At 71.4% G+C, this 54,951-nt stretch carries 51 protein-coding genes (2 of these 51 cut by a window edge); 23 read left to right on the forward strand and 28 right to left on the reverse strand.

The genetic code is table 11. From position 1 onward, the window contains the following. The 3 genes in view from ACTJK8_RS16690 to dctP are tightly spaced (each overlapping or abutting the next) and all read right to left on the reverse strand, a layout consistent with a single transcriptional unit that may run on beyond the window. A protein-coding gene (locus ACTJK8_RS16690; RefSeq protein ID WP_012319864.1) for a TRAP transporter large permease crosses the window boundary here: on the reverse strand, window positions 1-140 show its start. The gene continues 1,213 nt to the left of window position 1, outside the view; only the first 140 of its 1,353 coding nucleotides appear in the window; it begins with the start codon at window positions 138-140; the stop codon falls past the left edge of the window. Next, entirely contained in the window at window positions 137-829 is a 693-nt protein-coding gene (locus tag ACTJK8_RS16695) for a TRAP transporter small permease (RefSeq protein WP_012319863.1), read from the reverse strand. Before ACTJK8_RS16695 ends, ACTJK8_RS16690 begins: the two co-directional genes overlap by 4 nt. Further along, a complete protein-coding gene (gene dctP / locus ACTJK8_RS16700; RefSeq protein ID WP_012319862.1) occupies window positions 826-1,848 on the reverse strand; it encodes a TRAP transporter substrate-binding protein DctP in 1,023 nt (340 codons plus the stop codon). The genes ACTJK8_RS16695 and dctP overlap by 4 nt, the downstream gene beginning before the upstream one ends. A 193-nt stretch (window positions 1,849-2,041) precedes the next feature. Between dctP and ACTJK8_RS16705 the strand changes: the two genes are divergently transcribed. Next, window positions 2,042-2,695, forward strand: a complete 654-nt coding sequence (locus ACTJK8_RS16705) for a GntR family transcriptional regulator (RefSeq protein WP_012319861.1) — start codon at window positions 2,042-2,044, stop codon at window positions 2,693-2,695. A gap of 177 nt (window positions 2,696-2,872) precedes the next feature. Continuing rightward, window positions 2,873-3,802 carry a class I SAM-dependent methyltransferase gene (locus ACTJK8_RS16710; protein ID WP_012319860.1) on the forward strand — a complete coding sequence of 310 codons (930 nt, stop codon included), beginning with the start codon at window positions 2,873-2,875 and terminating at the stop codon, window positions 3,800-3,802. Between the two features lie 47 nt (window positions 3,803-3,849). Here the strand turns inward: ACTJK8_RS16710 and ACTJK8_RS16715 are convergent, their stop codons facing one another. The 5 genes from ACTJK8_RS16715 to ACTJK8_RS16735 form a co-directional block, all read right to left on the reverse strand. After that, window positions 3,850-4,530, reverse strand: coding sequence for a GntR family transcriptional regulator (locus tag ACTJK8_RS16715; protein WP_012319859.1), 681 nt, complete (start codon window positions 4,528-4,530; stop codon window positions 3,850-3,852). Between the two features lie 21 nt (window positions 4,531-4,551). After that, entirely contained in the window at window positions 4,552-7,539 is a 2,988-nt protein-coding gene (locus ACTJK8_RS16720; RefSeq protein WP_440762239.1) for an FAD-binding and (Fe-S)-binding domain-containing protein, read from the reverse strand. A gap of 232 nt (window positions 7,540-7,771) precedes the next feature. Further along, window positions 7,772-9,577 (reverse strand): IlvD/Edd family dehydratase, encoded by a 1,806-nt coding sequence (locus ACTJK8_RS16725; RefSeq protein WP_012319857.1) that lies wholly within the window; start codon window positions 9,575-9,577, stop codon window positions 7,772-7,774. 156 nt (window positions 9,578-9,733) lie between these two features. Beyond that, window positions 9,734-10,501: an SDR family oxidoreductase gene (locus ACTJK8_RS16730; RefSeq protein ID WP_029357525.1), complete on the reverse strand. Its 768-nt coding sequence runs from the start codon at window positions 10,499-10,501 to the stop codon at window positions 9,734-9,736. Between the two features lie 2 nt (window positions 10,502-10,503). Continuing rightward, window positions 10,504-11,217: a GntR family transcriptional regulator gene (locus ACTJK8_RS16735; protein ID WP_012319855.1), complete on the reverse strand. Its 714-nt coding sequence runs from the start codon at window positions 11,215-11,217 to the stop codon at window positions 10,504-10,506. A 119-nt stretch (window positions 11,218-11,336) separates the two neighbouring features. On the opposite strand from ACTJK8_RS16735, the gene ACTJK8_RS16740 reads away from it, so the two are divergent. Genes ACTJK8_RS16740 through ACTJK8_RS16760 form a run of 5 tightly spaced genes read left to right on the forward strand, consistent with a single transcriptional unit; the run spans window position 11,337 to window position 17,904 of the window. After that, window positions 11,337-12,596: an ABC transporter substrate-binding protein gene (locus ACTJK8_RS16740; protein WP_012319854.1), complete on the forward strand. Its 1,260-nt coding sequence runs from the start codon at window positions 11,337-11,339 to the stop codon at window positions 12,594-12,596. Between the two features lie 7 nt (window positions 12,597-12,603). Beyond that, window positions 12,604-13,479 (forward strand): branched-chain amino acid ABC transporter permease, encoded by an 876-nt coding sequence (locus ACTJK8_RS16745; protein WP_012319853.1) that lies wholly within the window; start codon window positions 12,604-12,606, stop codon window positions 13,477-13,479. 14 nt (window positions 13,480-13,493) lie between these two features. After that, the gene (locus ACTJK8_RS16750) at window positions 13,494-16,052 is read left to right on the forward strand and encodes a branched-chain amino acid ABC transporter ATP-binding protein/permease (RefSeq protein WP_043372810.1); all 2,559 of its coding nucleotides are present in this window, start codon (window positions 13,494-13,496) and stop codon (window positions 16,050-16,052) included. Then, complete coding sequence (locus tag ACTJK8_RS16755) at window positions 16,049-16,972, forward strand: 3-hydroxyacyl-CoA dehydrogenase (RefSeq protein WP_440762240.1); 924 nt, start codon at window positions 16,049-16,051, stop codon at window positions 16,970-16,972. The genes ACTJK8_RS16750 and ACTJK8_RS16755 overlap by 4 nt, the downstream gene beginning before the upstream one ends. 2 nt (window positions 16,973-16,974) lie before the next feature. Continuing rightward, window positions 16,975-17,904: a 3-keto-5-aminohexanoate cleavage protein gene (locus ACTJK8_RS16760; RefSeq protein ID WP_012319850.1), complete on the forward strand. Its 930-nt coding sequence runs from the start codon at window positions 16,975-16,977 to the stop codon at window positions 17,902-17,904. Window positions 17,905-18,077: 173 nt separating this feature from the next. Here the strand turns inward: ACTJK8_RS16760 and ACTJK8_RS16765 are convergent, their stop codons facing one another. Genes ACTJK8_RS16765 through ACTJK8_RS16775 form a run of 3 tightly spaced genes read right to left on the reverse strand, consistent with a single transcriptional unit; the run spans window position 18,078 to window position 20,968 of the window. Next, window positions 18,078-18,359, reverse strand: a complete 282-nt coding sequence (locus ACTJK8_RS16765) for a DUF167 family protein (RefSeq protein WP_024829646.1) — start codon at window positions 18,357-18,359, stop codon at window positions 18,078-18,080. Window positions 18,360-18,369: 10 nt separating this feature from the next. Beyond that, entirely contained in the window at window positions 18,370-19,737 is a 1,368-nt protein-coding gene (locus tag ACTJK8_RS16770) for an FAD-binding oxidoreductase (RefSeq protein WP_440762241.1), read from the reverse strand. Between the two features lie 37 nt (window positions 19,738-19,774). Further along, the gene (locus tag ACTJK8_RS16775) at window positions 19,775-20,968 is read right to left on the reverse strand and encodes a fumarylacetoacetate hydrolase family protein (protein ID WP_440762242.1); all 1,194 of its coding nucleotides are present in this window, start codon (window positions 20,966-20,968) and stop codon (window positions 19,775-19,777) included. A 276-nt stretch (window positions 20,969-21,244) separates the two neighbouring features. On the opposite strand from ACTJK8_RS16775, the gene ACTJK8_RS16780 reads away from it, so the two are divergent. The 6 genes from ACTJK8_RS16780 to ACTJK8_RS16805 all read left to right on the forward strand — a co-directional run bounded on the left by ACTJK8_RS16780 (window position 21,245) and on the right by ACTJK8_RS16805 (window position 28,460). Beyond that, entirely contained in the window at window positions 21,245-22,306 is a 1,062-nt protein-coding gene (locus ACTJK8_RS16780) for an ABC transporter ATP-binding protein (RefSeq protein ID WP_029357517.1), read from the forward strand. 73 nt (window positions 22,307-22,379) lie between these two features. Further along, window positions 22,380-23,690 carry an ABC transporter substrate-binding protein gene (locus ACTJK8_RS16785; protein ID WP_440762243.1) on the forward strand — a complete coding sequence of 437 codons (1,311 nt, stop codon included), beginning with the start codon at window positions 22,380-22,382 and terminating at the stop codon, window positions 23,688-23,690. 23 nt (window positions 23,691-23,713) lie between these two features. Continuing rightward, window positions 23,714-24,670 carry a carbohydrate ABC transporter permease gene (locus tag ACTJK8_RS16790; RefSeq protein ID WP_012319844.1) on the forward strand — a complete coding sequence of 319 codons (957 nt, stop codon included), beginning with the start codon at window positions 23,714-23,716 and terminating at the stop codon, window positions 24,668-24,670. Beyond that, the gene (locus tag ACTJK8_RS16795) at window positions 24,667-25,605 is read left to right on the forward strand and encodes a carbohydrate ABC transporter permease (protein ID WP_012319843.1); all 939 of its coding nucleotides are present in this window, start codon (window positions 24,667-24,669) and stop codon (window positions 25,603-25,605) included. The genes ACTJK8_RS16790 and ACTJK8_RS16795 overlap by 4 nt, the downstream gene beginning before the upstream one ends. A 200-nt stretch (window positions 25,606-25,805) precedes the next feature. Then, window positions 25,806-27,494, forward strand: a complete 1,689-nt coding sequence (locus tag ACTJK8_RS16800) for a dihydroxyacetone kinase subunit DhaK (protein ID WP_440762244.1) — start codon at window positions 25,806-25,808, stop codon at window positions 27,492-27,494. Window positions 27,495-27,503: 9 nt separating this feature from the next. Next, window positions 27,504-28,460: a D-2-hydroxyacid dehydrogenase family protein gene (locus ACTJK8_RS16805; RefSeq protein ID WP_440762245.1), complete on the forward strand. Its 957-nt coding sequence runs from the start codon at window positions 27,504-27,506 to the stop codon at window positions 28,458-28,460. A 26-nt stretch (window positions 28,461-28,486) separates the two neighbouring features. On the opposite strand, the gene ACTJK8_RS16810 is transcribed toward ACTJK8_RS16805, so the two are convergent. The 4 genes from ACTJK8_RS16810 to ACTJK8_RS16825 are packed head-to-tail and all read right to left on the reverse strand — an operon-like array spanning window position 28,487 to window position 32,539. Continuing rightward, complete coding sequence (locus ACTJK8_RS16810; protein WP_083743787.1) at window positions 28,487-29,596, reverse strand: ABC transporter permease; 1,110 nt, start codon at window positions 29,594-29,596, stop codon at window positions 28,487-28,489. Beyond that, a complete protein-coding gene (locus ACTJK8_RS16815) occupies window positions 29,593-30,516 on the reverse strand; it encodes an ABC transporter permease (RefSeq protein WP_012319839.1) in 924 nt (307 codons plus the stop codon). Before ACTJK8_RS16815 ends, ACTJK8_RS16810 begins: the two co-directional genes overlap by 4 nt. Then, window positions 30,513-32,099 carry a peptide ABC transporter substrate-binding protein gene (locus ACTJK8_RS16820; RefSeq protein WP_440762246.1) on the reverse strand — a complete coding sequence of 529 codons (1,587 nt, stop codon included), beginning with the start codon at window positions 32,097-32,099 and terminating at the stop codon, window positions 30,513-30,515. The genes ACTJK8_RS16815 and ACTJK8_RS16820 overlap by 4 nt, the downstream gene beginning before the upstream one ends. Before the next feature lie 2 nt (window positions 32,100-32,101). After that, the gene (locus ACTJK8_RS16825) at window positions 32,102-32,539 is read right to left on the reverse strand and encodes a GlcG/HbpS family heme-binding protein (protein ID WP_012319837.1); all 438 of its coding nucleotides are present in this window, start codon (window positions 32,537-32,539) and stop codon (window positions 32,102-32,104) included. Between the two features lie 175 nt (window positions 32,540-32,714). Between ACTJK8_RS16825 and ACTJK8_RS16830 the strand changes: the two genes are divergently transcribed. Continuing rightward, on the forward strand, window positions 32,715-33,449 hold the full coding sequence (locus ACTJK8_RS16830) for a dihydrofolate reductase family protein (RefSeq protein WP_012319836.1): 735 nt from the start codon (window positions 32,715-32,717) through the stop codon (window positions 33,447-33,449). Here ACTJK8_RS16830 and ACTJK8_RS16835 read toward each other — a convergent pair. Then, window positions 33,418-34,446 (reverse strand): alpha/beta fold hydrolase, encoded by a 1,029-nt coding sequence (locus tag ACTJK8_RS16835; protein WP_440762247.1) that lies wholly within the window; start codon window positions 34,444-34,446, stop codon window positions 33,418-33,420. The two genes, ACTJK8_RS16830 and ACTJK8_RS16835, sit on opposite strands and share 32 nt — an antisense overlap. 80 nt (window positions 34,447-34,526) lie before the next feature. Continuing rightward, window positions 34,527-35,591, reverse strand: a complete 1,065-nt coding sequence (locus tag ACTJK8_RS16840; protein WP_440762248.1) for a WcbI family polysaccharide biosynthesis putative acetyltransferase — start codon at window positions 35,589-35,591, stop codon at window positions 34,527-34,529. A gap of 717 nt (window positions 35,592-36,308) precedes the next feature. Between ACTJK8_RS16840 and ACTJK8_RS16845 the strand changes: the two genes are divergently transcribed. Further along, window positions 36,309-36,974, forward strand: a complete 666-nt coding sequence (locus ACTJK8_RS16845; protein WP_043073944.1) for a hypothetical protein — start codon at window positions 36,309-36,311, stop codon at window positions 36,972-36,974. Window positions 36,975-37,041: 67 nt separating this feature from the next. Here ACTJK8_RS16845 and ACTJK8_RS16850 read toward each other — a convergent pair whose 3' ends face one another. Further along, complete coding sequence (locus ACTJK8_RS16850; protein WP_440762249.1) at window positions 37,042-37,896, reverse strand: LysR substrate-binding domain-containing protein; 855 nt, start codon at window positions 37,894-37,896, stop codon at window positions 37,042-37,044. A 92-nt stretch (window positions 37,897-37,988) separates the two neighbouring features. Between ACTJK8_RS16850 and ACTJK8_RS16855 the strand changes: the two genes are divergently transcribed. After that, window positions 37,989-39,293: an aspartate aminotransferase family protein gene (locus tag ACTJK8_RS16855; RefSeq protein ID WP_440762250.1), complete on the forward strand. Its 1,305-nt coding sequence runs from the start codon at window positions 37,989-37,991 to the stop codon at window positions 39,291-39,293. A gap of 69 nt (window positions 39,294-39,362) precedes the next feature. On the opposite strand, the gene ACTJK8_RS16860 is transcribed toward ACTJK8_RS16855, so the two are convergent. Continuing rightward, the gene (locus tag ACTJK8_RS16860; protein WP_063110858.1) at window positions 39,363-41,228 is read right to left on the reverse strand and encodes an ABC-F family ATP-binding cassette domain-containing protein; all 1,866 of its coding nucleotides are present in this window, start codon (window positions 41,226-41,228) and stop codon (window positions 39,363-39,365) included. A 270-nt stretch (window positions 41,229-41,498) separates the two neighbouring features. Here ACTJK8_RS16860 and ACTJK8_RS16865 point away from each other — a divergent pair, with 270 nt between their 5' ends. Continuing rightward, on the forward strand, window positions 41,499-42,563 hold the full coding sequence (locus ACTJK8_RS16865; RefSeq protein ID WP_440762251.1) for an HD-GYP domain-containing protein: 1,065 nt from the start codon (window positions 41,499-41,501) through the stop codon (window positions 42,561-42,563). A gap of 27 nt (window positions 42,564-42,590) precedes the next feature. Here ACTJK8_RS16865 and ACTJK8_RS16870 read toward each other — a convergent pair whose 3' ends face one another. Further along, on the reverse strand, window positions 42,591-43,493 hold the full coding sequence (locus ACTJK8_RS16870) for a UDP-3-O-acyl N-acetylglycosamine deacetylase (RefSeq protein WP_440762252.1): 903 nt from the start codon (window positions 43,491-43,493) through the stop codon (window positions 42,591-42,593). Window positions 43,494-43,738: 245 nt separating this feature from the next. On the opposite strand from ACTJK8_RS16870, the gene ACTJK8_RS16875 reads away from it, so the two are divergent. From ACTJK8_RS16875 to ACTJK8_RS16890, 4 genes are read left to right on the forward strand one after another with little or no spacing between them, the layout of a single operon-like run. After that, window positions 43,739-44,425, forward strand: a complete 687-nt coding sequence (locus ACTJK8_RS16875; RefSeq protein ID WP_012319827.1) for a Crp/Fnr family transcriptional regulator — start codon at window positions 43,739-43,741, stop codon at window positions 44,423-44,425. Window positions 44,426-44,429: 4 nt separating this feature from the next. Then, window positions 44,430-45,491: an ABC transporter ATP-binding protein gene (locus ACTJK8_RS16880; protein WP_440762253.1), complete on the forward strand. Its 1,062-nt coding sequence runs from the start codon at window positions 44,430-44,432 to the stop codon at window positions 45,489-45,491. Beyond that, window positions 45,488-46,459: an ABC transporter permease gene (locus ACTJK8_RS16885; protein WP_440762254.1), complete on the forward strand. Its 972-nt coding sequence runs from the start codon at window positions 45,488-45,490 to the stop codon at window positions 46,457-46,459. The genes ACTJK8_RS16880 and ACTJK8_RS16885 overlap by 4 nt, the downstream gene beginning before the upstream one ends. Then, a complete protein-coding gene (locus ACTJK8_RS16890) occupies window positions 46,456-47,229 on the forward strand; it encodes an ABC transporter permease (protein ID WP_029357495.1) in 774 nt (257 codons plus the stop codon). Before ACTJK8_RS16885 ends, ACTJK8_RS16890 begins: the two co-directional genes overlap by 4 nt. Window positions 47,230-47,235: 6 nt before the next feature. On the opposite strand, the gene ACTJK8_RS16895 is transcribed toward ACTJK8_RS16890, so the two are convergent. Continuing rightward, window positions 47,236-48,696, reverse strand: coding sequence for a sodium:solute symporter family protein (locus tag ACTJK8_RS16895; RefSeq protein WP_043073937.1), 1,461 nt, complete (start codon window positions 48,694-48,696; stop codon window positions 47,236-47,238). Next, on the reverse strand, window positions 48,693-48,896 hold the full coding sequence (locus tag ACTJK8_RS16900; protein ID WP_012319822.1) for a DUF3311 domain-containing protein: 204 nt from the start codon (window positions 48,894-48,896) through the stop codon (window positions 48,693-48,695). Before ACTJK8_RS16900 ends, ACTJK8_RS16895 begins: the two co-directional genes overlap by 4 nt. A gap of 197 nt (window positions 48,897-49,093) precedes the next feature. Between ACTJK8_RS16900 and ACTJK8_RS16905 the strand changes: the two genes are divergently transcribed. After that, window positions 49,094-49,324 (forward strand): hypothetical protein, encoded by a 231-nt coding sequence (locus ACTJK8_RS16905; protein ID WP_012319821.1) that lies wholly within the window; start codon window positions 49,094-49,096, stop codon window positions 49,322-49,324. Between the two features lie 50 nt (window positions 49,325-49,374). On the opposite strand, the gene ureG is transcribed toward ACTJK8_RS16905, so the two are convergent. The 6 genes from ureG to ACTJK8_RS16935 form a co-directional block, all read right to left on the reverse strand. Beyond that, window positions 49,375-49,992 (reverse strand): urease accessory protein UreG, encoded by a 618-nt coding sequence (gene ureG / locus ACTJK8_RS16910; RefSeq protein WP_012319820.1) that lies wholly within the window; start codon window positions 49,990-49,992, stop codon window positions 49,375-49,377. A 9-nt stretch (window positions 49,993-50,001) separates the two neighbouring features. Further along, entirely contained in the window at window positions 50,002-50,712 is a 711-nt protein-coding gene (locus ACTJK8_RS16915) for an urease accessory protein UreF (protein ID WP_274852159.1), read from the reverse strand. Beyond that, window positions 50,678-51,172, reverse strand: coding sequence for an urease accessory protein UreE (locus ACTJK8_RS16920; RefSeq protein ID WP_440762255.1), 495 nt, complete (start codon window positions 51,170-51,172; stop codon window positions 50,678-50,680). The genes ACTJK8_RS16915 and ACTJK8_RS16920 overlap by 35 nt, the downstream gene beginning before the upstream one ends. A 12-nt stretch (window positions 51,173-51,184) precedes the next feature. Continuing rightward, window positions 51,185-52,912, reverse strand: coding sequence for an urease subunit alpha (gene ureC, locus ACTJK8_RS16925; protein WP_440762256.1), 1,728 nt, complete (start codon window positions 52,910-52,912; stop codon window positions 51,185-51,187). A gap of 2 nt (window positions 52,913-52,914) precedes the next feature. Further along, the gene (locus ACTJK8_RS16930) at window positions 52,915-53,535 is read right to left on the reverse strand and encodes an urease subunit gamma (RefSeq protein WP_012319816.1); all 621 of its coding nucleotides are present in this window, start codon (window positions 53,533-53,535) and stop codon (window positions 52,915-52,917) included. Window positions 53,536-53,683: 148 nt separating this feature from the next. Continuing rightward, the gene (locus ACTJK8_RS16935; protein WP_440762257.1) at window positions 53,684-54,697 is read right to left on the reverse strand and encodes a LysR family transcriptional regulator; all 1,014 of its coding nucleotides are present in this window, start codon (window positions 54,695-54,697) and stop codon (window positions 53,684-53,686) included. A 97-nt stretch (window positions 54,698-54,794) separates the two neighbouring features. On the opposite strand from ACTJK8_RS16935, the gene ACTJK8_RS16940 reads away from it, so the two are divergent. Continuing rightward, window positions 54,795-54,951, forward strand: the start of a protein-coding gene (locus tag ACTJK8_RS16940; RefSeq protein ID WP_440762258.1) for a GNAT family N-acetyltransferase. Its footprint extends 1,097 nt past the window's final position; 157 of the gene's 1,254 nt are visible here — the first part of the coding sequence; the start codon lies at window positions 54,795-54,797; its stop codon lies beyond the right edge, outside the window.

Consider the following 54,951-nt stretch of genomic DNA (forward strand, 5'->3'; position numbering starts at 1 on the left):
GTATCGAGGGAGGCGCCGGGCATGAACGCCACCATGAAGGTGAGCGCCACGAAGCCCAGCGCGAAGGCGATGGGGATGCCCGAGAGCATCGCCCCGAGGGTCGCGCCCGCGTACAGGAAGCCGATCGCGGCCGTGCTCATCGTTCAACCTTCGCGGAAACGGTCTGACCCAGCGGATCCGGTCCTCGGGGCGCGACCTCGGCCGCCCCGTGCATGTCGCGATTGACGTCGGCCCCGAGCCCGATCTTGGGCTGCGCCCATCCGGCGGCCCGCGGCCCGTAGGCGAGGGCCTCCGCGATCTGCAGGACGAACTGGAGGCACAGCAGGCTCATGCCGACGGACATGAGCGTGTAGGGGATCCACAGCGGCGGCCCCCAGGTCGATTGCGAGACCTGTCCGTCGACCCAGGCCTCGTGATCGAGGGACCAGCTCTTCCACGCGAAGAACAGGCAGAAGGCGAGGCTGACCAGGTCGGCCAGGAGGAGCCGCACCCGGTTCGCGGCCGGCGGGAGGAGACCGGTCAACGCCTCGATCGCCACGTGCCCCCGCTTGGCCTGGACGCCGGCCGCCGACAGGAAGGTGGCCCCGATGATCAGGAACACCGCCATCTCGTCCTGCCACTCCGTCGGCTCCTTCAGGAGGTAGCGGACGACGACGCTGTGGGTGAGCACGAGGCAGGCCGCCACGAGGCAGAGACCGCCCAGGGCCAGGATCACCCTGTTCAGGAGGCGCATGCCCCGGTCGAAGGCGCCGAGGAGGCCCGGCAGGCGCGGCTCTTCGGCCCCGCGCGCCTCCGGAGCGGCCGTGGCCGCGTCGAAGCCGTGGCTCACGCGACCTGCTCCGCGAGCTTCAGCAGCTCCGCGCAGTTCGCGTTCTTGGCGGCGTAATCCTTCCAGGCGGTGTTGCGGGCGAGATCCCGCCACTGGCCGAGGGATTTCTCGTCGACCTGGACGACTTTGGCGCCGGCCTTGGCGAAGATCTCCTCGACCCGGGTGTCGTCCTCCTTCGCGCCGGACTGACCGAAGGCTTCGAGCTCCGTGCCGACCGCCATGATCAGGTCCTGCTGCTCCTTCGGCAGGCCCGAGAACACGATCTTGGACATCATGATCGGCTCGAGCATGAACCAGTAGGAGCGCTCGCGCCCCGAGGTCAGCGCCTTGGACAGCTCCTCCAGGCGGAAGGAGATCAGGCTCGTGGAGGAGGTGATCACCGCGTCGCAGGCGCCGGTCTGCATCGCCGCGTAGGACTCGTTCGACGGGATCGAGAGGGTGGCCGCGCCGGCCTCCTTCATCATCATGTCCATCTCGCGCGAGCCGCCGCGGACCTTCATGCCCTTGGCGTCGGCCGGCGCCACGAGGGCGCGCTCCCGGCTCGCGACGCCGCCGGCCTGCCAGACCCAGGAGACCAGGATGATGCCCTTCGCGTCCAGAATCTCGGTGAGCTTGCGGCCGACCGGAGCCGCCTTCCACGCCACCGCCTGGGCGTAGGACGTCACCAGGGCGGGCATCAGGCCGATGTTGAGCTCCGGGATCTCGCCACCCGCGTACGGGCTCGGGTAGAGCGACATGTCGAGCGCGCCCTTGCGCATGGCGCCGAACTGGGCGTTCGTCTTCATCAGCGAGGAGCCCGGGTAGACCTGGACGTCCAGGGCGCCCTTCGAGCGCTCGCCGACCATCTTGGCGAACTTCCGGCACATGCGGTCGCGGAAATCGCCCTCGTCGATCGTGCCGCCGGGAAACTGGTGGGACAGCTTCAGCGTCGTGGCCGCCTGGGCGCTGTTCAGGCCGAACCGCAGGATGGCCGGTGCCGCGAGCGTGGCCGCGATCAGCGAGCGACGAGTGGGCGTCATGAAGCTCTCCCGCACCGCAAACAACGCGGCGTACTTTTGTGCGCCGCAATAGTGCGGCGCTTCGTTGTATGCATGGAAAACCGGCTTGTATATTTTGTCAATGCTCCAGCATAATGTTCGCGTGCGTCGAACATCCGCCGGCCTCAACGGGCGGGGCGTCGCGCGGCCCGATCATCGGGGAGGAACCGGGAGCATGAGCCACGCGCAGCGGCTGAGGCAGCGTATCGAGGACGAGATCGTCTCGGGCGAGCTCGCCCTGGGGTCGCGGCTCGACGAGAACCAGCTCGCGGCCCGTTTCGGGGTCTCGCGCACGCCGATCCGCGAGGCGCTGCTGCAGCTCGCCGTCACCGGGCTCGTGCAGACGAAGCCCCGGCGCGGCGCGATCGTCAGCGCCCCCGAGCCGCACCTGCTGCTCGCCATGTTCGAGACGATGGCGGAGATCGAGGCGGCGTGCGGCCGCCTCGCGGCGCGCCGCCTCGTCGCCGAGGACGCCGCCGCGCTGCGCGCCGCGCTGGAGGGCTGCCGCGCCGCCCTGGCGACCGAGGACACCGAGGCCTACTACGCCGAGAACTACGTGTTCCACACGGTGGTGTACCGCGCGAGCCGGAACGCGTTCCTGGCGGAGCAGGCGCTGTCGCTCCATCGCCGTCTCGCCCCGTACCGGCGGCTGCAGCTGCGCGTGCGCCAGCGCCTGCCGCAATCGCTGGCCGAGCACGAGGCGATCGTCGCCGCGATCATCGCGGGCGACGAGGCCGGCGCCGCGGACGTCCTCCGCAGCCACGTGATCGTCCAGGGCGACCGCTTCACCGATCTCGTGGCGGGTTTGCGGGCGCCGAGCGCCGCCTGAGCGGAGCAGCCGCAGCCGCGAGGCCGGTGCGGGCGGCCCGTCCGATCCGAAGCGGGTCCGAAGGCCACGCTTTCATCGCGTCCTAACCCTGCGCGCAGGTCGGACTGCGTAGGTGTTCCGCCTGACTCGACCGTAAGTTGCAGTACCGGCATTGTTCGCCCGAACCGGGGACAGATCATGCTGAAGGACGTCGTCAGGAGCGCGGGCCGCCGGGCGGGAGTGGATATCTTCCGGGCGAGCCGGGAGGCGTTCCGCTGGAGCCACACGGTCCACGACTACTACCCCGTCGTGCCGTCGTCGCGCTGGACGCCGGGCCGGGCGCCGCACGGCCAGCTCAAGGCGGTGCTCGGCCGGTCCCACGCGGCCTACGATCGCTTCCTCACCGAACTCGAGGCGCAAGCGGACCTGCTGCACAGCGTCCCGCACGACGCCCCAATGGCCGGCGCCGCCACACCCCACTGGAACAACACGTGGTTCACCGCCCTCGACGGCGCCGCGCTGATGACGATGCTGGCCTGGAAGCGCCCCGCGCGATTCTTCGAGATCGGCTCCGGCTGCTCCACCTGCTTCGCGCGGCACGCGATCGATACCCTGACGTTGCCGACGCGGATCACCTCCATCGATCCGATGCCGCGCCGCGAGATCGACGCCCTCTGCGACTGGACCGTGCGCAGCCCGCTCGAAGCCTGCGACCTGAAGATCTTCGAGGAACTGAAGGCCGGCGACATCCTGTTCTTCGACGGATCGCACCGCTCCTTCGCCAATTCGGACGTGACCGTGTTCTTCTTCGAGGTCATGCCGCGCCTCGCGCCGGGCGTGATCGTGCAGATCCACGACATCTTCATCCCGGACGACTACCCGTCCGCGTGGAACTGCCGGCTGTACAACGAGCAGTACCTGCTCGCGGCGATGCTGCTGTGCGGCGCGCCGCCGTTCCGGGTAACCGTGCCGGTGATGTACATCTGCCAGGACCCTGCCATGAGCGCCCGGGTCAGGACGGTGTTCGCCGCCCGCGGCGCCGGCCCCGACATCCCGTTCCTCTACGCGAACGACTCGCGCACGCCGGGCGCGTCGTTCTGGTTCGAAATGACCGGGATGCCCGGCTGATCGCGCGCCTCCTCGATGACGCCGGCCGCCCGCGGCGGCCGAGGCGTTCAGGCCGTCTCCGCGGCACCGTAATTGGCGGCGATCACCGACTTCTTCCCGCGGATGTGCTCGCGCATCAGCACGGCCAGGGCGGCACCGTCGCGGGCGCGCAGCAGCGCGATCATCCGCTCGTGCTCGGAGACCGCGCGGGCCCACTGCTCCGGGGTCTGGTGGGCGGAGTAGCGCGAGCGCTGGATCCGGCCCGACAGGCTCTCGTAGATGTTGGCGAGGATCGTGTTGCGGCTCGCCGCCATGATCCCCTCGTGGATCCGGCGGTTGTGGCTGAAGTAGCCGGCCTCGTCGCCGGCCTTCCAGGCCTCGACCATCGCGTCGTGATCGACCACCAGGGCGTCGATGTCGGCGTCGGTGATCGTCCGGCAGGCGAGGTCGCCGGCCGTCGCCTCGAGGCCGGCGATCACCTCCATCATCTCCTCGAGCTCGCCGTCCGAGATGCTGGCGACGCGGGCCCCGCGGTTCGGGAGCAGCTCGAGGAGACCCTCCGTCGCCAGGATCTTGATCGCCTCGCGGAGCGGGGTCCGCGAGATCCCGAAGCGCTCGGTCAGCTCGCCCTCGTTGATCCGCGCCTTCGGCTCCATCTCGCCGGACCGGATCAGCTCGCGCATGCGCTCGGCGACCTCGTCGTGGAGGTAGCGGCGGCTGATTCCGATCCCGGGCTCGATTTTGTTCATGGTCCCCCGACACACGTCAGGTCAGTGCGACCTGTGGTCTATGTGTAGGTGCCCGGCAATGGAGTGTCGAGGCGCGAGGGCCCGATCCAACACGCGAGCCACATGTTCCGCCCGGAGACCCAGCCCGTCGTGGATCTGATGGCGGCAGCTCGTCCCGTCGGCGACCACGAGATCGTCGGGCCCGGCGGCGCGCAGGGCGGGGAACAGCGACAGCTCCGCCATCGCGAAGGACGTCTCGATCGATTCCGGCCGGTAGCCGAAGGCGCCCGCCATCCCGCAGCAACTCGATTCGATGACCCGCAGGTTGAGCCCCGGGACCGCCCGGAGCACCGTCTCGACCGAGCCCATCGCGCCGAAGGATTTCTGGTGGCAGTGCCCGTGCAGATGCGCGACGCGGCCGCCCTGGTCGGCGAACGGCAGCGCGATCCGGCCCACCGTCAGGTCGGTCGCCAGCAACTCCTCGAACAGGAACGACCGCTCGGCCAGCAGCGCCGAGTCCGCGCCCGGCAGCAGCGCTGCGAACTCGTCCCGGAAGGTGAGCAGGCAGGACGGTTCCAGGCCGACCACGCGGGCGCCCGCGCGGAGGAACGGCAGCAGCGCGTCGACGGTGCGGCGCGCCTCCTGGCGCGCCCGGTCGGTCTGGCCGGCGGAGAGCCAGGTCCGGCCGCAGCAGAGGGGACGCCGGCCGCGGGACGGGTAGATCCGGTGCAGCCGGTAGCCCGCGGCCCGCAGCACGCGCTCGGCCGCCTCGAGGTTCTCCCGCTCGAAGGCGCGGTTGAAGGTGTCGCCGAACAGGATCACGTCGCGGTAATCCCCGACGACGTCCTGCGCGTGGGCGGGCTCGCCCTGCTCGCTCCAGGGCCGGCGCCAGCGCGGCAGCGAGCGCTTGGCCGAGAGGCCGGCGAGTCGCTCCGACAGGGCGGCGAGGGCCGGGTATCGGTCCCGCAGATTGAGGAGCGGCGCCAGCTTCGCGGCGGCCCCGGCATAGAGCGGCATCGCCGCGATGAGGCGCTCCCGCAGGGGAAGCCCGTGGCGGGCGTGGTAGTGGTGCAGGAACTCGATCTTCATCTTGGCCATGTCGACGCCGGTCGGGCACTCGCGGCGGCAGGCCTTGCAGGACACGCAGAGATCGAGGGTGCGCTTCATCTCCGGGCTGGTGAAGGCGTCCTTTCCGAGCTGGCCCGAGATGGCGAGCCGCAGCGAATTGGCCCGCCCGCGGGTCAGGTGCTGCTCCTCCCCGGTGGCCCGGTAGGAGGGGCACATCGCGCCGCCGGCGAGCTTCCGGCAGGTGCCGTTGTTGTTGCACATCTCGACGGCGGAGCCGAAGCCGCCCCAGTCCGACCAGTCCAGAGCGGTCTTCATCGGGGCCGAGACCGCGTAGTCCGGCTTGAACCGGAACAGGCTGCGATCGTCGAATTTCGGCGCCCGCACGATCTTGCCGGGGTTGAGTCGGTTGTCCGGGTCGAACGCGTCCTTCACGGTCTCGAAGGCGCGGGTGAGGGTCGCGCCGAAGAGCGGCTCCACGAATTCCGAGCGCGAGATGCCGTCGCCGTGCTCGCCGGAATACGAACCCTTGTAGCGACGCACCAGCTCGGAGGTCTCCTCCGCGATCGCCCGCATCCGCCGGACATCGCCGGCGTCCTTCATGTCGAGGATCGGGCGGACATGCAGGCAACCGACCGAGGCGTGGGCGTACCACGTGCCGCGGGTGCCGTTCTTGGTGAAGACCTCCGTCACCGCGTCCGTGTAGTCGGCGAGGTGCTCCAGCGGGACGGCGCAGTCCTCGATGAAGGAGACCGGCTTGGCGTCCCCCTTCATCGACATCATGATGTTGAGGCAGGCCTCGCGGACCTCCCAGACCGATCTCTGGCGGGCGGGCTCGACCACCTCCACGACGGCGTCCGGAAAGCCGTGATCGGCCATGCAGGCGTCGAGTCGCTCCAGGTCGCGCCGGAGGGTCGCGAGGTCGTCTCCGGCGAACTCGGTCAGGAGCAGGCAGTTCGGCTTGCCTTTGGTGATGTCGGCGAGCGTCGTGCGGAACAGCGGGATGTCGGCGCCGAGCACGAGGACGTTGTTGTCGACGAGCTCGACCGCCACCGGGTCTAGGCCGACGATGTGCCGCGTCGTCTCCATGGCGGCCCGGAAGGACGGGAAGTGGCACACGCCCATCACCCGGTGCGTCGGCAGGCGCGAGAGCTTCAGCGTCACCGCGGTGGTCGCGGCCAGCGTGCCCTCGGAACCGACGAGCAGGTGCGCGAGGTTCGGCTGGGCCTCGATCAGCGCATCGAGGTTGTAGCCGCCGACACGGCGCTGAACCTTGGGGTAGCGCGCCTCGATCTCGGCGCGGTGATCCTCGGCGAGGCCGCGCATCCGCGCGGCCAGCGCCGCGGCCCGATCCGATCCGTTCACGCCCGGATGAGCGTTGCCGGTCAGGCCGAAGCCGAAGGCCTCACCGTCGTGGAGCAGCGCCTCGATCGCCAGAACGTTGTCGCTCATCTTGCCGTAGCGCAGGGAGCGGGCCCCGCAAGAATTGTTGCCCGCCATGCCGCCGATGGTGCAGCGGGTCGCCGTCGAAGGCTCGACCGGGAAGAACCAGCCGTCGGCCTTCACCCGGGTGTTCAGGCGCTCCAGCACCATGCCGGGCTCGACCGTGATCGTGCCGGCCTCCGCGTCGTAGGCCAGGACGCCGTTGAAGTACCGCGAGCAGTCGACCACGAGCCCCGACCCGATCGGCTGGCCGTTCTGCGAGGTGCCGCCGCCGCGCAGGATCACCGGCGCGTCGTGCTCGGCAGCGATGCGCAGGGTCGCGGCGATGTCGGCGGCGGAGCGTGGCAGCACCACACCGGCCGGCATGATCTGGTAGATCGACGCGTCGGTGCTGTAGCGCCCGCGGGTGAACGCGTCGAAGCGCGCCTCACCCTGGAGCTGCTCCGCCAGCCTGCGCGGCAATCCGGCATCCAGCCGCGCCGCGGCACGCGGCGTCGGGGCATGCGCCCTCGCTTCCGTCACGATCGATCCCTCCCGGGATGGGACGCGCCCACCCGCCGGGAAATGTATTCAAAATTCACTGCGGAGCAAACCGGCCGCGGCGTCGCGCCGGGAGGTCTGCCGGCGCCCTGCGCGGCGGCATGCCCCGAAGGACGCCGCGATCGTCGCCCGGCGCGCGGCGTTTTTCAATTCCGCGGCGACCCGGCACGTCCGGCGCCGCGTCCGCCGAACCGATCGCGATTCGGAAACGGCCTCAGTGGTTGTCCCGCGGGACCCCGGAGGCCTGCGCGACCTTCTGGAACTTCACCGCCCCCTTCATCACCATGCCCTGGTCGAGCTGTTCGACCTGATCGCGGTAGATCTCCTGCCAGGGCGTCTGAGTCGCCGGGTAGGGATAGCCGCCGCGCGCCGCCAGATCCGCGCGCCGGCGGGCGAGTTCCTCCGCCGGCAGCAGGATGTCGGCGCTCCGTCGGTTGAGGTCGATGCGGATGCGGTCGCCGGTCTGCAGCAGCGCAAGCCCGCCCCCTGCGGCCGCCTCGGGTGAGGCGTTCAGGATGGCGGGCGTTCCGGAGGTGCCGGATTGCCGGCCGTCGCCGATGCAGGGCAGGGAGGTGACGCCGCGCCGGATCAGGGCGCCGGGCGGCTGCATGTTCACCACCTCGGCGGCCCCCGGATAGCCGATCGGACCGGCCCCGCGCATGATCAGGATGGTGGTCTCGTCGATGTCGAGCGCCGGGTCGTCGATCCGCGTGTGGTAATCCTCCGGACCGTCGAACACCATGACGCGGCCCTCGAAGGCCATCGGGTCGTTCGGATTGCGCAGGTAGCGGGCTGCGAATTCCTCGGAGATCACGCAGGTCTTCATGATCGCCGAGTCGAACAGCGTCCCCTTGAGGTTCAGGAAGCCCGCGCGCTCCATCAGCGGCGCATCGTAGGCGCGGATCACGTCGCGATTCCAGCTGTGCCGTCCGCGGTAATTCTCGCCGACGGTCCGGCCGTTGCAGGTCAGGGCGCCCTCGTGGACCTTCCCGGCCTCGATCAGCTCGGCGAAGACCGCCGGGAGGCCGCCCGCGCGGAAATACTCCTCGCCGAGCCAGCGGCCGGCAGGCTGCATGTCCACCAGGAGCGGGATCTCGAACCCGACCCGTTCCCAGTCGTCGCAGCTCAGCGGCACGCCGATATGCTTGGCGATGGCGTTGATGTGGATCGGCGCGTTGGTCGACCCGCCGATCGCGGCGTTGGCCACGATGGCGTTCTCGAAGGCCTCGCGGGTGAGGATGTCGGACGGCTTCAGGTCTTCCCAGACCATCTCGACGATCCGCTGCCCGGTGGCGTAGGCGGCCTGGCCGCGCTCGCGGTACGGCGCCGGGATCGCCGCCGAGCCGGGCAGGGCGAGCCCGAGCGCCTCGGCGAGGGCGTTCATCGTCGAGGCGGTGCCCATGGTGTTGCAATGGCCGGTCGAGGGTGCCGACGACCCGACGATGTCCATGAACTGCTGGAAGTCGATGTCGCCCGCCGCGTGCCGCTCGCGCGCCTTCCAGACGATCGTGCCCGAGCCGGTCAGCTCCTTGTGGAAATAGCCGTTGAGCATCGGCCCGACATTCAGCGAGATCGCCGGGATGTTGACCGTCGCCGCCGCCATCAGGCACGCCGGCATGGTCTTGTCGCATCCGGTCAGCAGCACGACCCCGTCGAGCGGGTAGCCGTACAGAACCTCCACCAGGGACAGGTAGGCGAGGTTGCGGTCGAGCGACGCGGTCGGCCGCTTCCCCGTCTCCTGGATCGGGTGACAGGGGAACTCGAAGGCGACGCCGCCGGCCGCCGTGATCCCCTCCCGCACCCGCTTGGCGAGCTCGATGTGGTGGCGGTTACAGGGTGAGAGGTCGGAACCCGTCTGGGCGATGCCGATCAGGGGCTTGCCCGACCGCAGCTCCTCCGGCGTCAGGCCGTAATTGAGGTAGCGCTCCAGGTAGAGGGCGGTCATGCCCGGGTTGTGGGGGTTGTCGAACCAGGCCTTCGAGCGCAGGTCGGCGGGCGTGATCCGGCGTTTGTCGCTCATGGTCGCTTCCTCGCATCCTGGGGCCGGCGCTGGCGATCCGGCTTCTGTGTTCCGCTGCCGCCGCGGGCGTCGCGACATCGGTCGCGGCGCCGCGGGCTCGATCTTGCAATACTCCGGCGGGTAATCAGCCGCAGCACCGTCGACGCTGGATTGATTTCAGGACAGCATCCGCGTGTCACCGTCGATGGAGATGGCCTGCCCCGAGATCGTCCGGCCGCGCGGCGAGCAGAGCAGCAGGATCTGGTCGGCGAGCTGCCGCGCCGTGACGTATTCCTTCACCGACACGAACGAGAACGCCCGCGCCTCCATGTCGGCGAAGCTCGTGCCCTGCTGCTGGGCCTTCGATTCGAGCACCCGGCGCTGGCGATCCCCGGCGACGAGACCTGGCAGGATCGCGTTCACCCGGATCCCCGCGCCGCCGAGCTCGATCGCCAGGGACTTGGTGAAGCCGATCACACCCCATTTGGCGGCCGCGTACGGACTGCGCAGGGCGAATCCGAACTTGCCCGCGGCCGAGGAGAGGTTGACGATCGAGGCGTTGGCACTCTGGCGGAGGTGCGGCACCGCCAGCCGCGCGCAGTTGAATTGGCTGGTCAGGCAGACCGTGAGGCAGCGGTCCCAGTCCTCGGGGGCGATCTCCTCGACCCGGCCGGTCGGGCCGGCGATCCCGGCATTGTTGACCAGCACGTCGAGGCCCCCGAGGAACTCGACCGCCTGGTCCATCATCGCGGCGACGGCGTCGCGGTCGGCGACGTCGGTGCGGCTGCGCCCGACGGTGTCGGGCAGTGCGGCCAGGGCCTCAGCGTCGATATCGCAGGCGAAGACGCGCGCGCCTTCCTCCACGAACGCGTCGACGATCCCGCGGCCGATCCCGGCAGCGCCCGCCGTCACCACGACGCGCAGGCCGGCAATTCCCAGATCCATGGTCAGTCCTCTCCCTGAACGTCCCGCAGGCCGCCGCGGGTCAAGATGAACTCCGCGGCCTCCCGGATGTCGGCCGCGATCGCGGCCGCGGCCGCCGCGCCGTCCCGAGCCTCGATGGCCGCCACGGCCTCGGCGTGCCGCCGGAGCGCGAAGCCCTGGAGCAGGCGTTCCGGATGGGCGCGCAAATCCAGGTTGATCACCGGACCCGCCTTCAACCAGAGGCGGGCGATGATCTCCTGCAGGGGTCCGAGCCCGCAGGCGCCGTAGATCGCGAAATGCAGGTCGCGGTTGAGCTGAACGGCCCGCGCCCTGTCGGGCTCCGGCGCCTCGGCCTCGGCCCGGAAGGCCGCCTCGGCGCGCCGGATCGCCGCGAGCTCGGCCGCCGTCCGACGCTCGGCGGCCCGCGCCACAGCGATGCCCTCGACCGCGATGCGTGTCTCGACGAGGGCGCGGAAAGCCGGGGCCCCCATGACCGGTACCCGGATCACCCGATTCGGCGCCACTTCCAGCACGCCGTCCGCGGCGAGCCGGCTCACCGCCTCGCGCACCGGCATGACCGAGACGCCGAGGGCCGCCGCGCTCTGGCGCAGGGACAGCCGGTCGCCCGGCGCCAGCCGCCCCGAGGCGAGGAGGTCCGACAGGGCCTCGTAGACGGTATCGGACAGGGTCCGCCGCGCGAGCTGGGGCAGTTCGGCGAGGGCCAGGGTGGAATTCATGTGCCGACACTAGACGGATCCGGCACTATCGCGCTAGTGATCTGTGATCACAGTTCGGGTGAGGGCCGTCAGAGCCCGCCGCAACAACCCGGCTGGAGGACACGCACGGGAGCGGAACGATGACGGACCGGTACGGGGATTCCCTTTCTCGCCGCAGCCTTCTGCGCGCCGGCGGCGCGGCGCTCCTCGCGCCGGCCCTCGCGAGCCCGGCGCTCTCTCAGGGACAGTCGGAGGTGATCCGGATCGGCCATCTGACGCCGCGCACGGGCTTCCTCGGCCCGCTCGGGGAGTTCGCCGTGCAGGCGGCCCAGCTCGCGGTGGAGGAGATCAACGCCGCCGGCGGCATCGCGGGCCGGAAGGTCGAGCTGCTCTCGGAGGACAGCGTCAATCCGCAGACCGCCTCGGCCAAGGCCGAGCGCATGGTCCAGCGCGACCGCGTGGCCTGCCTCGTCGGCGAGATCAACTCGGCCTCCGCGCTGGCGATCAGCCAGGTCGCCCAGCGGGAGAAGATCCTGTTCATCAACACCGGCGCCAACTCGGACGCGCTGCGCGGCTCCGACTGCAAGCGCTTCATGTTCCACGTCGAGTCGCAGAACACCATGATGGTGCGCGCCTGCGGGCGGGCGCTGCTCGACCGGGGCCTGATCAAGGGCCGCAAGGTCTACGCGCTCACGGCCGACTACGCCTTCGGCCACGATCTCCTGAAGCAGGCGAAGAAGTACTTCGCGGCCAACGACGCCACCCTCGTGGGCGAGGACCTGATCCCCACCGAGCTGACCGACTTCTCGCCGTTCCTGCTGAAGCTCCGTCAGGCCAAGCCGGACCTCGTGATCTGCAACCTCGCGGGCGCGCAGATCACCAACTTCCTCAAGCAGTACAGCGAGTTCGGCCTGCCGTTCCCGGTCGCCGGATTCGGCTTCGACACGGCGCTCGCCTGGGGCGCCGGGCCGGGCAACTTCCTCGGTACGTGGCCGGTGATCTGGCATCACCAGATCGACTCGCCCTCGGCCAAGAAGTTCGTCGCCGCCTTCAAGGCCAAGTACAAGAAGCCGCCGGAGAACCAGGGCTGGGGCGACTACACCGCGATGAAGATCGTCGCGCAATCCATGAACGAGCTGAAATCGACCGAGTCGATCAAGGTCGTGGAGCACCTCGAATCGGGCGCCAAGTTCGACATCGCGAAGGTCCGCGAGGGCTATTTCCGCCCCTGGGACCACGAGCTGATGCAGGAGATGTTCGCGATCACCGCCCTGCCGGCGGATCAGGTCAAGAACCCTTTCGACATCTTCACCTCGACCGGCCCGCTGCCCGGCCCCGGCGAGAGCCTGGAAGTGCTCGCCACCACCCGCGACGAGAACGCCTGCACCTTCCCGGCGTGAGGCGGCCATGCAGCTCGTCTTCATCCTGGAGCAGGTGCTCAACGGCCTGCTGATCGGCGTGCAGTACCTGCTGATCGCGCTGGGCCTGTCGCTGATCTTCAGCCTGGGCGGGATCGTGAACCTCGCCCACGGCGCCTTCTACGCGATCGGCGCCTACATGACCGTGCTGCTGACGCCGACCATCGGCTTCGGCGGCGCCCTCGTCGCCTCGCCGCTGGCGGTGGCGGTGCTCGGCCTGCTGATCGAGCGGTTCCTGCTGCGGCGCTTCTACCGCGGCGACCCGACGCTCGGCCTCCTCCTCACCTTCGGGCTCGCCATGGTGGCCGAGCAGGCGCTGCGCATGGCCTTCGGGGCGGCGCCGGTGCCGTTCGGGATCCCGCCGTGGCTGCGCGGGCAGGTCTTCATCGGCGACCTGATCTACTCGCGCTACCGGCTCTCGATCCTCGTGGTGGCCCTCGCCTGCGTCGCCGGCCTGTGGCTGCTGCTCACGCGGACCAGCTTCGGGCGCGTGGTCCGGGCCGGCGTGCAGAACCCCGACATGGTCGCGGCGCTGGGCATCTCGCTCCGGCCCTACATGACGGCGGTGGTGACGATCGCGGTGGGGCTCGCGGCGCTCGCCGGGACCATGATGGCGCCAGTCACGGGCGTGCAGCCCGCCATGGGCGCCGAGATCCTGACCTTCGCCTTCGTGGTGGTGGTGATCGGCGGTCTCGGCTCGTTCTGGGGCGTGGTGCTCGCCGCGCTGATCGTCGGCGTGGTCCGGGGCCTCACCGCCTACGCCTACCCGCCGGCCACCGAGGCCGCCGTCTACGCCCTCATGGTGCTCGTCCTGCTGCTGCGCCCGCGCGGCCTGTTCGGCGAGCACATCGCCCGGTTCGAGTGAGCGGAGAGCGTCCCATGTCCGGAACCGCCGAGCCGCTGCCGCTCGCCCTGCCGCAGCGCGGCCTGATCCTGCGCGAGAGCCGCCAGCTCTGGGCCGCGCTCGCCGCGCTGATCGTCCTGCCCTTCGCCCTCGACGCGATCGGCCTGACGCTGATCACCGCCACCGACGTGGTGATCTTCGCCCTGGCGGTGCTGGGACTCAACATCCTGGTCGGCTGGACCGGGCTCACCTCGTTCGGCCACGGGGCGTGGTTCGGGATCGGCGCCTACGCGGTGGCGATCCTGCAGACACGGCTCTTTCCCGGCGACATGGCGCTGCCGCTCCTCGGCGCCCTGGCGATCACCGGATGCGCGGCCCTGGCCGCCGGCGGCCTGATCCTGCGGCGGCGCGGCGTCTACTTCTCGCTCCTGACGCTCGCCTTCACGGCGATGCTCTACGCCATCGCGTTCCGGTGGACCGACCTCACCGGCGGCGAGAACGGCATCGGCAACCTGCACCGCTGGGCGGCGCTGCAGGAGCCCGGCGCCTACTACGCCGCGGTGTCCGGCATCGCCTTCGCGGTGCTGATCGCCCTGTGGCGCTTCCGGCGCTCGCCGATGGGCACCGTCCTGGTGGCGATCCGCGAGAACGAGCAGCGCGCCGGCTTCCTCGGCTACGCCACCAACCGCTACAAGCTCGCGGCCTTCGTGATCTCGGCGACGATCACCGGGCTGGCGGGCGCGCTCGCCGCCTACAGCCACCGCTTCACCTCGGCCGACCCGATCTCCATCGCGTTCTCGGGCGAGCTGCTCGCCATGGTGGTGATCGGCGGGATGCGCTCGTTCCTCGGGCCGGCGCTCGGCGCGCTGTTCTACATCCTGTTCCGCGAGTTCCTGTCGATCTACACCGCCGACTGGCTTCTGTACTTCGGCCTGCTGTTCGTCGCCTTCATCGTGTTCTCGCCGGACGGCTTGGTCGGCATCGCGGCGCGCCTCATGAAGCCGTTCCGGCGCGTCCCGTCCGAGGGTGCGGCCATGTCGGCCCGTCGCGCCGGCGCCTCGGGCCGCGTCCCGGCCCGCTTCATCGCGGAGGGGCGCGGCGACGGCCCGGTTCTGGTCGCCGACGACATCCGGAAGAGTTTCGGGCCCGTGAAGGCGGTGCGCGGCGTGTCCTTCGCGGTCGCCGACCGGACGCTCCACGCCCTGATCGGACCGAACGGCGCCGGCAAGACGACCGCCTTCAACCTGCTCTCGGGGATGTTCCGGCCGAGCGGCGGCAGCATCCGCCTCGACGGAAGCGAGATCGCCGGCCTGGAGCCGCACGCCATCACCCGGGCCGGGATCGGCCGCTCGTTCCAGATCACCAACCTGTTCCCGGGCCTCTCCGTGGAGGAGAACGTCCGCCTCGCGGTGCAGGCCCGGCACGCCGCGCATTTCAGCCCCTGGCGAGACGCGCTGGCCGTCCGCGAGATCGCCGACGACACCGCCGAGCTGCTGCGCTGGACCGGCCTGTCCGGCATCGAGCGGGCCGAGGCCGGCAGCCTGTCCTACGGCGGGCAGCGGCTCCTCGACATGGGTCTGGCGCTGGCCACGCGGCCGCGCGTCCTGCTCCTCGACGAGCCGCTCGCGGGCCTCGCGGCCGCCGAGCGCGAGCGCGTCGGCGATCTCATCAAGGCGCTGTCGGCCGACATTCCGGTGCTGCTCGTCGAGCACGACATCGACCGCGTCTTCCGCCTCGCCGACCGGGTGACCGTGATGGCCGACGGCGCCGTACTGGTCGACGGCTCGGTCGCGGACGCCCGGGACGACGACCGGGTGCAGGCGGTCTATCTCGGCTCGGGCACGGCGGCGATCGCCGCGAAGCCGCGCGCCAGCGCCGCCGAGGCCGAGACGCTGCTCGCCATGGAGGGCGTCGACACCTTCTACGGCAAGTCGCACATCCTCAACGGGGTGAACTTGGCGGTCCGTCGGGGCGAGGTCGTGGCGCTCCTCGGACGCAACGGCGCCGGCAAGTCGACCCTGCTCAAGACGCTGATCGGCACCGCGCCGCCGGCCGCCGGCCGGATCGTGCTCGGCGGCAAGGACATCGCCGGTCTGTCGCCCGACCGGATCGCCCGGCTCGGGATCGGCTACGTGCCGCAGGGGCGGGCCCTGTTCGCCGGCATGACCGTCGCGGAGAATCTGGGCCTCGGCCGCCTGCGGCGGCTCACCGGCGCCGGCATCCACTGGGACGAGGAGAAGGTCCTCGAATTCTTCCCGCGCCTGAAGGAGCGATGGACCGTCGACGCGGCCCGCCTGTCCGGCGGCGAGCAGCAGATGGTCGCGGTGGCGCGGGCCCTCTCGGGGGACACGCGGCTCCTCCTGCTCGACGAGCCCTTCGAGGGCCTGTCGCCGGCCGTGACGGAGGAGCTGTTCGAGGCCTTCGACCGGCTGCGCCGCGAGATCGCGATCATATTGGTGGACCACCACCTCGACCTCGCGCTGGCGCTGTCGGACCGGACGGTGGCCCTGGAGCGCGGCAGCGTGCAGTGGACGGGCGCGTCGCGTCTCCTGCGCGAGGATCAGGAGCTGAGGCGGAAGGTGCTGTGGCTATGACCGAGAGCGTCGCGATCGTCGGCGCCGGCCTGATCGGCCGGGCCTGGGCGATGATCTTCGCCCGCGCCGGCTGGGACGTGCGCCTGTTCGATCCCGCGGCGGGCGTCGCCGAGGCCGCGATCCCGCTCTGCGCCGAGGGGCTGCGGACGCTCGCGGCGCATGACCTCTGCGCCGACCCTGCGGCCGCCGCGGGGCGCATCCGCGCGGCCGGCACCCTCGCGGCCGCCCTCGACGGCGTCGCCTTCGTGCAGGAGAACGGGCCGGAGCGGCTGGAGGTGAAGCGGAGCCTCTTCGCGGACCTCGACGCCGCGGCGCCGCGGGAGGCCGTCATCGCCTCGTCCTCCTCGGCGATCCGCTGCTCCCTGTTCACCGAGGATCTGCCGGGTCGGGCGCGCTGCCTGATCGGCCATCCGGTGAATCCGCCGCACCTGATCCCGCTGGTGGAGATCTCCGGCGCACCGTGGACGGCCCCCGACGCGCTGGACCGGGCCCGGCAGGTCTACGAGCAGATCGGGCAGGTGCCGATCACCGTGCTGAAGGAGATCGAGGGCTTCATCCTCAACCGGCTCCAGGGCGCCCTGCTGGCGGAGGCGTTCCGCCTCGCCTCGGAGGGCTACGTCACCCCGCAGGATCTCGACAAGACCGTCGCGGACGGCCTCGGCCTGCGCTGGAGCTTCATGGGTCCGTTCGAGACGATCGAGCTCAACGCGCCGGGCGGCATCGCCGATTACTGCGCGCGCTACACGGGCTTCTACAAGAGCCTCGCCGCCGACCCGGCGCCGCCCTCGGTCTACGAGGCACCGGCCACCGAAGCCATCCTGGCCAACTGGCGGCCGCCGACCGATCTGCCCGCACGCATGAACCGCCGCGATTCGCGGCTGGCGGCGCTCCGCGCCCACAAGGCTTCACGGAAGGACTGAGCATGGCCTCACAGCGGAAAGTCATCATCACCTGCGCGGTGACGGGCGCGATCCACACGCCGAGCATGTCGCCGCACCTGCCGGTGACGCCCGAGGAGATCGCCGACGCCGCCATCGGCGCCGCCGAGGCGGGCGCGGCCATCGTGCACCTGCACGCCCGCAACCCGGAGAACGGCCAGCCCGACCAGACTCCCGAGGCCTTCGCCAAGTTCCTGCCGGTGATCAAGCAGCGCTCGAACTGCGTGGTGAACATCACCACCGGCGGCGCGCCGACCATGTCGATCGAGGAGCGGGTCCGTCCGGCCGCGACCTTCCAGCCGGAGGTCGCCTCGCTGAATCTCGGCTCGATGAATTTCGGTCTCTTCGGCATGCTCGACCGCTTCAAGGACCTGAAGCACCAGTGGGAGCGGGACTATCTCGGCAACAAGGACATCATCTTCCGCAATACGTTCGGCCAGATCGAGCACATCCTGACGACCTGCGGACCGAACGGCACCAAGTTCGAGTTCGAGTGCTACGACACCGCGCATCTCTACAATCTCAAATACTTCTTCGACCGTGGTCTCGTGCAGGCGCCGCTGTTCATCCAGACGGTGTTCGGCCTCCAGGGCGGCATCGGCGCGCATCCGGACGACGTCATGCACATGAAGCGCACCGCCGACCGTCTCTTCGGTGACCAGTACCGCTGGTCGGTGCTCGGGGCGGGCCGCAACCAGATGAACATCGCCGCCATGGCGGCCGCGATGGGCGGCAACGTCCGCGTCGGACTGGAGGACAGCCTCTGGGACGGTCCGGGCAAGCTCGCCGAGACCAACGCCGCGCAGGTCCGGCGCGTGCGCGCGATCATCGAGGGGCTGGGCCTCGCGGTCGCCTCGCCCGACGAGGCGCGGGAGATCCTGGCGCTGAAGGGCGGCGACAAGGTCGCGTTCTGACCGATCAGTCGATGGATGATGCGTCCTGGAAGGTGGGACGCATCGTCCAGGACCAGCTGACGTTCAGGCTCTTCCGTCCTTGCGAGCGCAGCGAAGCAATCCAGTGTAGCGCGCCATCTGAGGCCTGGGCGCTTCTAGATTGCTTCGCTGCCTCGCAAAGACGTCGAGAAGCCTCAGGGAGACCCGAACACGCGGTCCAGATCCGCCTGCGCGACGCCGTCGATCTCCAGTATCTTCAGCCGGCTCTGATCGCCGGTGACGATGCGGACCGAGCCGCGACTGACCTTCAGCGCCTTGGCGATCAGCGCGACCAGCGCCCCGTTGGCCGCGCCCTCGACCGGCGGTGCGGCGACGCGGGCCTTCAGGTAGGGCTGCCCCTTCTCGTCGCGGGCCCAGCCCTCCGCGGCGTCGCGCCCCCCGCGCGGCGTGAGGCGCACCGCCAGGCGGATCGCCACGGCGGAGCCCTCAGAAGATCTTGCCCGGATTCAGCCGGTTGTCCGGATCGAGCGCCCGCTTCACGAGCCGCATGACGGCGATCTCCTCGGGCGAGCGCGACAGCTTCAGCTTGGCCCGCTTCTCGAGCCCGATCCCGTGCTCCGCCGAGACGGAGCCGTTCAGCTTCGCCAGCGGCTCGTAGATCGCCGCGTCGATCGCCGCGTTGCCGGCGGCGTCGAGGCGGGTGGTGTTCCAGTGCAGGTTGTTGTCGCCGATATGGCCGTAGACGACCGCCCGGCAGCCCGGGATCGCCGCGAGCCGGTCGAGCGCGCCGCGGACGTAGCCGTCCATCCGCGCGAGCGGCACGCTCACGTCGAAGGCCCGGTCGATCCCGTCGGCGTTCAGGTGTTCGACGCGGTCGCGGATCCGCCACATGCCGCGGCGCTGCTCCTCCGAGGCGGCGACCACGGCGTCGAGGATCGTGCCGTCGCCCATCAGACCTTCCAGCAGGCCCAGGAACCGGTCCGATTCCTCGGGGACGCACTCGACCTCGATGATCGCGTAGAACGGGTAGTCCGGACCGAGCCGCGGGGTCGCGCGCCCGGGCGCGGTCATCAGCCGGTAGAAGTCGGGCCACAGGCCCTCGAACGAGGAGACACGCCCCTGGAAGGCGCTCTGCGCCGCCCGCAGCACCCGCGCGCCGTCGTCGACTCCGGGGCACGCGATCAGCGCCGTCGCGTAGCCGGCGGGCTCCGGCCGCAGGCGGATGACCGCCCGCGTGACGATGCCCAGCGTGCCCTCGGTGCCGAGGAAGAGCTGCTTGAGGTCGAGCCCGGTGTTGTTCTTGATGAGCGGCCGCATGGACGACACCACCGTGCCGTCGGCGAGCACCGCCTCCAGGCCGAGCACCATCTCGCGCATCATGCCGTAGCGCAGCACCCGCAGGCCGCCGGCGTTGGTGGAGATCGCGCCGCCGACCGTCGCCGAGCCGCGGGCCCCGAGATCGAGGGGGAAGAACAGGCCCGCCGCGGACGCGGCGTCCTGCACGCTCTCGAGGGTGGCGCCGGTGCCGACCACCACCGTCATGCCGAGCGGATCCACCGGCTCGATGCCGGTCATGCGCTCGGTCGACAGGGTGATCTCGTCGGGCTGGCAGAGCGTGCCGTCGACGAGGCCGGTGGCGCCGCCGCGCGGGACCACGGCGACGCCGGCCGCGCGGCAGGTGGCCATGACGGCGCTGGTCTCCTCCGTGCTGCGCGGGCGCACCAGCGCCAGGGCGGCGCACGGCTCGGTCGGGCGCGTCCAGTTGGCCGAGCGCCCGCGCAGCTCCGCGCCGGTGACGAGACCGGACGGTCCGACGATCGCGGCGAGGCGGTCGAGGAAGGCGGTGTCGGTCATCGGCATGCTCTCGGGGCTCGGTCCGGTCGCCGCTCTGTCACAGAATCCCGCGCGCGGCGAGATTCCGCATCAGCGCGCGGGCGCCGAAGGTCCAGGGTTCGCAGGCGTCGCACGGGCGCATGCGGTTGACGAGGCTGCCGAGCTCCGGGCTCGCCACCACGACGCGGTCGCCGTCGGCGTGGGTGAAGCCGAGCCCCGGGCCGTGCCGATCCTGGATCGGCGCGAACATGGTGCCGAGGAGGAGGAGGGCGCCGTCGGGATAATTGTGCGTCCGCCCCATCAGCGCGTCCGCCAGTTCCTCCGGATCGCGGCTGATCTCGGAGAGCGGCGAGGTGCCCTCCAGCCGGAAGCCGTCCGTGCCGGTGACCTCGAGGGTCACGGTGGTGCGGCGGACGTGGTCGAGACCGAACGTCCCGTCGAACAGGCGCACGAACGGTCCCAGGGCGCAGGAGGCGTTGTTGTCCTTGGCCTTCCCGAGGAGCAGCGCCGACCGCCCCTCGAAGTCGCGCAGGTTCACGTCGTTGGCCAGCGTCGCGCCGACGATCCGCTGGTCGGAGGCGACCGCCAGCGCCACCTCGGGCTCGGGGTTGTTCCAGTGCGAGTCCGGGTGCAGGCCCGCGTCCGCGCCGCAGCCGACGGCCGAGAGCGGCTGCGCCTTGGTGAAGATCTCGGCGTCCGGGCCGATGCCGACTTCCAGGTACTGGCTCCAGGCGCCCTGCGCGACCAGCACCTCCTTGAGGGCCATGGCCTCGGGCGAGCCGGGCTTGAGTCGGCGCAGGTCGCGGCCGACCAGGCGCTCGACCTCGGCGCGGATCGCCGCCGCGGCAGCGAGATCGCCGCGGGCGCGCTCCTCGATCACTCGCTCCAGCATCGAGGTGGCGAAGGTCACGCCCGCCGCCTTCAGGGCCTGCAGGTCGACCGGCGCCAAGAGCCACGGCCGGCTGGTGTCGCGCCCGTCCGGCGGCGTGTTGGCCAGGGTCGCGTCGAGGCTGCCGAGGTCCTCGCCCCCGGCGCCGCGCAGGGCGGCGGCGGGATCCGGGGCCTCGCACAGGTCGCTGACCGTCGGGAAGGCGGCGGTGACGTCGAGGATTCGGGCCGCGCCGTCCGCGTCGGCGCGGATCGCCACGACGCTCGGACCGGCCACGTCCGGCCGCCACACCCGGCCCACGAGGGCGCCCCGGCATCCGTCGGCGGGCAGGATCTCCCGCGCGGTCAGGCCCGATAACGACATGTGCTCACGTCCCCTGGATGTCCGCCCGCGCGACGGCCGCGTGACGGGCCCGGTGCCGGCTCCGCGGCCGGCGCGCGATCCCATAGCATTCCGGGCGGCCCGTCATCCCGCCGCATGTTTCACCGGGCCCCGCTCGTCACGGGCGCCGGGCGGGTCCGCCTGACAGATCCAAGATTATCTGTAGCTTTGCCGGGGCGCCCGCTTGCTTTCCCCCGGCCGCTCCTTTGTACTGCCGACTTAGAGCCGCCGATAGAGTGGCCTTGATCGGGAGGAAGCATGGCCTCGGTGGGAATCCGCGAGGTTCGCAAGGCTTTCGGATCGACGAATGTCCTGCACGGCGTGTCCGTGGATATCCGGGACGGTGAATTCGTGATCCTGGTCGGCCCGTCCGGATGCGGGAAATCGACGCTCCTGCGGATGATCGCCGGGCTCGAGAATATCTCCGGCGGCGAGATCCGCATCGGGGAGCGCGTGGTGAACGATGTGCCGCCCAAGGAGCGGGACATCGCCATGGTGTTCCAGAACTATGCCCTCTACCCGCATCTCACGGTTCGCGAGAACATGGCGTTCTCGATGCGGATCCGGAAGGCGCCCGCCTCCGAGATCGACCTCCGGGTCAACAAGGCCGCGCAGATTCTCGGGCTCACCCACCTGCTGGACCGCTACCCGCGCCAGCTCTCCGGCGGCCAGCGCCAGCGCGTCGCCATGGGCCGGGCGATCGTGCGCGACCCGCAGGTCTTCCTGTTCGACGAGCCGCTCTCCAACCTCGACGCCAAGCTGCGCGTGGCGATGCGCACCGAGATCAAGGAGCTGCACCAGCGCCTGAAGACCACGACCATCTACGTCACCCACGACCAGATCGAGGCCATGACCATGGCCGACCGGATCGTCGTGATGCACGACGGGGTCGTGGAGCAGATCGGGCCGCCCCTCGAACTCTACGACCGGCCCGACAACCTGTTCGTCGCGGGTTTCATCGGCTCGCCGGCCATGAACTTCGTGCCCGGCCGGGTCCGGGCGAACGGGCGCCTCACCTTCAGCACCGAGACCGGCCTGTCGATCCCGCTCGCCGACGCGCCTGCCGGCGTCGACGGGCGGCCGCTCATCCTCGGCGTCCGCCCCGAGCATTTCGACCTCGCGCCCGACGGGATCGCCGCGGAGGTCGTCGTCGTGGAGCCGACCGGCTCCGAGACCATGCTGGCGGTGCGGGCCGGAGGCCAGGATCTCACCTGCGTGCTGCGGGAGCGCGTGCGCGAGCGGCCGGGCGAGACCGTCTCCCTGCGGCCGAACCGCGTGCACTTCTTCGACGCCGAGACCGGCCGTCGCCTGCCGAGCTGACCCGCGTCGGATCCGGCGCGGGATCGGGGCGCGCGGCGCCCTCAGAAACAGGATCACCGAGGGAGAAGAAACGATGTCCGTTCTCGATCGCCGGTCCCTCCTCGCGGGCGCCGCCGCGGCCGGCCTCGCCGCCAGCGGCGACCTCCTCGGCTTCGCCAGGGCCTGGGCGCAGACCGCGGAATGGAAGCCCGAGCCGGGAGCGAGCCTGTCGCTCCTGCGCTGGAAGCGCTTCGTTCCGGCCGAGGACGAGGCCTTCATGAAGCTGGTCGACGCCTTCACCAAGGCGACGGGCGTCAAGGTCACGGTGAGCAACGAGTCCTTCGACGACATCCAGCCCAAGGCGTCGGTCGCCGCCAATACCGGGCAGGGGCCCGACATGGTCTGGGGCCTGTTCTCGTTCCCGGCGCTCTTCCCCGACAAGTGCCTGCCGCTCGAGGACGTGGCCGAGTCCCTGGCCAAGAAGTACGGCCCCTGGTTCCCGTCCGCGGAGGCCTACGGCAAGGTCAAGGGCAAGTGGATCGCGATCCCCGTGGCGTTCAACGGCGGCTACCCGAACTACCGCATCTCGGCGATGAAGAAGGCCGGGTTCGACAAGTTCCCCACCGACACCGCGGGCTTCCTCGAGCTCTGTCGCGGCCTGAAGAAGAACAACACGCCGGCCGGCTTCGCCCTCGGCCACGCCACCGGCGACGGCAACACGTGGTGCCACTGGGCGCTCTGGTCCCACGGCGGCAATCTCGTCGACGCCAACGAGAAGATCGTCATCAACTCGCCCGAGACCGCCAAGGCGCTCGAGTACGTCAAGTCCCTGTACGAGACCTTCGTGCCCGGCACGGTGTCGTGGAACGACTCGTCGAACAACAAGGCCTTCCTGGCCGGCGACCTCTACCTGACCAACAACGGCATCTCGATCTACGCGGCGGCCAAGAAGGACAACCCGAAGCTCGCCGAGGACATGGACCACGCGGTCTGGCCGATCGGACCCGTCGGCAAGCCCACCGAGTTCCAGCTCGCCTTCCCGATCCTGGCCTTCAAGTACTCGAAGGCGCCGAACGCCTGTAAGGCCTTCATCGCCTTCATGATGGAGGCGGCGAACTACAATCCCTGGCTGGAGGCGGCGCAGGGCTACCTCTGCGAGCCCCTGTCGAACTACCCGAAGAACCCGATCTGGACGAGCGACCCGAAGAACGCGGTCTTCGCCGAGGCGGGCCGGCGCTCCCTGGCGGCGGGCGGCCTCGCGCCGGTGAGCGAGCGCATCGCCGCGGTGCTCGCCGACTTCGTCATCGTCGACATGTTCGCCAGCCACTGCACCGGCCGCGAGGACGTGAAGGGCGCCATCAAGAACGCCGAGCGCGCCGCCACCCGCATCTTCCGGAACACCTGACCCCACCCGCCGGAGGCGAGACCATGGCGCACACGGCCCTGACGCAGCCCGCCCCGGCCGCAATCCCGACCCGCTCGGCCTGGCAGCGCGTGCGCGCGAGCCGGGGCTGGGCGGGGTTCTGGTTCATGTTGCCGACGGCGCTGATCCTCGGCCTGTTCCTGGCCTACCCGCTCCTGAAGGGTATCTGGCTGTCCTTCACCAACGCGCGGATCGGCCGCGAGGGCGTCTTCGTCGGTCTCGAGAACTACGAGTGGCTCTGGGACGACGACGTCTTCTGGCTCTCGGTGTTCAACACCTGCCTCTACACGGCGGTGGCGTCCGTGGTGAAGTTCGGCGTCGGCCTCTATCTCGCGCTGCTGCTCAACAAGAACATGCCGTTCAAGTCGATCATCCGGTCGATCGTGCTGATCCCGTTCGTGGTGCCGACGGTTCTGTCGGCCATCGCGTTCTGGTGGATCTTCGACAGCCAGTTCTCGATCATCTCCTGGTCGCTGCGGCATCTCGGGGTGATCGACGGCAACATCGACTTCCTCGGCGAGCCGGCCATGGCGCGCGCCTGCGTGATCTTCGCCAACATCTGGCGGGGCGTGCCGTTCATCGCCATCACGCTGCTCGCCGGTCTCCAGACGGTCTCGCCCTCGCTCTACGAGGCCGCGACGCTCGACGGCGCCTCGAACTGGCAGATCTTCTCGCGGATCACCCTGCCGCTCCTGACCCCGATCATCGCCGTGGTCATGACCTTCTCGGTGCTGTTCACCTTCACCGACTTCCAGTTGATCTGGGCGATGACGCGCGGCGGTCCGGTGAACGCCACCCACCTGATGGCGACCCTCTCGTACCAGCGCGGCATCCTCTCGGGGACGCTCGGCGAGGGCGCGGCCATCGCCACCGCCATGGTGCCGTTCCTGCTCGCGGCCATCGGCATCTCGTGGTTCGGCCTGCAGCGAAGGGCTTGGCAGTCCGGGGAGTCCGACCGATGAGCGCGCCCGCACCGCCGGCCCACGCCGACCCGCACCTCGCCCCCGTCCTCGCGGCCCAACCCGCCGGGCTCACCGACAACTCGGAGGGGATGGCCTATCTCGAGCGCCTGCCGCGGCGGCTCGTGACGACCTACCTGCCGCTCCTCATCATCCTCGCCGTGCTGCTGTTCCCGTTCTACTGGATGGCGCTCACCGCCATCAAACCGGACGAGCAGCTGATCGATATGGAGCGGTTCAACCCGTTCTGGGTCGTGGACCCGACGCTCAAGCACATCAACAAGCTCCTCTTCGAGACGCAGTATCCGCGCTGGCTCTGGAACACGATGTACGTGTCGGTGGCGGCGACCGTGCTGTCGCTGTTCGCGAGCGTGCTCGCCGCCTACGCGTGCGTCCGCGTGCGCTACCGGGGCGCCGGCTGGGTCGGGGCGGCGATCTTCCTCGCCTACCTTGTGCCGCCCTCCATCCTGTTCATCCCGCTCGCCACGATCATCCAGGCCTACGGCCTGTTCGACTCGCCGATCGCCCTGATCCTCGCCTATCCGACGATCCTGATCCCGTTCTCGACCTGGCTCCTGATGGGCTACTTCAAGACCATCCCCTACGAGCTCGAGGAATGCGCGCTGATGGACGGCGCCAGCCGGTGGCAGATCCTCACCAAGATCATCCTGCCGCTCGCCTTCCCGGGGCTGATCTCGGCGGGGATCTTCTCGCTGACCCTGTGCTGGAACGAGTTCATCTACGCGCTGACCTTCCTGTCCTCGACGCAGAACAAGACGGTGCCCATCGCCGTGGTGAGCGAGTTCGTGGACGGCGACGTCTACAAGTGGGGCTCGCTGATGGCCGGCGCGCTGCTCGGCTCGCTGCCGCTGGTGATCCTCTACTCGTTCTTCGTCGAGTACTACGTGTCCGCGCTCACCGGCGCCGTGAAGGAGTGAGGGGACGCGTCAGACCATCGTTCTAGCGAGCGCGGCGAAGCGAGCCAGGGCAGCGGGACGTCGGTCGGCGTGGCGCTGCCCGGATCGCTTCGCTCTGCTCGCGGGGACGGAGACCGTTGCCAGCAGGGCTCGACAGCGCGGACAATGCGCGCGGATCCGCCGGCGCAGAATCGCGGGCCGGCCCCATCGAAGGTCACGCCATGGCCCATTTCATCGACGCCCGCTCCACCCTGGTCAACGATGCGGTCGACGGCCTCGTCGCGGCCAGCGGCGGACGCTTGGCGCGGCTCGACGGCGACCCGGGCATCCGCGTCGTTCTCCGCGCCGCTCCGGATTCCGGGAAGGTCGCGGTCGTCTCCGGCGGCGGCTCCGGTCACGAGCCGGCCCATGCCGGCTTCGTCGGGCCGGGCCTGCTGAGCGCCGCCGTCTGCGGCGACGTCTTCGCCTCGCCGAGCGTCGACGCGGTCCTGGCCGGGATCCTCGCGGTGACGGGACCGGCCGGGTGCCTGCTCGTCATCAAGAACTACGCGGGCGACCGGTTGAACTTCGGCCTCGCCGCCGAGCGCGCCCGGGCGCTGGGCCACAAGGTCGAGACCGTGATCGTGTCGGACGACATCGCCCTCCCGGACGCCAAGCAGCCCCGCGGCGTCGCCGGGACGCTGTTCGTGCACAAGGTGGCGGGTCACGCCGCGGAGGCCGGAGAACCGCTCGAGACCGTGGCGGCGCTCGCCCGCCGGGCCGCCGGGGCGGCGAAGTCGCTCGGCATCGCGGTCTCGACCTGCACGATCCCCGGCTCGGCGCGCAGCGAGCGGCTGGCGGAGGGGCAGGCCGAACTCGGCCTCGGTATCCACGGCGAGCCCGGCGCGGAGCGCATCGCCCTGCCCAAGGCCAGCGAGCTCGCCCGCATGATGGCCGAGCGTCTCGCGCGGTCCGTCCCGGGCGCGGACGGGCTGGCGCTGCTCGTGAACAATCTCGGCTCCGCCTCCGCCCTGGAGATGCAGATCCTCACCCGGGCGGTGCTCGCGACCGATCTGGGCCGGCGCGTCCGCCTGCTGCTCGGGCCCGCCCCGCTGATGACGGCGCTCGACATGCACGGCGCCTCGCTGTCGGTCCTGCCGCTCGACGACGCGCTGGAGCGCGCCCTGTCGGAGCCCGTCCCGGTCCCGGCCTGGCCCGCGGCGGTCCGGGTCGAGCCGCCGATCCTGCGGCCGGTGCCCGAGGGGCTCGCGGGCGAGGCCTTCGCGCCGTCGCACGACGCCGTCACCGCTGCCCGGATCCGGGCCGTCGCCGAGGCCCTGATCCGGGCCGAGGGTTCTCTGAACAGCCTCGATGCCAAGGTCGGCGACGGCGACGCCGGCACGACCTTCGCGGGCGCGGCCCGCGCCGTCCAGGCCGATCTCGACCGGCTGCCCCAGACCGAACCCGCGGCCCTGTGCCGGGCGCTCGCCGAGCGGATCGGGCGCGCGGTCGGCGGATCGAGCGGCGTGCTCGGATCGATCTTCTTCGCCGCGACGGCCTCGGCCCTCGCCGACGGCGCCGCGTGGCCCGAGGCTCTCGGGCAGGGGGTGGCGCGCGTCCAGGGCTACGGCGGCGCTAAGGCCGGCGACCGCACCCTGCTCGACGCCCTGATCCCAGCCGTGGAGGCGCTGAAGAACGGCGATCTGGCCGCCGCCGCGGCGGCCGCCCGGGCCGGTGCCGAGGCCACGGCCGGGATGGAGCGCGCCGGCGCGGGCCGCTCGAGCTACCTGGCGGCCGGGGACCTCGCCGGTGTCCAGGATCCCGGCGCCGCCGGCGTGGCGGCAGCGTTCGCGGCTCTGGCCGGCGCATGGGAACAGGGCGCCGCGCGTCGTCGCACGGCGACCGTTGACGCACCTTCCACCGAGGCCTAACCCCCTCTCATGCGCACCTGCCTGATCCTCGACGATTACCAGCAGGCGGCTCTCGCGCTCGCGGACTGGACGCGCCTCTCCGACCGCGTCGCCGTCTCCGCGATCGCCCAGCACATCGCGAGTCCCGACGATCTCGTGGCGCGGATCGCGCAGGCCGAGATCCTCGTGATCATGCGGGAGCGGACGCCGTTCCCGGCGGCGCTGCTGGAGCGGCTGCCCCGGCTCGAGCTGCTCGTGACCAGCGGCATGCGCAACCTCGCCATCGACCTCGCGGCGGCCAGGGCGCGCAACGTCGTCGTCTGCGGCACGGATTCGAGCCCGACGCCGCCGACGGAGCTGACCTGGGCGCTGATCCTCGGACTGGCCCGTCACGTGGCGCCGGAGAGCCTGACCCTGCGGGCAGGCGGCCCCTGGCAGAGCACGATCGGCACCGACCTCGCGGGTGCGACCCTCGGCGTCCTCGGCCTCGGGAAGATCGGGACTCGGGTGGCTGAGATCGGGCGCGCCTTCGGCATGCGGGTGATCGCCTGGAGCCCGAATCTCGACGACGCCCGCGCCGCCGCCGCCGGGGTGGAGCGGGCGGCCTCGAAGGAGGCCCTGCTGGAGGCGAGCGACGTCGTCACGATCCACCTCGTGCTGGGCGACCGGACGCGCGGCCTGCTCGGCGCCGCCGAGCTGCGCCGCATGCGCCGCGACGCCTTTCTCGTGAACACCTCGCGCGCGCCGATCGTCGATCAGGCCGCGCTGCTCCAGGCCCTGGAGGAAGGCTGGATCGCGGGAGCCGGCCTCGACGTGTTCGAGACCGAGCCTCTTCCGGCCGACAGCCCGTTCCGGCGCCTGCCCAACGTGCTGGCCCTGCCGCATCTCGGCTACGTGTCGCGCAGCAACTACCGGACGTTCTTCACCCAGGCGGTGGAGGACATCGAGGCCTGGCTCGCCGGTGCCCCGATCCGGCGCCTGGGCTGAGTCCGGATACGCCGCCCGACGCGGCCTCAGTCCCCGCGGGGATCCAGCGCGTCCGCGAGGCCGTCGCCGATCAGGTTGAGCGCCACCAGGGTCGCGATCAGGAAGGCGGCCGGGGCCGCGAGCAGGTGCGGCGCCGCCTCGATGGAGCGGGCGCCCTCGGCGATCAGGACGCCCCAGCTGGTCTGCGGCTCCTGCACGCCGAGCCCGAGGAACGACAGGAAGCTCTCCAGCAGGATCACCTGCGGCACCAGCAGCGTGGCGGTCACCACCACCGGGCCGAGGGTGTTGGGCACGATGTGCCGGAGGATGATGCGCGGTGTCCCGAGGCCGAGCGCCCGCGCGGCGCGGACGAAGTCGCGCTCGCGCAGCGACAGGGTCACGGCGCGCACCACCCGGGCCATGTCGAGCCACTCCACCGCGGCGATCGCCACCAGCATGAGCAGCAGGCTCGGGCGGAAGAACACCAGCAGCAGGATCACGAAGAACACGAAGGGGAGGGCGTAGAGCACGTCGACGGCGCGCATCATCGCGGCGTCGACGGCGCCCCCGACGAAGCCCGCCGTCGCGCCGCAGGCGACACCGATGAGCAGGGCGACGAGGCTGGCCGCGAGCCCGATCGCCAGCGAGATCCGTCCGGCGACGAGGCAGCGGGTCAGCAGGTCGCGGCCCTGGATGTCGGTGCCGAGGGGGAAGTGGAGGCGCCGGATCGGCACCGCTACGACGAGGCCGCGCCCGCCGTCCCGGTCCTCCAGGACGGCGGGCGTCCCGAACAGCGCCGAGCGCGGCAGGTAGACGAGGCTGCGGCGGTCGACGCCCGCGTCGGACCCCAGGGTGAGCCGCATCGCGTCGCCGTCGCGCTCGACCGCGTCGAGCCGCGCGCGCATGCGGAAGGCCAGGCGCTCGAGCGCCGGCCGGAGACGCGCGGCGTCGGGCTGCGCGGTGAGGCCGGCCGGGAGCTGGCGCAGGTCCGGATAGGCGCGCTCGGGATCGTGGCCGGTGAGGCCCGGGCCGATCAGGCAGGCGAGGGCGATCAGGACCAGCAGGGTGAGCGCCGCCACGGCGGTGCGCTCCCGCGCGAACCGGAGGACGGCGCGCCGGGCCGGACCCGGCGCCGCCACGGTCGCGGTCGCGGTCACGCCGCCACCCGGAGGCGCGGGTCGAGCCACGCGCAGGCGAGGTCGGCGGCGAGGTTGAGCAGAATCACCAGCCCGGCGACGAGCAGGACCGTGCCCATGACCAGCGTGTAGTCGCGGTTGAGCGCGCCCTCCACGAAGTACCGCCCGATGCCCGGCAGCCCGAAGATCGTCTCCACCACCACCGAGCCGGTGAGCAGGGCCGCCGCGAGCGGCCCGAGATAGGCCACCACCGGCAGCAGCGCCCCCCGCAGGGCGTGCCGGGCGACGCGGGCCGGCGGCAGGCCGAGGCTGCGCATGGTGCGGACCGGCTGCGTCCGCAGGGCCTCGGCCAGCGAGGTCCGGGTGAGCCGGGCCAGGGCACCGACCTGCGGCAGGGCCAGGGTCACCACCGGCAGGATCAGATGGCTCGGCGCGCCGTCGTTCCAGCCGCCGAGCGGCAGCCAGCGCAGGGTCAGCCCGAAGGCGATCTGGAGCAGCGGCGCGACGACGAAGCTCGGCAGCGAGAGGGTCAGGGCGGCCCCGACGCCGAGCAGCCGGTCGACGAACCCGCCGCGCCGGAGCGCCCCCGCGATCCCGAGCCCGACGCCGAGCGCGGTGGCCAGCGCGAGGGCGAGGACGCCGAGCGTCGCGGAGACGGGCAGGCCCCGGGCGATCAGGCCGAGGACGGTCTGGTCGCGGAACGAGAAGGAGGGTCCCAGATCGCCCCGCGCCAGCGCCGCGAGGTAGCTGCCGAACTGCGCGATCAGCGGCCGGTCGAGGCCGTAGACCCGGCGCAGGTTCTCCAGCGCGGCGGGCGCCAGCGGCCGCTCCAGGTCGAACGGCCCGCCCGGGGCGAGCCGCATCAGGAAGAAGCTGACGGTCACCACGGCGAGCAGCGTCGGCACGGCCTGGAGGAGGCGGCGCAGGATGAAGCGGATCACGCGTCGAGCCTCATGAAGCGGGTCGGCGCGGCGTTGCGCAGGTTCGGGTGATAGCCGTGCAGCCGCGGCGCGATCAGCGCCTTCGAGCGGTAGTGCATCAGCGGGATCCAGGGCAGCTCGCGCAGCACGATCGCCTCCGCGTCGTAGAGCAGGCCGGCCCGGCGGGCGAGGTCGCGCTCAGTGGCGGCTCGCGCCATCAGGGCGTCGTAGGCGGGGTCCGACCAGTGGCCGGCATTCATGCCGTCGTTCCCGCTCTGGAGCAGGAACAGGAAGTTCTGCGGATCGGAATAGTCGGCGATCCAGCTGTAGCGGGCGACGTCGAAATCGCCGCCGTCGCGCAGGTAGGCGAAATGCGTCTTCGCGTCCGTGTAGACGAAGCGGGTCACGATCCCGAGGTCGCGCCACATCTCGCCGATCGCCACCGCGATGGTGCGGTTGTTGTCGCTGATGTTGAACCGGTATTCCACGGTGAGCGGCCGGTCGGGCCCGAATCCCGCCTCCGCGAGCAGCCGGCGCGCCTCCGCCTCGTGATCGATCGGCAGGCCGAGGCGGCCCTCGGTCTCGGGGGGCGTCCGATAATTGTCGAGGCCGGGCGGGCACAGGGAGTAGGCCGGGCTCATCGTGCCGCCGTTGAGCCCGTCGGCGAGGTACTCGCGGTCGATGACGAGCGACAGCGCCCGGCGGACGCGCCGGTCCGAGAACGGCGCTTTGCGCGTGTTCACAACCAGCGCCGCGAGCCCCAGCGAGGGGCCGAGAACCACCTGCGGCCCGAAGCGGCGGCGCAGGTCGGCGATCTGGTCGACGGGCAGGTCGGAGAGCGAGTCGATCTCGCCGGCGGCGTAGCGGCGCACCGACGCGGCGATGTCGGGCGTCGGCAGGAAGGCGACGCGTCGGATCGCGAGGCTTCCCGCATCCGGATGGTGCGGGTTGGCCTCCAGCGTGATGGCGCCGCCCGGCACCCGGTCGGCGAGCCGGTAGGGTCCGTTGGTCACGAGGTTTCCCGGCCGGGTGAAGCTGTCGCCGTAGCGCTCGACCGAGGCCCGGTGGACCGGCAGCGCGGTCTGATGGGTCAGGAGCTCCAGGATGTAGGGCGTCGGCTGTTCCAGGGTGATCGCGAACCGGAGCGGCCCCTCGGCGGCGATGCCGAGGGCGTCGGCCGGGGCCGCGCCGCGGTTCACGGCGGCGGCGTTGCGGATCGGGAACAGGATCTCGGCGTACTTCGCCGCCGTCGTCGGGTCGAGCATCCGGCGGAACGCGTAGACGAAATCGTCGGCGGTGACCGGCTCGCCGTTCGACCAGCGACCGTCGGGGCGCAGGTCGAAACGCAGGCTCACCCCGTCCTCGGAGACGGACCAGGCGCGCGCCGCGCCCGGGATGATCGTGCCCCGGTTGTCGTAGGTGAGCAGTCCGTCGCAGAGGTCGCGCAGGATGTGCGCCTCCGCGACCGTGGACGAGCGGTGCGGGTCCAGCGTCTCGGGATCGGCGTCGTTGCCGCGCCGGTAGAGCGCGTCGGCCGCGCGGGCGGGCCGCACGGCCGCGAGGGCGATCGCGCCGGCCAGCCAGTCGCGCCGCCGCGGGCGCACGGTCAGGCGCCGGTATCCGGCCTGAGGCCGGCCGCCTCGATCCCGGCCACCGCGCAGATCTCGTCGTTGTCCGAGGTGTCGCCGGAGATTCCGACCGCGCCGAGGAGACGTCCCTCGCCGGAGCGGATCAGCACGCCCCCCGGCACCGGCACGAGGGCGTCGGGACCGGCGAGGTGGGTGACGGCGGCGACGAAGTAGGGCTGCTGCTCCGCCCGCGCGTGGATCGCCCTCGAGCCGAGGCCCAGCGCCAGGGCGCCGTTGGCCTTGCCGCTCGCGATCTCGGCCCGGCGCAGGGACGTGCCGTCCTCGACCGCGACCGCCTTGAGCGCGCCGCGGGCATCGTAGACGACGACGGCCAAGGGCTTGAGGTTGCGGTTCCGCGCCTCCCGCAGGGCGGTGTCGACGACGGTGCGGGCGGCCTCGAGGGTCAGGTCGATCATCGGATTCCAGCGCGGACGCCGCTCCCGGCGGCTTACTCATCCTTACGGACCGGGGACCGCCGGGTCCACCGACGCGAAGCGCTGCGGCGTTCGATCCGCTGGGCGCGGCCGGCGCGCCGCCTAGTTTCGGCGTGGCCCGCGCGGGAGGCCCCGGCGCGCCGAGCGAGGAGCGCCCATGGAATCGGCCGAACGCCCCTACGTGATCTGTCACATGACCTCGTCGGTCGACGGCCGGATCAAGGTGCGACGCTGGAAGACGCTGGACGCCGACAGCCATTACGAGCGCGTCCACGGCGAGTTGAAGGGCGATGCCTGGATGTGCGGGCGCGTCACCATGCAGGGCTACGCCGACAGCGCCGATCCGCTGCCGGAGCCGGTCGCGGACGACGGCGTGCCGGTCCCGCGGGAGGACCACGTCGCCCGCCGCGACGCGCCCGGCTACGCCGTGGCCCTCGACGCGCGGGGTCGCCTGGATTGGGGCGCGCGCGACGCGATCGAGGGGGACCACGTCGTGGTGGTGCTCACCGAGTCCGTGCCGGATTCGCACCTGCGCGCGCTGCGGGCGGGCGGCCAGTCCTACCTGTTCGCGGGCGACCGGGCGGTCGACTTCCCCCTGGCGGCCGCGAAGCTGCGCGCCCTGTTCGGGATCGAGCGGCTCCTCGTCGAGGGCGGCGGCCACATCAACGGGTCGATGCTGAAGGCCGGGCTCATCGACGAGCTGAGCCTGCTCCTCGTGCCCGCGGTCGATGGCCTGAGCGGGACGCCGGCGGTGTTCGACATCGGCGGCGAGGAGGCGGACACGATGGGCAGCCGCCGCAAGCTCGACCTGACGGCCTGCGAGCGCCTGTCCGACGGCGTCGTGTGGCTCCGCTACCGGATCACGCCGGTCGAGCCGCCGGCAGGCGAATGATGCTCGCCAGGAACGCGTCGTAGCCGGCCGCGACCGCCTCCGGCCGCTCGAAATGCGGGAAGGCGCCGGTCGGCAGGGTGTCGACGCGCCAGTTGGGCCGGTCGGCGACCCGGGGCACCAGCCGGTAGTCGACGAAGTCGCCGCGCTCCCCGTGCACCATCCAGACCGGGAGGCGCAGGCGCTCGTAGAGGCGCGTCGCGTCGGTGGGAAACAGGTGGCCGGCGATGAAGCAGAAAGGCGCGTGCTCGGCGCCGGGCTGGTGGGCCGACGCGTAATCGTAGGCCAGCAGCCCCGCGTCGATGTCGGACGAGCCGAAGGTCTTCGCCAGGAAGAACCGCATGCTCGGCCGCGTCACCAGGGCATCGAAGAGCGGCCGCCCCAGGGGAGGGCGGTCGAGGACGCGGCGCAGCCAGTCGCGGCCGCGATGGCCGTCCGGCGGCCCGTCCCCGGAGAGCCGGGCGTCGAACCCTGTCGGACTGATCAGCGCGAGGCTGCGATAGGCGTCGGACCGCTCCAGGCTCGCCCGCGCCAGGAACGAGCACGAGAGCGACAGGGCCAGGGCGTCGATCGCCCAGCCGCCGTGGCGGCTCCGGATCTCGTCGACCGCCGCGTGGATCGCCTCCACCATCAGGCGCGGCGTGTAGCGCCGGCGCGAGCGCTCCGAGAAGCCGAAACCCGGGAGATCCAGGGCGTAGACCGGCCGCGTGCCGCGGTAGCGCAGGTACAGCGGCCGGACCTCGTAGGCGTTGGCCGCCGCGTTGATCGAGTGGATCAGCAGGAGCGGGACGCCCTCGGCCTCCGCGGACCCGTACAGCGAGAGCGCGCCGGCGCGCCGGGTCCGGAGCCGCTCGTGCCGGCCCGGCAGGGCGGGCGGCAGAGGCATGCGCCGGTTCACCGCGAGCGCGCTCCAGCCGACCAGGGCCGCCGCCGAGCCGACGAGCGTCAGGGCCGCCGCGGTCGCGGTACGACCCGCGCGATGGCGGGACACGGAACTCATCGGGACACCTCGACGTCCATCCCGCGGCGGCGGGCCGTGCGCGACAACGCCGGGACCGCGGGGAAGTGCCCGGACGGTCGCTACGAGGCGTGGCCGGCGAGACTGCCGGCATTCATCGCCGGGGCGCGGCTCGCCGACCGCGCCGGCGCCTCGCCCCGGCCCGCGGCCTCGCGCAGGAAGTCCACCGTGGGCTGATCGTTGAGCCAGCCCTGGACGCGCTGCGAGATCAGGAGCTTCCGCTCGCGCCGGTCGTAGTTCACGTAGGAGGCGGCGACGAACTCGGCCCGGCTCATCGTGCGCGCGGGGCCGGACCGGCGCGTCTCCGCCTTGAAGAACAGGGCGCTGCCGGGCACGCCGTAATGCTGGGCGATCTCCGGATAGACCGGCCAGCTGCCCTGGCCGCCGAGATCGTCGGGGAGGAACGCGTCGAGGTCGCATTCCTCGAAGGGCACGCCGGCACGGGTCAGCAGACCCCGGGCGAGGTCGGCCACGACGTAGAGCTTCGTGTGGTTGATCGAGTGCATGAAGCAGCCCCGGCGCGCCCAGCGCGTGAGGTGCGTGTCGAGATCGTACCCGGCCTGGACGCCGAGCCCGCGCAGGTACGCGACCGACTCGTCCCAGAGGTTGAAGTATCCCAGGCGCTCGAAGACCGGTTCGGAGAACAGCCGCAGCGCCTGCGCCTGCGAGAAGCCCGACAGGTAGGCGAACAGCGTGATCGCCGAGTGCGAGTGCCCCATCGGCCCCGAGATCAGGCCGTTGAGGGTGACGGAATCCTGCACGCCGACGTGGACCAAGTCGGGATGGTAGGCGCTGAACACGATGGTCGGGATCAGGCGGACCTTCGGATGCGTCCGCAGGGTGTCGATCGTGCCGCCGCCCTTGAACTTGGGTAGGTAGATGCTGGTGAAAACGTGGTCGTACCCGTCCGCATGCGCCATCAGGTCGGCGAGCCGCGGGAACCGGCGTGAGGCCGTGAACGCCGAGACGAAATCGACCTGCGCGTGCGGCAGCAGGTAGCGCATCGTCTTGGCGATGGATCCGGCCTGACAGACGCCGATCACGAGGATGCGCGGCGAGCCTGTCCGCTTCTTCCCGAACTGCGCGAGCCGGTGCCGCGCGCGCCAGAGGCTATCGACGGTCAACATCCGGCCTCTCTCGCATGTCCGCGGGCCGCGGGCAAACACCGCACCCATGCGCATCCCGCAGGGCGGGACCGCCGGTCCGGCCCCCGCCACAGGCGCGCCCTCTGAGCCGGCGTCGGGGCGGGTCGCGAGACCCGCGTGGTCGAGCGGACGCCGCGGCAGCCCCCGCCACCTGTGGATCGCCCGAACTTTCAGTGTCGCCGTCCGAGAGTCCCGAATACCCGATACGCGCCTCTGTCTTTCTCCAGCGGAGCGAAGCAACGCATCGATCGACCCGAACTTATTTTCGAATTCGTCACCAAATCGGGTGCGGGGAATCGGAACCGTGCGAGGATTCAACTTGCGCATCGTTGACAGACTCAAGTCCTTGCCCACAAATCCGATTCAACGAGGCATGAAGCTCGCGGATGGGGCGCTCGCGGTCATGAGGACCGGCGGGCCCTCGATGACCGAGGTGGTCCCTCTCGTCGTTACCCCGCGTAAGCGGCCGCTCCGGCAGGCGCGGCGTACTCCGATCGACCGGCCCGTACGGCCGGCCTCGGGCAGAGCTGACTTCACGGCGCTGCCGCAGAACGCTCGGGGTCGCGGCGCTCCGCATCGCCATGACGGACGTCAATGCCCGCGCCACGTGGCCGTCGGCGGCCAGTAGACGCCGGGGCGACGACGCTGCGCGGATCGGAGGCCGGGTTCCGCGTCGGAGGAAAAGCTGGAGACTGCGCGATGGATTACGTACCTCCGATGGCCGCGATCACGGCGGGCGCCCAGAAGGCGCTCCCCGCCGAGGCGGCCGCGCTCGCGCCGGCGCACGACGTGAAGCCCGTCGCGGCGCCGGATCCGCGGTCGATCTACACGCTCACGCCGGAGGCGGCCGGCGCCGTCTTCGCCCTGGTCGAGAACCGCATCCAGGTGATCGACGCTGCGCTCGACGTGACCGACCGGCGCGGCACGCAGGTCGCCGCCGCGGCGATGGCGGCGGCCACGGCGACGACGCCGGTCGTGTCGCCGGAGACGACGAAGACGATCGCCGCGGCCAATCGCAACTGGAGCGAGGATGTCCGGCTGGATCACAGCCCGTCCCGGCTCGTCGGGACCGACACGGTCGTGGCGTACGACAGCCCGCGGGTGACGGCGGCCTGGAGCGTGGCCTTCCCGGAACTGGCCGGCAGGAAGCTCCGAGCCGCGCACTTGCCGGGTCCGAGCCTCCGCTCCGTCGTGCACGAGGCCGAGGCACGCCTGGACGACACCGGGAGCGACATCTACCTCCTCTGCAACAGCGCGCATTTCGAGACGATCCGCCAAGCCCATCCGCGGACGCACATCAACTGGATCAACGTCGACAACGACGAGATCGTCGTGGTCTGGCAGAAGCCGTCCGAGGAGGGCTAGGGCCGCGCTCGCCACCGGTCCCGGTCCGCGGAGCCCGGACCGACGGGTGCCCTGTGCGGTCGCCCGATCAGAGCGTCGGCAGGATCGCGCGCAGGTGGGCGGCGAAGGCGCGAGTCAGCGGCGCGGCATGCGCGGCGTCCAGGCGGATCGTCAGGCCGATCCGCGGCAGCGCGGGCAGGCCGCTGCCGCGGGTCAGGATGCGCAAGTCGGGCGGGACCGCGGCGCGGGTGAGCACCGCCACAGCCTGGGCAGAGCGCGCCACCGCCAGCAGCCCGGACAGGCTGCCGCTCGCGTAGGCGATCCGGTACGCGCGCCCGGCCTGGTCGAGGGCGGCCCGGGCCGCCCGGTGGTCCAGGGTGTCGGGGTCGCCGAGCGCGAGCGGCAGCGGGTCGGGCCAAGGCGCCGCGGCGCCGCGCGGCGCGACCCAGACGAGGTCCTCGCGCCGCAGGATCTCCCGCCCGGCCGTCAGGGGGACCGAGACGAGCGCCAGATCGAGCCCGCCGCGGCCCAGGCGATCCTCCAGACGGGGCGTCGCGGCACAGACCACCTCGATCGCGGCGTCGGGGTGAAGGCGCGCGAAGCCGCGCAACAGGGCTGGAAGGAAGGCCTGCGCGTAATCGTCCGGGCAGCCGAACCGCAAGGTGCCGTTGAGGCGGCCGCCGGACAGCTCGGCCACCGCGTCGTCGTGCGAGGCGAGGATCCGGCGCGCGTGGACGAGGAGGCGCTCGCCCTGGACGGTGAGCACCACACCGCGCCCGGTCCGCCGCAGCAGCGGCTGCGCGATCAGATCCTCCAGCCGCTTCATCTGCATGCTCAGGGCGGCCTGACTGCGTCCGACCCGCTCCGCGGCCCGGCTCAGCGCACCCGTCTCCGCCACCGTGGCGAAGCTGCGCAGGAGGTCGATGTCGAGGCTCTGGGCCATCAGGATCGCTGAACCCTCGGTTCAGAACTATAAGCTTCTCTGGGGTCTTCGGTCGTCCTAGCATGGGCCGGCCTGCCACGGGACCCGGATCGATGACGACGCGGAACGACGACCCCGATTTCTGGACGCGCGCCCGCCGGCACCTGGTGCGCTACGGCGGCACCTTCGCGCCGGTCATCATCGAGCGGGCCGAGGGCAGCTTCGTCTACGACGCGGACGGCCGGAAGATCCTGGACTTCACCTCCGGCCAGATGAGCGCGATCCTGGGGCACGGGCATCCCGAGATCGCCGCCGTCGTCTCGGACCACGTCGGCCGCCTGGATCACCTGTTCAGCGGCATGCTGAGCCGGCCGGTGGTGGACCTCGCGACGGAGCTGGCCGGCCTCGCCCCCGGCGGGCTGGAGCGGACGCTTCTCCTGACCACCGGCGCCGAGGCCAACGAGGCCGCCCTGCGCATGGCCAAGCTCGCCACCGGCGGCTGGGAGATCGTGAGCTTCGCGCAGTCCTGGCACGGCATGACGGCGGGCGCCGCCTCGGCGACCTACAGCGCCGGCCGCAAGGGCTACGGCCCGGCCCCCGTCGGCTCATTCGCGATTCCCGCACCGAACGCCTACCGCCCCACCTTCGCGCGGGACGGGGCCGCCGACTGGCAGACCGAGCTCGACTACGCCTTCGCGCTGGTGGATCGGCAGTCGACCGGCAACCTCGCGGCCTTCTTGGCCGAGCCGATCCTCAGTTCCGGCGGCATCCTCGAACTCCCGCCCGGCTACCTCGCGGCCCTCAAGCGCAAGTGCACCGAGCGGGGCATGCTGCTGATCCTCGACGAGGCCCAGACGGGTATCGGCCGCACCGGCCTGATGTTCGCCTGCGAGCGCGACGGGGTGGTGCCCGACATCCTGACCCTGTCGAAGACCCTGGGCGCCGGCCTGCCGCTCGCGGCGGTCCTGACCACGCCGGAGATCGAGGATCTCTGTCACGCCCGCGGCTTCCTGTTCTACACGACGCACGTCTCCGACCCGCTTCCCGCCGCGGTGGGGCTCAAGGTGCTGGAGATCGTCCGGCGCGACGGCCTGGTCGGCCGGGCCGAGGCGGCCGGCGCGCGGCTCGCGGCGCGGCTGCGGGCGCTCCAGCAGCGCTTCGCCTGCATCGGCGACGTGCGCGGGCGCGGGCTCCTTCAGGGCATGGAGATCGTGGCCGACCGGGACACGAAGGTGCCGGCACCGGAGCTGGGCGACGCGATCACGCGGCGCTGCCTCGAACTCGGGCTGAGCATGAACATCGTGCAGCTGCCCGGCATGGGCGGCGTGTTCCGCATCGCCCCGCCGCTGACCGCCACCGACGCGGAGATCGATCTCGGCGTCGACATCCTGGAGCGGGCGATCGAAGGTGCGGTCTGAGGCGGCCGCCGCGCCGGTCGCCCGCGCCGGCCGGCCCGCGCGCTCGGCCGAGTCGCGCGGGCCGGCGCGTCACGCCGCCTCGATCTCGGTGCTGACCGTCAGCCACTCCTCCTCGGCGGCGGCCAGCGCGGTCGCGGCGTCCGACCGCATCTTGGCGATCTCGCCGGCCTTGGCGGCGTTCTCCCGGAAGGCGGACCCGTCCTCCAGGGCCGCGTCGATCTTCTGGATCGCCGCGGTCAGCTTGGCCATCCGGGCCTCGATGGCCTCCAGCCGCTTGCGCAGGGGCGCCAGGGCCGCGCGGCGCTCGACGCCGGCGCGGCGCGCCTCGGCCTTCTGGCCGCCGGACGGCTCGGACTCGCGCTCGGCCTCGCGTTCGGGCCCCGACAGGACGAAGCGCCGGTAATCGTCCATGTCCCCGTCGAAGGTCTTCACCGTGCCGTCCGCGACCAGCCAGAGCCGGTCGGCGCAGGCCTCGACCAGGAACCGGTCGTGCGAGACGAGGATGACGGCGCCCTCGTAGTCGTTGATCGCCTCCACGAGGGCCTGCCGGCTCTCGATGTCGAGGTGGTTGGTCGGCTCGTCGAGAATCAGGAGGTGCGGGCCGTGGAAGGCCGCGAGCCCCATCAGCAGTCGCGCCTTCTCGCCGCCCGACAGCTTCTCGACCGGCGTGTCGGCCTTGTTGGCGCCGAAGCCCAGCCGCGCCGTGGCGCTGCGCACCTTCGCCTCCGGCACGTCGGGCATCAGGGTCCGGACATGCGCGTAGGCGCTCTCGGCGGGGCGCAGCTCGTCGAGCTGGTGCTGGGCGAAATAGGCGACCTCCATCTTGGAGGAGCGCTTCACCTCGCCGGCGACCGGCCCGAGCCGGCCGCCGATCAGCTTGCAGAAGGTCGACTTGCCGTTGCCGTTGGCGCCCAGCAGCGCGACCCGGTCGTCCGGCGCGAGGCTGAGGTCGAGGCCGGTGAGGACGATCCGGTCGCCGTAGCCGGCCTTGACCCGCTCCATGGCGACGATCGGCGGAGACAGCGGCTTTTCCGGGCTCGGCAGGTGGATCACCGGCACGTCGTCCTCGAGGAGCGCGGCGATCGGCTCCATCTTGGCGAGCCGCTTCATCCGCGACTGGGCCTGCCGCGCCTTGGTGGCCTTGGCCTTGAAGCGGTCGATGAAGCTCTGCAGATGCGCGCGCTCGGCATCCTGCTTGGCCTTCGCCTTGGCCTGGAGAACGCGCTTCTCCGAGAGCTGCTTGGCGAAGCTGGTGTAGCCGCCGCGGTAGATCGTCAGCTTGCCGCGGTCGAGGTGCAGGATGTGGTCGACGCTCGTGTCGAGCAGGTCGCGGTCGTGGCTGATGATGATCGCGGTGCGCGGGTAGCGCTCCAGGTAATCGTACAGCCAGAGCGTGCCCTCGATGTCGAGGTAGTTGGTCGGCTCGTCGAGGAGCAGCAGGTCCGGCTCCGAGAACAGCACGGCGGCGAGCGCCACGCGCATCCGCCAGCCGCCGGAGAAGTCCGAGCAGGGTCGCGCCTGGGCGGCCGCGTCGAAGCCCAGCCCGTGCAGGATCGCGGCGGCCCGGGCCGGCGCCGAGTGGGCGCCGATATCCACGAGCCGCGTCTCGATCTCGGCCCGGCGCAGCCCGTCCGCGTGCTCGGCCTCCGCCATCAGGCGGGCGCGCTCCGTGTCGGCGGCCAGCACGACGGCGTGCAGCGTCTCCGGTCCGGCCGGCGCCTCCTGGGCGACGGCGCCGATCCGCATGCCCTTGGGCAGCGCCACCGACTTCGCGTCGACCGGGAGGTCGCCGAGAATGGCCTTGAACAGGGTGGTCTTGCCGGCCCCGTTGCGCCCGACGAGCCCGACCCGGGCGCCTTCCGGGATCGTGAAGCTCGCGGAATCGAGAATCAGACGGTCGCCGATGCGATAGGTGAGGTCGTTGACGCGCAGCATGCCGGCGTTCTGGCGGTCCGGACGCCGCGAGGCAAGGGCGGCCTCCGCGCCGACCGGTCCCCCCCCCCCGCGTTGATCCAGCCCCTCCTGCACGACGGCCATGAGAAGTAGCGAACACCAGCTTCGGCAGTCGGAATTTTAACGGAATGCCGTCAAATCTCCCCTGAGTGCTGTGCATATAGCCGGCGATATTATGGTGTCCGGTCCTATAGCGTCCGCACACCGGTGGGTGAAGCGCCCGGGCGGGGGGCGCGCCGCAGGGGGGAGATCTTGGGCCAGACCCTGATCCTGACCGACGACGTCGAGCGCGGCGAGCGGCTCGCGCGCAATCTCGGCGGCGGCACGTCCGTGGTGCTGCACGACCTCTACGGCGACGCCGTCCCGCCGCGGGGCGCGTCGCTGATCATCAGCGACGTCAGCGCGCTGACCTCCGAATCCGTACGGCGGCTGCGCCAAGCGCTGTCCACCGCGCGCGGGCCCGACATCCCGTTCCTCGCCCTGATCCACGGCAATCTCGGTCGCGGCGAGATCCAGGCCACCGCCCTCGGCGCGACCCGCGCGATGCCGGCCTCCGCGGCGAGCGCCATGCTGCTGAACGCGGTCGCGGCGCTGACCAACGCCGCGCCGAGCCCGCCGCGGACCGGCAACTGGCGGCAGAACGTCAACGACGCCCGCTCGGCCTTCGTCAGCCTGTTCCGCGCCGATCAGGTCCCGCCGGCCGCGATGGTCGAGAACGGTGCCGACTTGGTGAACCAAGCGATCCGCGAGGCCAAGGTGCGCGACTGGCTCAAGGTCGTCGCGAGTTTCGACGACGTCACGCTTCGCCACTGCCTGAGCGTCGCCGGCATCGCCGCCGAGTTCGCCCGCGTCCTCGGGCTCAACGAGGCCGATTCCCGATATCTCGTCAAAGGCGCGCTGCTGCACGACATCGGCAAGGCCAAGATCCCGCTCGCGATCCTGAACAAGCCCGCGCCGCTGACGCCGGCGGAGCGCGTCGAGATGGATCGTCACCCGGCGCTGGGACACGAGATGCTGCTCACGGGCGATTACGACGCGCTGACCCTGTCGGTGGTCCGCTCGCACCACGAGTATCTCGACGGGTCGGGCTATCCGGACGGATTGCGCGGGGCGCAGATCCCGGACCTCGTCCGGCTGATCACCATCTGCGATATCTTCGCGGCGCTGATCGAGGCGCGCCCCTACAAGGCGCCGAAAGCCCCGGGCGACGCCTACGCCATCCTCGGGTCCATGAAGGCGAAGCTGGACGCGGATCTGGTCCGCGCCTTCGGCGCCGTCGCGGTCGCCTGCGAGACGCCCCGCCGCGCCTCGGCCTGAGACCGCGGCCAATCGGCGGACCCACGCTCAGACGAGTTCCCAGGCCCCGCCGTCCCGCATCAGGGCGGCGACGAGGGCGTGGTTGAGCTCGTGGCCCGTGTGGAAGGCGCAGATCCGGCCCTCGATCGGGTGTCCGGCCAGCGCCAGGTCGCCGACGAGGTCGAGGACGCGATGGCGGACCGGCTCGCCGGGGACCCGCATGCCGCCGAGCACGTGCCCCCGTACGAGGAGCGCCGCCGAGCGGGGCGAGACGCCCTGCAGGAAGTCGTTGCGCGTCATGTAGCCGTAGGCGCGGCCCGCCATGGCGCGCATGTAGCGGCCGAAGCTGCGCGCCGGCGCGATCTCGCGCTCGAACGTGTCCGATGTGATCGCACCCGACCAGTCGATCGATCCGAAATGCGCCAGCGCGACGTGGCCGGTGATATGCAGGCCCCGGCCCGGCTCGATCTGGAGGCGGCGCCGCCCGTTCTCGACCGCCACCGTGCGCAGCAGCCGCATCACCCGGCAGGGCAGGCCCTGCTCGCGCCGACCGGCGGCCCGGATCGCCTCGCACCAGGGCGTCGCGCTCCCGTCGAAGATCGGCAACTCGTCCGCGTCGATCTCGGCCAGCACGTTGTCGATCCGCAGCGCGCTGAGCGAGGCCATGAGATGCTCGATCGTGCGCACCAGGACGCCGTCGCGCCGCAGCGCCGTGGAGAGCGGCTGCGATTCGCGGTAGTGCCAGTGGGCGGGAACGTCGACGGCCCGACCGTCCTTCAGGTGGCGGCGGAAGACGATGCCGTGGCCGGCCGGTGCGGGGCTGACGCGGACCGTGGCGTAACGCCCGGAATGGAGGCTGCGGCCCGACCGCTCGAAGGGTAACGCGAGCGTCGCCTGCTGGCGGGGACCGGCGGAGGATGTCGAGCGCGGGAAGGGAACGTCTTGATGCATCGGGACTGCCCGCCTCGGCGGGCCAGGAATTTAGCCCTCATACCTGATCCACGCTAATAAACTCCTGTTCATCGGCGCGCGGCTTGACCGCCCCGCCCGCGACCGTCACGATTGGCGCTGCCCGATCGATCCAGCACCGCCCCGGCGGGGCGCGGCTTCACTGTGCGGGCTGCTCCCGTCCCCAGATCTGCTGGCCGGCCCCCGTCAGGGCAGGGACGGAGGCCGGAGTTGAGGGAACACGATCGATGGCGCGGTTGGGGACAATACCTTTCTTCAAGGATCCCGGCATCGAGCTCAGCCCCTACGAGCCCCGCTGCCACTGGCGCCGCTTCGACGAGAACGAGGTCCTCGTCGACTTCGACGACATCTCCACCGACGTGTACTTCATCGCTTCCGGCGAGGTCCGCATCCTGAACCGGACCCAGTCCGGCAAGGAGGTCATCCTGGGTGAGATGCGCGGCGGGGCCTTCTTCGGCGAGCTCGCCGCCATCGACGGGATCGGCCGCTCGGCCAACGTCACGGCGCTGACGCGCGGCGAGGTCTGCGTGGTCCCGGCCCCGGTCTTCCGGCAAATCGTGTTCGCCTCCGAGGCGATCGCCGACCGGCTGTTCCGGCTCCTGGCCAAGCGCGTGCGCGAGCTGAACACGCGGCTCATGGAGCACGCCCTGCTCGACCTCAAGCACCGGCTCTACGCCGAGCTGCTGCGCCTGTCCGTGCCCCGAACCGGCACGGCGGGCGAGCGGGTGGTCTCGCCGCCGCCCTACCACCACGTCCTCGCCGCGCGGATCGGTTGCCGCCGCGAGCAGGTGACCCGGGAATTCACCGCGATGGCGGCGGAGGGTTTGGTCGACCGCACGCGCGGCGCCCTGGTCCTGCGTCGGCCGGACCTCCTGGAAGCGCGCGTGGCCGAGGCGCTGCGCGAGGATTCCTGATCCGTTGTCCGACAGGCCGGCGCCGCGCCTGCGGCTCGAGGAGCTGACCAAGCGCTTCGGCACCCATCGCGCGGTGGACGCCGTGTCCCTCGACCTCGAGGCGGGGGAGTTCTTCTGCCTGCTCGGCCCGTCCGGCTGCGGCAAGAGCACCCTCCTGCGCATGATCGCGGGCTTCGAGAGCCCGACCTCGGGGCGGATCCTGCTGGGCGAGCAGGATCTCACCGCGCGGCCGCCCCATCGGCGGCCGGTGAACATGATGTTCCAGTCCTACGCCCTGTTCCCGCACATGAGCGTGGCCGGCAATATCGGCTACGGCCTGAAGGGCCTGGGCCGCGCGGCCCTGGCCGAGCGGGTGTCGGAGCTGCTCAAGCTCGTGCGCCTGGACGGGTTCGGCGAGCGTCGCCCGGAGACCCTCTCGGGCGGCCAGCGGCAGCGGGTCGCCCTGGCCCGGGCGCTCGCCCGGGAGCCGAAGCTGCTGCTGCTCGACGAGCCGCTCGGCGCGCTCGACCGCGGCCTGCGCGAGGAGACGCAGGGTGAGCTGCGCGCCGTGCAGCGCCGCCTCGGCACCGCGTTCGTCGTCGTCACGCACGATCCCGAGGAGGCGATGATGCTCGCCGACCGGATCGGCGTCATGGAGGCGGGCCGCCTGATCCAGGTCGGGCCGCCGGCCGACCTCTACCGCCGCCCGGCGAGCCGCTTCGTGGCCGGCCTGCTCGGCGACGTGAACCTCATCCCCGGCCGGCTCGGGCCGGCGGCGGGCCCCGACGCGATCCGCACGGTCGAGACCGCGCACGGCCCGGTCCGGGGCTTCGCGGAGGACGAGCTCGCGGAGGGCGCCGCCGTCGTGGTGGCGGTGCGGCCCGAGAACGTGGCATTGGGCGCGGAGGGGCTGCCGGTGGTCGTCATTGACGCCGTGTTCCTGGGCGACCGGGTGCGCCGGACGCTGCGCCTGCCGGACGGTACCACCCTGCGGGCGAGCGGGCGGCCCGCGGAGGCCGGCGCGGCGCCGGGCTCGGACGCGCGCGCCGGTTTCGCGGCCGACGTCGCGGTGATCCTTCCGGCATGAGGACCGGTGTGCCGGACGAGGACCCCGCGGCGGGGCAACCGGGGGTCGGGTCCGCGCGCGGCCGGACCCGCGGCCGGCTGTTCGATCGGCTGGTCCGCCTCCCGCCCTTCCTGTGGCTGGCGGCGTTCTTCCTGCTGCCCTTCGCCATCACGCTCAAGATCAGCCTGTCGGAACCCGCCACCGCGATCCCGCCCTACCTGCCGCTCCTCGACTGGCGCGGCGGGCTCGACGGCTGGTCGGCCTTCCTCGAAGCCCTGAACTTCGACAATTACCTGACGCTCGCCGCCGATCCCCTCTACCGCGACGCCGCCCTCGGCTCCCTGACCTACGCGGGCGTGGCCAGCCTGATCCTCGTCGGGCTGGGGACGCCTCTGGCCTACGCCCTGGCGCGGGCGCCGTCCCGCTGGCAGCCGCTCCTCGTGGCGCTGGTGATCGTGCCGTTCTGGACGAGCTTCCTGATCCGGGTCTACGCCTGGATCGCGATCCTCAAGCCCGAGGGGCTGCTCAATCTCGCGCTGCGCCGCCTCGGCCTGATCGACGCGCCGCTGACCATCCTCAACACCGACGCGGCGGTGATCGTCGGCCTCGTCTACGCCTACCTGCCCTTCATGGTGCTGCCGCTCTACGCGGTGATGAACCGCCTCGATCCGACCCTGCGCGAGGCCGCGGCGGATCTCGGCGCTTCGCCGAGCCGGGTGTTCTGGACCGTGACCGTGCCGCTCAGCCTGCCGGGGATCGCGGCCGGCGCGGGGCTCTGCTTCATCCCGATGGTCGGCGAGTTCGTGATCCCCGACCTGCTCGGCGGGTCTGAGACGCTGATGCTCGGTCGGGTGCTCTGGACCGAATTCTTCTCGAACCGCGACTGGCCGCTGGCCTCGGCGGTCGCCGTGCTGATCCTCGCCATCGTCATCGGACCGGTGGTGCTGTTCCGGGACAGCCTGCGCGCGGGCGAGGGCGAGGCGCCGTGACCTGGGTGACCCGCACCGCCCTGGCGGCCGGCCTGGGTTTCCTCTACGGGCCGATCGCGGTGCTGATCGTGTACTCGTTCAACGCCTCGCCGATGGTGACGGTCTGGGGCGGGTTCTCGACCCGCTGGTACGGCGCCCTGCTCGCCGACGCGCCGCTCCTGTCCGCCGCCTGGGTCTCCCTGAAGGTCGCGGTCCTCGCGAGCCTGCTCGCCACGATCCTCGGCACGCTGGCCGCCCTCGCCCTGGAGCGGCAGGGCCGCTTCCGCGGGCGCGCCCTGTTCACCGGTCTCGTCTTCGGGCCGATCGTGATGCCGGAGGTGATGATCGGCCTGTCGCTCCTGCTGATGTTCATCGGGATCGGGCTGGACCGCGGCCTCGCGACGATTGTCATCGCCCACACGACCTTCTGCACCGGGTTCGTGGCGGTGGTGGTCGGCGCGCGCCTGCGCGGCCTCGACCGGTCCCTCGAGGAGGCCGCGGCCGATCTCGGCGCGGCGCCGGGGCGCGTGCTCATGACCGTGACGCTGCCGCTGCTGGCGCCCGCCCTGGCGGCCGGCGCGCTCCTCGCCTTCACCCTGTCGCTCGACGACCTGGTGATCGCGAGCTTCGTCTCCGGCCCGGGCTCGACCACCCTGCCGATGCGGCTCTACAGCCAGGTCCGGCTCGGCGTGAATCCGGAGATCAACGCGGCCTCGACCCTGCTCGTCGGTCTGGTGAGCGTCGCGGTGCTGCTGGCCTCCTGGCTCACCGGTCGCCGGCGACAGGGCTGAGCGGCGTCACTCCGCGGCCTGCGCCGCCGTCGCGCCCGCGCGCACCGCCTGCGCCACGACGAACGTCACGATGACGTTCACCACCAGCGCCACGATGCCGACATTGACGTCCTGGAGCGGCCCCAGGACCGGCAGCTTCGCCAGGCTGAACCCGGAGAGGACGGTCGCCGCCACCGTCGCCACGCCCGCGACGATCCCGGCGATCGCGGCGCGGCGGTCGAGGGGGTTGCGGCGCATCAGGCTGGTGATGAAGCACGGGAAGAGCTGCGTCACGAAGTTGTAGCCCATGAGCAGGAGCTGCACGATCGTGTCGCCGCCCGACAGGGTGAAGCCGACGCAGACCAGCGCCAGCACCGGCACGAGGATCTTGCACAGCCGCGCGGTGGCGGCGTCGTCCATGCCGGGACGCAGCGGCCGGACGAGGTTGTTCGCCACCAGCGTGACGCCGGCGATCAGGATCATCGAGCCCGGCACGAGGGCGGTGAGCACGCCCGTGGCGCCGATCAGCCCGATGACCCACGGCGGGAAGGTGGCGAGGGAGAGCTTGAACAGCGACAGGTCGACGTCGGGACCCGTGAGGCCCGGCACCTGCATCACGGCGGTGAAGCCGATCACGAACACGAACAGGTTGATCAGCTGATAGATCGGCAGGATCACCGCGTTGCGCCGGAACGCGCCCGGCTCGCGCGCCGTGTAGAGCGACGCGAAGGTGTGCGGCCACATGTAGCCGCCGAGCGCGGTGAGCAGGACCGTGGTGGTGAACCACGTCGGGCTCTGGCCGCGGTCGGGCAGGGCCAGGAAGCCGGGCTTGGCGGCCTCGATCGCCGTGAACAGGCCCTCGTAGCCGCCGTAGTAGTGCACCGGAAGGTAGATCCCGAGGAACACCACCACGAACAGGATGCTGGTGTCCTTGATCACCGCCGTCCAGGCGGAGCCGTGCACGCCCGACACGACCACGTAGGCGGTCAGCGCGGCCGCGCCGATCCAGACCGCGGTGGTCGACGAGATCGCGCCGTAGGACGCCGTCGAGACGATGATCCCGAGGCCCTTGAACTGCAGCACGAGGTAGGGGACGAGGGCGACGATCCCCACGAGCGCCACCAGCATGCCGAGCGCGCGGCTGCCGTACTTGCGCGCGAAGAAGTCGGGCTGCGTGTAGAGGTTGTGCTGCTTGGCGTAGCGCCAGACCGGGGGCAGCAGCCAGTACGAGGTGACGTAGGCGAGCGTCAGGTAGCAGAGGATGTAGTAGGCGGGGCCGCCCTTCCCGTAGGCGATGCCCGAGCCGCCGAGGAACGTGAAGGTCGTGTAGATCTCCCCGGCCATCAGCAGGAAGACCAGGGCGGTGCCGAAGCCGCGGCCGCCGACGGTCCACTGCTCCAGCCCCATCTCGCGGCCCAGCCGCGCGTAGAGGCCGAGGCCGATCGCCAGCGCGAAGCCGGCGGCCACGATGACGAGCGCGACGCTCATCGGGGATCCTCCGGCGCGCGGTTCTGAGGGTCGGTCAGGTAGATCAGCCCCATCACGGCCGAGGTTCCGATCACGCAGAACACCAGCCAGGCGAGGAGCAGCGGCAAGCCGAACACGAAGGGCTCGACCCGGTTCAGGAAGAACGGGCCGACCAGGATGCCGAGGAAGGGCAGGGCGGCCAGCCACCGCAGATTTCGCATGCCTGATACCGTTCAGAAGGCCCCGATATCGCGGGGTGAATCAGTCACGAACCGCTGTCAACGCTGCGAACGCCCGACGGCGCTCATCCCGATCACGTCTGCGTGCTGTGCGCGCGCGCACGCGGCCGCGCTCCCGGCGCGCATATCCTCGTGAGGCGTCGCGCCGTCCGACACGGCGGACGCCGAGGGACTTCACGATGACCCGTTCTCTGACCATCGCGGCACTGGCCGCGCTCCTCGCCGTTCCGGCAGCCCAGGCGGAAGCCCGCGCGCGACACGCGACCGCCAAGGCGCAGCCGAGCGCCGCGATCAAGGCGCGCCAGAACGTCATGAACGATTTCAACGCGCGGATGAGCCGCCTCGACGCGCTCATGGGCGTCCCGAGCACGTCGTCGGTTCGCGCGCGCTCGGCCGAGGCCGGACGCTAGGAAGGCCGAAGGAAGCCCCACGAGCCGGTCGTGCCGGCCGGCTCGTCGGCTCAGCGGCCCAGGCCGCCCGCCTCCTCGACGAAGCGCGCCACCGCGTCCGCGCCCGTCCCCTCGCGCAGGGACGCGAAGACGTAGGGCCGGGTGCCGCGCATCCGCTGCGTGTCGGATTCCATCACCGAGAGGTCGGCACCGACAAGCGGCGCGAGGTCGGTCTTGTTCACGATCAGCAGATCGGACCGGGTGATGCCCGGACCGCCCTTGCGGGGGATCTTCTCGCCCCCGGCCACGTCGATGACGTAGAGCGTGATGTCGGCGAGTTCCGGCGAGAACGTCGCCGCGAGGTTGTCGCCGCCGGACTCGATCAGCACGAGGTCGAGCTTCGGGAAGCGCCGGCTCATCTCGGCCACGGCGGCGAGATTGATCGAGGCATCCTCGCGGATCGCCGTGTGCGGACACCCGCCGGTCTCGACGCCGAGGATGCGCTCCTCCGGCAGGGCGCCCGCGACGGTCAGGATCCGGGCGTCCTCCTTCGTGTAGATGTCGTTGGTGATGGCGCAGATCTCGTAGCGGTCGCGGAAGCGCTTGCAGAGCTGCTCCATCAGGGCGGTCTTGCCGGAACCGACAGGTCCGCCGATGCCGACGCGGAGGGGGCCGTTCGTGGAGGTCATGCTGCGGGCTCAGGATCGGAAGATGCGGGAATACTGGGTCTCGTGGCGGAAGGAGCCGAGGTCCAGGCGGAAGGTGGCGGCACCGAGGGCGTCGAGATCGGACGCGGCGGCCGCCTCGGCGAGCCCGGCGAGGCGCGGGGCGAGGGCGGCGACGACCCGCGTGCCGGCGGCCTGCCCCACGGGCGCCGCCCGGAGAGCGGCGGAGACGAGATTGTGGAGGAAGGCGAGGCCGTAGGCGGCGAGCACGGGCTCCGGCGCCATGCCGTGCGCACCCGCGGCGAGGCCGACCGCGACCGGATAGGCGACCGGCCCCGGCAGTTCCTCCGCCAGGGCGGCGAGGGCGTCGCAGGGCCACGCGCCCCGCGTCGCGTCGAGGAAGCTCCGGCCCTGCTGGCTCGTCTCCAAGTGCAGCTCGCGCGACGGCGCCAGGGCGAGCGCGAGATCGTTGACGGCGACCAGCGCGGCCCCGTCCGAGGTCCGCGCCGCCGCGTGGGCCTGGGCTGCCAGGATCAGGTCGTTGCGCAGGGCGCCGCGCTCGCAGACGTCGCGGAGCCACGCCGTCAGGCTCGCCTCGTCGCGGACATCGCCCGCTTCGACCGCCCATTCCAGCCCGTGCGAGTAGGCGTAGGCGCCGACCGGGTAGCCGGGCGACAGCCACGCCATCAGGCGCAGCGCCTCCAGGGCCTCAGCCGGCGGCATGGTCGTGATGGTGGCCGCCATGCGGGTGCGCGTGGTCGTGCCCGTGCCCGCCGGAATAGGCGCCGCCCTCCGGCCGGAACGGGCGTTCCACCGGCTCGGCGGTGCCGCCGAGGCCCCGGACCATCTCGGCGAGGACGTGGTCGTGCGCGATCCAGACCGCGTCCGACCCGATCTCGGCGGCGATGTGCCGGTTGCCGATGTGCCAGATCAGGCGCTTGAGGGCGTGATCGCTGGGGGCCCGGATCTCGAGCAGGCGCTCCGGTGCGGCCTCGACCCAGACGAGGCGGCCGTCCTGCAGGACCAGGGCGTCGCCGTCCTCCAGCACGGCCGGCTCCGGCAGATCCAGCAGGAATCCCAGCCCCCCGGCGCCGCGCATGGCGACACGGCGGCGGTGGCGGTCGCCGTGATCGAGGACGACGCGGTCGACGATCTCGCCGCCCGACAGGGCGTCGCGGCGGACAATGCGGCTGGCGCGGATCATGGATGGCCGCGCTCAGAACAGGAAGTAGCGCTGCGCCATCGGCAGGACCTCGGCCGGCTCGCAGACCAGCAGCTCGCCGTCGGCGCGCACGTCGTAGGTCTCCGGATCGACCTCGATGACCGGCGTCGCGTCATTCAGCACCATGCTCTTCTTCGAGATGCCGCCGCGGACGTTCTCCACCGCGACCAGCTCCTTCTGCACGCCCAGCCGCTCCCGAAGGCCGTCCTCCACCGCCGCCCGGGAGACGAAGGTGAGGGCGGTGGCGAAGGGCGCCCGTCCGTAGGCGCCGAACATCGGCCGGTAATGCACCGGCTGCGGCGTCGGGATCGAGGCGTTCGGGTCGCCCATGGGCGCGGCCGCGATGCTGCCGCCCTTCAGCACGAGGTCGGGCTTCACGCCGAAGAAGGCCGGCGTCCACAGCACGAGGTCGGCGAGCTTGCCGGGCTCCACCGAGCCGATGTGCCGGGAGATGCCGTGCGCGATCGCCGGGTTGATCGTGTACTTGGCGACGTAGCGGCGCGCCCGCAGGTTGTCGGTGCCGGACGTGTCTCCCGGCAGGGCGCCCCGCTGGCGCTTCATCTTGTCGGCCGTCTGCCACGTGCGGATGATGACCTCGCCGACGCGGCCCATGGCCTGGCTGTCGGAGGACATCATCGAGAGCGCGCCGATATCGTGCAGGATGTCCTCGGCCGCGATGGTCTCGCGCCGGATCCGGCTCTCCGCGAAGGCGAGGTCCTCGGGGATCGACGGGTCGAGGTGGTGGCAGACCATGAGCATGTCGAGATGCTCGTCGATCGTGTTCCACGTGTAGGGCCGCGTCGGGTTCGTGGACGACGGCAGCACGTTCGGCAGCCCGGCCACCTTGATGATGTCCGGCGCGTGGCCGCCGCCCGCGCCCTCGGTGTGGAAGGCGTGAATGGTCCGGCCCTTGAAGGCCGCGATCGTGTCCTCGACGAAGCCCGACTCGTTGAGCGTGTCGGTGTGGATCATGACCTGGATGTCGTGGGCGTCCGCCACCGACAGGCAGGTATCGATCGCCGCGGGCGTGGTGCCCCAGTCCTCGTGCAGCTTCAGCGCGCAGGCACCCGCCCGCACCATCTCGACGAGGCTCTCCGGACGGGACGCGTTGCCCTTCCCGGCGAAGGCAAGATTCATCGGGAAGGAATCCGCCGCCTCGATCATCCGGGCGATGTGCCAGGGGCCCGGCGTGCAGGTGGTGGCGAAGGTGCCGTGCGCCGGGCCGGTGCCGCCGCCGAGCATCGTGGTGACGCCCGAGCAGAGCGCCTCCTCGATCTGCTGCGGGCAGATGAAGTGGATGTGGCTGTCGAAGCCGCCCGCCGTCAGGATCTTGCCCTCGCCGGCGATGACCTCGGTGCCCGGCCCGACCACGATGTCGACCCCGGGCTGCACGTCCGGGTTGCCGGCCTTGCCGAGCCGGAAGATCCGGCCGCGCACGATGCCGACATCGCACTTCACGATGCCCCAGTGGTCGAGGACCACCGCGTTGGTGATCACCGTGTCGACGGCGCCGTCGGCGTTCGTGGCCTGGCTCTGGCCCATGCCGTCGCGGATGACCTTGCCGCCGCCGAACTTCACCTCCTCGCCGTAGGTGGTGAAGTCGCGCTCGACCGTGATCTCCAGGCTCGTGTCCGCGAGCCTGATGCGGTCGCCGACGGTCGGGCCGAACATGTCGGCGTAGGCCGAGCGCGGCAGGCTGGCGGGCTTGGGCGTGTTGGCCATGGTCAGAGCTTGCCCATCACGTCGCCGCGGAACCCGTAGACGGTGCGCCCGCCGGAGAGCGGCACCAGCGCCACTTCCCGCGTCGATCCCGGCTCGAACCGCACGGCGGTGCCCGGCGCGATGTCGAGGCGCTTGCCGCGGGCCTGCTCCCGCGGGAACACGAGGCCCGGATTGACCTCGAAGAAGTGATAGTGCGAGCCGACCTGGATCGGCCGGTCCCCGACATTGGCGACCTCGATCATGGTCCGCTCGGCGCCGGGGTTGAACACGATCTCGCCCGGCAGCGTCGTCACCGCGCCGGGAATGTCGGACGAGGCCGCGCCGCGGATCGGATGGTGCACGGTGACGAGCTTCGTGCCGTCCGGGAAGGTCGCCTCCACCTGGATGTCGTGGATCATCTCGGGCACGCCCTCCATGACCTGATCGGCGGTCAGCACGGTGGCGCCGGCCTGCATCAGGTCGGCCACGGTGCGACCGTCCCGCGCGCCCTCGACCACGAAGTCGGTGATCAGCGCCACCGATTCCGGATGGTTGAGCTTCACGCCGCGGGCGAGGCGATTCCGCGCCACCTGCGCCGCCATGGCGATGAGCAACTTGTCCTTCTCTCGGGGCGTCAGCAGCACGGGCAACCTCGTCGTCGCGGCGGCCGGAGCAAGGATCATGCGCGCGGCGCGGTCAAGGGCGGGCTTCGGCCGTTGCACGACCCGGACCACCGACCGTCGGCGCCCGCGCGCGGAGGCGCGCCGGGATCACGGCGCAGTCACGGCGCAGTCACGGCGCCATGGCGATGAAGCCGGCGAACAGTTCCGGCAGGGCCTCGCCCTTCACGGCACCCGGCAGATCGCGGGGGTGGATGAACTCGTCGCGGAACCAGGGATAGCGCTTCGGATCGAAGGAGGCCCGCAGCCAGTCGATCGTCCGCCGCACGCGGGTGATCCGCTCGGCGTCCGGGTGATAGGTCAGCCAGATGTCGATGCTGAATCGGCCGAGATTGTCCACCGGGACGACCTGGGCGCCGATCGCGCTGGCATATGTCGGCAGCAGGCCGATTCCGGCCCCTTTGGCGATGGCCCAGTAATACGCGCTGCTGACGTTGACCTTCAGGGTGATCGGGACCTTCGCGGGGAAGCCCGGGACCGACCGCACGTAGTCCTCGAGGGCGACGGTCTGGCCGCCGTCCTGCACCACGATCCGGTGACGCTCGAGATCCTCCGGGCGCGCCGGGAGCCCGTAGGTCTCCTCGTAGCTCCGCGCGGCGTACGGCACCATGTGGATCCGGCCGATCTTGACGATGCGCAGGTCCGGGCTGGTCGGCCGCGTCAGCTGGATGGCGACGTCGGCCTCCAGCCTGAGGACGTCGGCGGATTCCATCGCGCAGCGCAGGTCGACGGTCAGGCGCGGGTTGGCGCGCTGGAACTCGACGAGGCGCGGCGCGAGCCAGAAGGCCCCCAGCCCCTCCGTCACGGCGATCCGCACCTCGCCGGTCTCGGCGAAGGGCGCGCCCTCGCCGGTGCGCACGAGGCTGAAGGCGGCCGCCTCCATGCGACCGGCGGCCTCGAGGATCGCGTGGCCCTCGGCGGTGAGGCGGATGCCGTCGACGTGGCGGGTCAGCAGCGGCGCGCCGATCAGCGCCTCGAGATCGTCGATCCGGCGCCGCACCGAGTTCACCGACAGGCCGAGCTTCGTGGCCGCCGAGCGGAAGCTGCCGGACCGCTGGAGCGCCAGGAAGACCCGGATGCTCTGCCAGTCGGGCATCGGATCCCGGCTCGCCTCCGCCTGTTCCATCGACGGAACACCCCTGTTTCAAATTTTGCACATACAGCGAGAGCGCTAGATGCGAAGTGCTTAACCGTCAATCCGTACCCGAATGACAGGTCATCCGATGACGGTGCACATTGCTCGCGCGCAGTTCGTCGCCAAGGACGCCGATCAACTCGGTACAGCGCTAGTCTCTCCCGAGCCGCGGCACGCGCTGAATGCGCTCGAGGTCGGCCGAATTGCCCGGCACCTCGTCATCTTCACGCCGACCCCGGACGATC

Origin of the sequence: Methylobacterium sp. 22177, from assembly GCF_052045615.1 — a bacterium.
Classification (GTDB): Bacteria; Pseudomonadota; Alphaproteobacteria; order Rhizobiales; family Beijerinckiaceae; genus Methylobacterium; species Methylobacterium radiotolerans.

What these genes read in the sequence shown, in the direction of transcription:
- ACTJK8_RS16915 (WP_274852159.1), bottom strand. Translation starts at nt 50,712, where the DNA reads ATGGCGGCCACCATCACGACCATGCCGCCGGCTGAGGCCCTGGAGGCG.
- ACTJK8_RS16730 (WP_029357525.1), bottom strand. Translation starts at nt 10,501, where the DNA reads ATGGATCTGGGAATTGCCGGCCTGCGCGTCGTGGTGACGGCGGGCGCT.
- ACTJK8_RS16770 (WP_440762241.1), bottom strand. Translation starts at nt 19,737, where the DNA reads ATGACCGACACCGCCTTCCTCGACCGCCTCGCCGCGATCGTCGGACCG.
- ACTJK8_RS16875 (WP_012319827.1), top strand. Translation starts at nt 43,739, where the DNA reads ATGGCGCGGTTGGGGACAATACCTTTCTTCAAGGATCCCGGCATCGAG.
- ACTJK8_RS16710 (WP_012319860.1), top strand. Translation starts at nt 2,873, where the DNA reads ATGCTGAAGGACGTCGTCAGGAGCGCGGGCCGCCGGGCGGGAGTGGAT.
- ACTJK8_RS16800 (WP_440762244.1), top strand. Translation starts at nt 25,806, where the DNA reads ATGGCCCATTTCATCGACGCCCGCTCCACCCTGGTCAACGATGCGGTC.
- ACTJK8_RS16715 (WP_012319859.1), bottom strand. Translation starts at nt 4,530, where the DNA reads ATGAACAAAATCGAGCCCGGGATCGGAATCAGCCGCCGCTACCTCCAC.
- ACTJK8_RS16845 (WP_043073944.1), top strand. Translation starts at nt 36,309, where the DNA reads ATGGATTACGTACCTCCGATGGCCGCGATCACGGCGGGCGCCCAGAAG.
- ACTJK8_RS16835 (WP_440762247.1), bottom strand. Translation starts at nt 34,446, where the DNA reads ATGAGTTCCGTGTCCCGCCATCGCGCGGGTCGTACCGCGACCGCGGCG.
- dctP (WP_012319862.1), bottom strand. Translation starts at nt 1,848, where the DNA reads ATGACGCCCACTCGTCGCTCGCTGATCGCGGCCACGCTCGCGGCACCG.
- ureC (WP_440762256.1), bottom strand. Translation starts at nt 52,912, where the DNA reads ATGGCCAACACGCCCAAGCCCGCCAGCCTGCCGCGCTCGGCCTACGCC.
- ACTJK8_RS16895 (WP_043073937.1), bottom strand. Translation starts at nt 48,696, where the DNA reads ATGAGCGTCGCGCTCGTCATCGTGGCCGCCGGCTTCGCGCTGGCGATC.
- ACTJK8_RS16755 (WP_440762240.1), top strand. Translation starts at nt 16,049, where the DNA reads ATGACCGAGAGCGTCGCGATCGTCGGCGCCGGCCTGATCGGCCGGGCC.
- ACTJK8_RS16780 (WP_029357517.1), top strand. Translation starts at nt 21,245, where the DNA reads ATGGCCTCGGTGGGAATCCGCGAGGTTCGCAAGGCTTTCGGATCGACG.
- ACTJK8_RS16725 (WP_012319857.1), bottom strand. Translation starts at nt 9,577, where the DNA reads ATGAGCGACAAACGCCGGATCACGCCCGCCGACCTGCGCTCGAAGGCC.
- ACTJK8_RS16705 (WP_012319861.1), top strand. Translation starts at nt 2,042, where the DNA reads ATGAGCCACGCGCAGCGGCTGAGGCAGCGTATCGAGGACGAGATCGTC.
- ACTJK8_RS16935 (WP_440762257.1), bottom strand. Translation starts at nt 54,697, where the DNA reads ATGGAACAGGCGGAGGCGAGCCGGGATCCGATGCCCGACTGGCAGAGC.
- ACTJK8_RS16775 (WP_440762242.1), bottom strand. Translation starts at nt 20,968, where the DNA reads ATGTCGTTATCGGGCCTGACCGCGCGGGAGATCCTGCCCGCCGACGGA.
- ACTJK8_RS16830 (WP_012319836.1), top strand. Translation starts at nt 32,715, where the DNA reads ATGGAATCGGCCGAACGCCCCTACGTGATCTGTCACATGACCTCGTCG.
- ACTJK8_RS16855 (WP_440762250.1), top strand. Translation starts at nt 37,989, where the DNA reads ATGACGACGCGGAACGACGACCCCGATTTCTGGACGCGCGCCCGCCGG.
- ACTJK8_RS16840 (WP_440762248.1), bottom strand. Translation starts at nt 35,591, where the DNA reads ATGTTGACCGTCGATAGCCTCTGGCGCGCGCGGCACCGGCTCGCGCAG.
- ACTJK8_RS16870 (WP_440762252.1), bottom strand. Translation starts at nt 43,493, where the DNA reads ATGCATCAAGACGTTCCCTTCCCGCGCTCGACATCCTCCGCCGGTCCC.
- ACTJK8_RS16900 (WP_012319822.1), bottom strand. Translation starts at nt 48,896, where the DNA reads ATGCGAAATCTGCGGTGGCTGGCCGCCCTGCCCTTCCTCGGCATCCTG.
- ACTJK8_RS16795 (WP_012319843.1), top strand. Translation starts at nt 24,667, where the DNA reads ATGAGCGCGCCCGCACCGCCGGCCCACGCCGACCCGCACCTCGCCCCC.
- ACTJK8_RS16785 (WP_440762243.1), top strand. Translation starts at nt 22,380, where the DNA reads ATGTCCGTTCTCGATCGCCGGTCCCTCCTCGCGGGCGCCGCCGCGGCC.
- ureG (WP_012319820.1), bottom strand. Translation starts at nt 49,992, where the DNA reads ATGACCTCCACGAACGGCCCCCTCCGCGTCGGCATCGGCGGACCTGTC.
- ACTJK8_RS16805 (WP_440762245.1), top strand. Translation starts at nt 27,504, where the DNA reads ATGCGCACCTGCCTGATCCTCGACGATTACCAGCAGGCGGCTCTCGCG.
- ACTJK8_RS16790 (WP_012319844.1), top strand. Translation starts at nt 23,714, where the DNA reads ATGGCGCACACGGCCCTGACGCAGCCCGCCCCGGCCGCAATCCCGACC.
- ACTJK8_RS16825 (WP_012319837.1), bottom strand. Translation starts at nt 32,539, where the DNA reads ATGATCGACCTGACCCTCGAGGCCGCCCGCACCGTCGTCGACACCGCC.
- ACTJK8_RS16745 (WP_012319853.1), top strand. Translation starts at nt 12,604, where the DNA reads ATGCAGCTCGTCTTCATCCTGGAGCAGGTGCTCAACGGCCTGCTGATC.
- ACTJK8_RS16750 (WP_043372810.1), top strand. Translation starts at nt 13,494, where the DNA reads ATGTCCGGAACCGCCGAGCCGCTGCCGCTCGCCCTGCCGCAGCGCGGC.
- ACTJK8_RS16740 (WP_012319854.1), top strand. Translation starts at nt 11,337, where the DNA reads ATGACGGACCGGTACGGGGATTCCCTTTCTCGCCGCAGCCTTCTGCGC.
- ACTJK8_RS16760 (WP_012319850.1), top strand. Translation starts at nt 16,975, where the DNA reads ATGGCCTCACAGCGGAAAGTCATCATCACCTGCGCGGTGACGGGCGCG.
- ACTJK8_RS16850 (WP_440762249.1), bottom strand. Translation starts at nt 37,896, where the DNA reads ATGGCCCAGAGCCTCGACATCGACCTCCTGCGCAGCTTCGCCACGGTG.
- ACTJK8_RS16735 (WP_012319855.1), bottom strand. Translation starts at nt 11,217, where the DNA reads ATGAATTCCACCCTGGCCCTCGCCGAACTGCCCCAGCTCGCGCGGCGG.
- ACTJK8_RS16920 (WP_440762255.1), bottom strand. Translation starts at nt 51,172, where the DNA reads ATGATCCGCGCCAGCCGCATTGTCCGCCGCGACGCCCTGTCGGGCGGC.
- ACTJK8_RS16860 (WP_063110858.1), bottom strand. Translation starts at nt 41,228, where the DNA reads ATGCTGCGCGTCAACGACCTCACCTATCGCATCGGCGACCGTCTGATT.
- ACTJK8_RS16905 (WP_012319821.1), top strand. Translation starts at nt 49,094, where the DNA reads ATGACCCGTTCTCTGACCATCGCGGCACTGGCCGCGCTCCTCGCCGTT.
- ACTJK8_RS16885 (WP_440762254.1), top strand. Translation starts at nt 45,488, where the DNA reads ATGAGGACCGGTGTGCCGGACGAGGACCCCGCGGCGGGGCAACCGGGG.